The sequence below is a fragment of the Streptomyces sp. NPDC002206 genome, assembly GCF_053593595.1.
In genome coordinates this window covers 1-56,409 of sequence record NZ_JBSFCW010000011.1, presented here as the reverse complement: position 1 = coordinate 56,409, position 56,409 = coordinate 1, and the positions used below count along the sequence as shown (strand labels likewise).

The window sequence follows — 56,409 nt, the reverse complement described above, 5'->3', positions numbered from 1 at the left end:
AGCAGGCGCAGCACCTCCAGAGTAGGCACGTCGTCGATGTCGCGGGTGCGGGGGTTACGGCGTTCGGTGGGGGCGTCGATTCGTACCGGAAGCTGCGGGTGCATCGCGGTTTCCTCTCGGTGGGAGGGCGGGGCGGAAGAGCGCGCGTAACTTTGCCACATGGATTGACAGTTGAGCGTAAGTTTCCACCAGAGCGAATGGTGCCTTTGTCGACCTCTCACCTCGATTCGGGCGATCTCGGCCGTCAGGTGTGGCGGTAAATTACGAACTGGATTCAGCCAACGCAACTCATTGACATACCCATGGCGCCGCTCCTACGGTCTGCACACCCCCCAGACCTTGTCCCACACACTCCACTTCTGCCTGCCGATCGGAGACCACGCGCTATGGTCCGGTTCAAGCACTTCGTCGCAGCGTCCGCCGCCCTCGCGACCCTCGGTACCCTCGCCGCGTGCGCACCGGATTCCGGTGCGAAGAACGGCGCCAACGGCGGTGGCGTCTTCACCACGGTCGACGCGAACAACCCGATCACCGCGGGCGCGCCGATGAACCCGTACAGCCCGAACGGGAACACGTTCCTCAGCTACAACTCGATGCGCCTCGGGTTCGAGAAGAAGAACCCGATGGACGCGAACGACGCCTTCCCGGGCCTCGCCAAGAGCTGGGAGATCAAGGGCGACACGCTGGTCGCGCACATGCAGCCCGACGCCAAGTGGTCCGACGGCAAGCCGGTCACCGTCGAGGACATCAAGATGTCCATGGCCATCGCGCTCACCCAGGGCACCGCCTCGGTCGGCTCGGGCCAGCTGAGTGAGGGCCTCAACGTCGCCTCCGTGACCGCCGTCGGCAAGCACGACATCGAGTTCAAGCAGGCCGCCGGGACCAACAACGCGAACTTCGCGAAGCAGATCCTGGGCCAGTCCATCGTCCCCAAGTCGGTATACGGCCACCTTGTGCCGGCCGACATCTGGGACACCATCGCCGCAAGCCAGCAGGTGGACGCGGCCCAGGCGAAGGCCGCCCAGGCCGCCGTCGACAAGCTCAACGAGACCGGCAAGGCCATCGCGGCCTTCGCGCCGAAGAAGGACGTCTCGGCCGGCCCGTTCGTGGTCAAGCGTGTCAACCCCGGCTCGGCCATCCTCGTCCGCAACAAGTACTTCTACGACCTCGGCAAGATCGCTCCGAGCCAGGTGGTCATCCGCCACTACTCCGGCAACGAGCAGATCTGGGGCTTCATGAAGAACGGTGACCTGGACGCCGCGCCCTTCACCGCCATCCCCACGAACGTTCTGAACCAGATCCTGGCCAAGGGCTACAAGCGCGCCGACGGCACCTCCTACGTCAACGCCTCCATCGCCTTCAACCAGAGCAAGGCACCGTACGACAAGAAGGATGTGCGCCAGGCCCTGACGTACATCCTCGACCGCGAGGCCATCACCAAGGTGGGCCAGCCGGTCGGCGGCATGGCCTCCACCGCCCCCGCCGGCATGATCCGTAAGTCGACCGAGCAGTGGCTGGGCGCCGACGCGGTCGGCAAGCTCAACCCGTACGCCCACGACGAGGCGAAGGCCACCGAGCTGCTCAAGGGCGCAGGCCTGAAGCAGAAGGGCGGCAAGTGGTACCTGGCGAACGGCAAGCAGTGGAAGATCACGCTGCAGACCGTCAACGGGTTCAGTGACTGGATCGCCGCCTCCACCGTCGTCGCCAACGAGCTCACCGCCTTCGGCATCGAGACCAAGCCGGCCCTCTCCGCCGACTTCGGCGCCTACCAGACGGACATGGCCGCCGAGAAGTTCGACGTCGGCTGGTGGCTGACCGCCGTCGGCGCAGACCCGCGCCAGAACTTCCAGCGCCTGTACGGCGAGAGCGACGGCTTCGTCGCCAACGGCGACAAGGTCACCCACACCGAGAAGAAGGGTGACGGCAACTGGATGCACGGCGACGAGACCTTCACCGTCGACGGGCAGTCCATCAACCCCGGTCAGCTCACCGCCAGCCTCGCCGGCCTCGACACCGAGGCCAAGAAGCCGGTCATCGCACAGCTGGTCAAGGCCACCAACCAGGAAGTTCCCGTCATCCCGATGTGGGACTACACCAACGTGAAGTTCACCTACGACAAGAACTTCACCAACTGGCCGAAGAACGGGCAGGACGAGATCCTCGCCAACCAGCCCGGCGTGTGGATGATGCAGGGCTACATCCAGGCCAAGGGCAAGTGATCCAGGCGGGGTAACCGCACCGAGCAACTACCGCACGGCGCACCACCGCGGGGCGGCAGCCGCACCAGGCCGTCGCCCCGATCGCGCGCTGACCTACAACAACCCCCTACGACAAGGAAGGAGGTGCAGGAACGTGAAGGGACTGGCGCGCACCATCGCGATCCGACTGGTCGGCGGCGCGGTCATGATCTGGATCGTAGCCACGTTTACGTTCTTCCTCGTCCACGCCCTGCCCGGCAAACCGGGCGACGTGGCGTACGAGAAGTACGTCGCGATGGGAATGAACTCCCAGGACGCCAAGGCCAAGGCCTCCATCATCTACGGGTTCACCTCGCAGGACCCGCTGCTCACGCAGTACACGCACTACATCGGCGACCTGCTCCACGGTCACCTCGGGATCTCGATCTCCTACAGCGGAGTGCCGGTCGCGGATGTCATCGGCGACGCCCTGCCGTGGACCGTCATCCCGATCATGAGCGGCCTGCTGATCAGCTTCTGCATCGGTGTCAGCAGTGGTGTGGTCGCGGCGGTGAAGCGGTCGTCCCGCCTGGGCAGCGGGCTGAGCCTGGCCGCCTCGATGATCGCCGGCATCCCGTCGTTCGTGATCGCGATCCTGCTCATCACCGTCTTCTACACCAAGCTGGGGGCCTTGCCGTACGGCGGCACCGTCTCCGAGACGCTCCTGGTGGACCCCGGATGGAACGTCGAGTACGTGTCGTCCGTCGCGTACCACGCGATCCTCCCGGTCGCCACGTACGTCCTCATCTCCTACGGCGGCTGGATGCTCAGCATGCGCTCCAGCGTGGTCTCCGTCCTCGGTGACGACTTCATCCTCGCTTCCGAGCTGCGCGGCATCACCCCCAGCACGCGGATGCGCTACATCGGCCGCAACGCGATCCTGCCGCTGTTCACCACCCTCGCCCTCTCGTTCGGCACCTTGTTCGGCGGAGCGATCCTGATCGAGGCCACCTTCAACTACCCCGGCATCGGGCAGCTGCTGCTGGACAGCATCGGCAAGCGCGACTACCCCCTGATGACCGGTGCCTTCCTGCTGATCACCACCGCGGTGGTGCTTGCGAACATCGTCGCGGACCTCCTCTACTCCGTGATCGACCCCCGAGTGAGGCGCTGACCAATGACCACCGCGACGCTCACCGAGCCGCGCCGTCCGGCTGATGCCCCCTCGGCGAGGCGTTCCCGCTGGACCGGCATCTGGCGCGTCCTCACGCGCAAGCCCGGCCGGATCATCGGCCTGTCCATCCTGGTGTTGTTCGTCCTGATGGGCACCTTCGGCCCGATGCTCTACGGCGACCAGCTCACCATCGACCCGGACGCGATCTATCAGCCGCCGAGCGCAGAGCACTGGCTCGGAACCGACTTCGCCGGTTCCGACGTGCTCCAGGCCACTGTCGTCGGCAGCCGCTATGTACTGCTCACCTGCTCCCTCGCCGCCCTGTTCGCCTCGACGATCGGCACCACCGTCGGGCTCCTGGCCGGCTTCCACCGCGGCTTGCCCGACTCCGCGCTGATGCGTGTCACCGACTTCGTGCTCACGGTCCCCGGCCTGCCGCTGCTCGTCGTGCTCACCACGGTGTGGAAGTTCGACAGCCCGCTGGAGATGGGCTTCGTGCTCGGCGTCGTCGGCTGGGGCGGCATCGCCCGCGCCGTCCGCTCCCAGGCGCTGAGCCTGCGCGAGCGCGGCTTCCTGGAGGCCGCACGCGGCCTCGGGCTGCCCAGCCGGCACATCATCGTCCGCGAGCTCCTGCCGAACATCGCCCCGTACGTGGCGATGCACCTGCTCCTGTCGGTCATCGGCTTCGTCGAAGCCCAGGTCGGGCTGTTCTTCCTCGGCATCGTGCCGTTCACCAGCACCAACTGGGGCGTGATGATCAACCAGGCGGTGTTCTCCGGAGGAGCGCTGCAGAGCCCCGAGGCAATCTTCTACCTGCTGGCCCCGCTCACCTGCATCCTGCTCCTGATCATGGGCGTGGTGCTGTTCCTGGACGCGATCGACGAGCTCTTCAACCCGCGACTGAGGGAGCGCTGATGACCACGCCGACGAAGAAGGCCGCGCCCGAGGCCAGGGAGGCCGAGGTCCGCGTACGCGACCTCAGTGTCCACTACCGCATCAACGGCACGGAGTACCCGGCTGTCGCGAAGGCCTCCCTCGACCTGCGCCGCGGTGAGATCACCGGTCTGGTGGGGGAGTCCGGATCGGGCAAGTCGACCCTGGCCCTGTCCCTGATGAACGCCGTGCCCGAGCCGGGCCGGATCGCAGGCGGTGCCATCCACGTCGACGGCATCGGTGACGTGACGGCGCTCAGCGCCAAGGCGATGCGGACGGTACGGGGCTCCGCGCTCGGCTACGTCTTCCAGGCGTCGCAGAACTCCATGAACCCGCTGAAGACCATCGGCAAGCAGATCCTGGACCTGGGCCGCTCGCACGACGTCGAGGACCTCCCGGGCCTGCTCTCCCGCGCCAAGCAGCTCGCCGAGCGGATGGGCCTGGACGGCAACCGCGTTCTGGACTCCTATCAGCACGAGCTGTCCGGCGGCATGCGTCAGCGCCTGGGCATCGTCTTCGCTCTCGTTCTGAACGCCAAGGTCCTCATCCTGGACGAGCCGACCACGGCTCTGGACGTACTGTCCCAGTCTGCGGTGCTGAAGATCATCCGCCAGGTGCACGAGGAGAACAACCTCAGCACCCTCATCGTCACCCACGACATGGGCGTGGTCTCAGAGCTCGCCGACAACCTGGCCGTGATGTACGGCGGCCGGATCGTCGAGCACGGCCCGATGCTGGATCTCCTCCGCAACCCCACCCACCCCTACACCAAGGCTCTCATCGGCGCCACGGCACGCATCGTCGGCGACCCGGCCGCAGCCCGCGCCCTGCCGGGCCGCCCCCCGGACCTCACCACCATCCCGAAGACGGGTTGCGTGTTCCGCGACCGCTGCGCATTCAAGATGGACATCTGCGCCGAGGACGAGCCGCAGCTCGCGGAGCACTCGGCCGGCCACCAGCGCGCGTGCCACGCGGACGCCGCCGTGGTCAGCCCCCCCACCCCGAAGGGAGACGTGTCGTGATCGAGGCGCGCGGCATCACCCGTACCTACCACTCCCGCGGGGCCTTCACCGGCGAGCGCACGGTCCACGCCCTGCGCGGCGTCGACTTCACGCTCCCCAAGGGCGGTGCCGTCGCCTTCATCGGCGAATCGGGCTGCGGCAAGACGACGCTGGGCAAGATCCTCACGGGGATCGAGACCTTCGACGGCGGCGAGCTCGTGGTCGACGGCGTGGAGCTCTCCAAGCTCTCGCCGCGCAAGCGTGCCCCGTACTTCCGCCGCATCCAGATGATCCACCAAGACCCGTACTCTGCCCTGAACCCCACCCGCACGATCGAGCAGATCCTCGGCGACCCGCTGCGGATGCGCGCGAAGGAGACGGGCGGCGCCGCTTCGGCATCCGGTGTACGGGCACGGGCCTCGGAACTCCTGGAACTGGTGGGTCTGGAGCCGGACGGGGTCCTCCCCAAGTACCCGCACCAGCTCTCGGGCGGTCAGCGCCAGCGCGTGGTCATCGCCCGCGCGCTCACCGTCGACCCCGAGGTGCTCATCGCCGACGAGGCCGTTTCGATGATCGACGTCTCGATGCGCCTGGGCATCCTCGCCCTCCTCCACGACCTGCGCGAACGCCTGGGTATCTCGCTGGTCTTCATCACCCACGACGTGGCGACGGCACGGTACGTCGGCGAGGGCACCGAGCTGCACGTCATCTACCGCGGCCAGGTCATCGAAAGTGGCCTCACCGACGACGTCATCCAAGGGCCCGTCCACCCCTACACGCAGTGCCTGCTGTCGGCGATCCCGATCATGCGGGGTCTGGAGGAGCCCGGTCCCGACCGGCTGGCGCCACTGGCCCCGCTGGACGAGAAGGTGGCCACGGACGGCTGCCTGTTCGCCCCCCGCTGCCCGTTCGCCACCGAGCGCTGCACGGCCGAACGGCCCGTCCTCGAAGCGGTGGGGGAGTCCGGGCAGCTCCACGCCTGCTTCCACCCCACGGCGCGGCGCGTGGTCGGTGTGGAGATCGCGCCGGCCGCCGTCTGACCTCTCGCCCCCGGCATCGGGCGGGCCCGCTCCTTCCATGGGTGCGGGCCCGCCCGCACCCATGTTCAGAAAGGAATCCTGTGAGAGTCCTGGGACTCAGCTCCGGCACCTCGCACGACGCGATCGACGCGGCCGTCGTCGAATTCCGCCTCGACGGCGACACCTTGCACGGCACCCTCGTTCACGCGGCTGCACACCCCTACCCGGCCGATCTGCGTGCCGAGATCCTGGACGCGCTGCCCCCGCGGGATGTGACGCTGGCCGCGGTGTGCCGCCTGGACACCCTCATCGGGCAGTCCTTCGCCGACGCCGCCGCGGCGACACTGGCCGCGGCCGGGCAGGTCGACCTGGTGTGCTCGCACGGCCAGACCCTCTACCACTGGGTGGACGACGGGACCGTGCGCGGCACCCTGCAACTCGGCCAGCCCGCCTGGATCGCCGAGCGCCTGGGCGTGCCGGTGGTGTCCGACGTACGCACCGCGGACGTGGCGGCGGGCGGCCAGGGCGCGCCCCTGGTGTCGCTCCTGGACACGCTGCTGCTCAGCGGACTGCCGGGTCCGGCGGGGGCGCTGAACCTCGGTGGGATCGCCAATCTGACATCACTCGGCCACGGCGCGCCGGTCGCCTTCGACACCGGTCCCGCAAACGCCCTGATGGACGCGGCCGCGCTGACCGGGACCGGCCGGCCGTACGACGAGGACGGCCGGCTCGCCGCCGCCGGACAGGTGGACCCGGCGCTGCTCGCCGCTCTGCTCGCCGAACCGTACTACCGGCGCGAGCCGCCGAAGAGCACCGGCAAGGAGCTCTTCCACGCCGACTACCTGGCCGGGCACCTGGCCGGACGCCTCCCGCTCCCGGTCGAGGACCTCCTGGCCACCCTGGCCGAACTGACCGCACGCACGGTTACGGACGCGGTACGGGAGCGAGGCCTGCGGACCCTGGTGGTGTCAGGCGGCGGCGCGGACAACCCGGTGCTGACCGAGCGGATCGGGGCACTGCTGCCGGGGGTCGAGCTGCTGCGCTCGGACGCGCTGGGACTGCCCTCGGCCGCCAAGGAGGCGGTGGCCTTTGCGCTGCTCGGCTGGTTCACCGCGCACGGCCTGCCTGGGACGCTGTCCAGCTGCACCGGGGCGACGGGAGGACGGCTGCTGGGCCGGATCACCCCGGGCCACGGGCCGCTGCTGCTGCCGGAGCCGTTGACCGGGGCTCCGGCAGCCGCCCGCTTCAGCTGCTGACTTCGCCTCCGCGCCCGCCGGGCCCGGAGGGCGAGCGAACCGTCCGGGTGGCCGAACCGCGACGCTCCTGCGGGCACGGGAGGCTGCTCAGCCCTGCGCCCCCGGCGCTGCGCCGCTGGTGTCCGAGAGGTCGACGTGGATGCGCATCGCGTGCCCGTACAGCTCCGCCTCGGCTTGCAGTGAGGCGCTCACGCTGGACGCCTGGCGGAAGCCGTGCCCCTCGCCCTCGAAGAGCAAGTAGCGGTGCCACAGCCCGCGTCGGGCCACTGCGTCGACGATGCGTTCGGCCTGGTCGGGGCGGCAGATGAAGTCGTCCGCTCCCTGCAGCATCACCAGCGGACCGGTGATCTGCCCGGCCTTGCGGATCGGCGACACCCGGTCGAACTGCTCCTGGTCCTCGGGCAACTTCCCGACCAGATACTCCATATAGCGGGACTCGAAGTCATGGGTCTGTCCGTAGATCCAGGTCTCCGGGTCACTGATGGGGTAGTACACGGCACCGCAGCAGAAGGTGTCGGTCGACGTCAGCGCCGCGAGTGTCGTCCAGCCACCCGCCGAGCCGCCCCGGATCGCGGTGCGCGACGGGTCCGCGAGCCCGGCGGCGGCCAGTTCCGAGGCCACCGTCACCGAGTCCTCGACGTCGGTGACGCCCCAGGTGTGCCGCAGCCGGTCCCGGTAGGCGCGGCCGTAGCCGGTGGAGCCGCCGTGGTCGACGGCGGCGACGGCGAAGCCCCGGCTGCAGAAGAGCGAGAACTCCGCATCGGGGGCGGCGCCGTTGGAGTTGGTGGGCCCGCCGTGGATGTGGACCAGCAGCGGCGGCGCCTCGCCTGCCGGGCCGGTGCAGTCCGGGCTGGTGGGCGGGTAGTAGACGTACTGCACCTCGCCGCCGTCCGCGGCCTTGGCGACCCGCCGCTCCGGCACTGCCCGCCAGGCGTCGTACGTGGTGTCGCGCTCACCGTTGCAGCGCACCGGAGCGCTGCCGTCGAGCGGCACCCGCAGCACGGCGCGGCCGAGCGTGGGGGAGGCCGCCAGCAGCAAAGCGGCGTGGTCGTCCGCCCACAGGTCGGAGCCGAACTCCGTCCACTCGGCCGCCAGATCGCGCAGCGTGCCGTCGGCGGGATCCCACAGTGCGAGCCGCTGGTCGCCGACGCCGTGCCGCAGCACCACTCCGGCTGCGGTGGCCGCGAACCAGCTCGCGCCGACCCGCCACAGGGCACCCGCGCACTCCCGCTCCATGGGCAATACGCACTCGGCGCGCCAGTTCCCGTCGGACGCCCGGGTGATCCGGAAGAGGTTCGCCCAGCCGTCCGGGTCCGCCATCGCGTACAGCGTGCCGTCGGGTGCCCACTCGGCCTGCGGTACGGACACCGCATCGCCGCCCAGCACCCGCACCGGCTCGCCCGCGACGCCGTCGACCAGCGGCGCGACCATCAACTCGGTGGTCTCCCACGGCATCTGCGGGTGGTCCCAGCCGAGCCACGCCAGGTGCCGTCCGTCCGGGCTGATCCGCGGGGTGGACAGGAAGTGGTGGGAGCGACCGACCACCCGCAGCCGGTCCGGCGCGGTGGCGGCCGAGCCGTCGAGCGGCACGGCGACGATGTCACGGCGGGTGCGCGGGGCCGGATCCTCGCCCGGTTCCCGGGCTGCCTGCGTGACCTCCCGGACCAGCCAGACCTCGGTGCCACCCGGCGCGAACACCGGGTCCGCCCAACAGGTTTCGTACTCGGGTGGATCGGCAGGAGTCAGCGGGATCGGGGTGCTCGCAACGCCCGCTCCCAGCGGGGCGGTCCCGGCCGCATACAGCCGCTGGTCGCGGTGGTCGGTGAAGACCAGCAGATGCGCGCCGCCGTCCGAGCCGGGCCGGACCGCGTACGGGCGCCCGCCGTAGCCCAGCGAACGGTTGCGCACACTGACACCCGCCGCCAGCACCGGCTCGGGGGCCTGCCCGGGACGGGTGCGCAGCAGCCGGACGGTGGCCGTGGCCGGATCGTTGGCGCACCACCAGGTCTCGTCGCCGACGCCGGACGGCCAGCTCGTGGCCCCGGAGCCGGCCGCGGTCGAATCGGCGGTCAGTGGTGAGGGCCACTCGCCGTGGGGGAGGACGCGGCGCTCGATCATCGAAGGTCTCCCGAGAGGTCTATGGCGGCGCCGGCGCCGTCGCGGAGCAAGAGGTCGGCGGGGGTCTCGCGACGCACCATGAGGCGCGCCTGCCCGTCGCGGACGGCGACGACGGCGGGGCGCGGCTGGAAGTTGTAGTTGCTGGCCATGACGTGGTGGTAGGCGCCGGTCGCGGGCACAGCCAGCAGATCGCCGACGGCCAGGTCGGCCGGGAGTGCGATGTCGGGTACGACGATGTCGCCGCTCTCGCAGTGCCGGCCGACGACGAGGGAGTGCACGGGTCGGCCGGTCAGCCTGCGGTTGGCGGTCCAGGCGGTGTACGAGGCCTGGTAGAGGGCGGGGCGCAGAGCGTCGCTCATACCGCCGTCGACGGAGACGAAGCGTCGCGCGAGGCCCTGTTTGACCACACCGACCTCGTAGAGCGTGACACCGGCGGTGCCGATCAGAGAGCGGCCCGGCTCCACCGCGAGCCGAACGGAGGTTGGGTCCATCTCCTCGGCGACCCCGGCCCGCAGCGCGGCTACGAACTCGGCGGGCGCCAGCCGTTGCTGGCCGGGCACATAGGCGATTCCGGCGCCGCCGCCGAGGTCCAGTTCTTCGATGCGTATGCTGTGCCGCTCGGTGAACATGCGGACGAATGCGGCCACCCGCGAGGCGGCCCGCCGGATGCCGGACGGGTCGAGGATCTGCGAGCCCAGGTGGGAGTGGATGCCCGTCAGCCGCAACGAGGGGATGCCACTGACGGTGAGGACCGCCCGTTCGGCGAATCCACCGTTGACCGGGAAGCCGAACTTCACGTCGTCGCTGCCGGTGGCCATGTAGTCGTGGGTGTCGGCGGCGACGCCCGGCGCGATGCGCAGATACACGTCCTGGACCCGGCCGGCGTCGGCCGCGTAGCCGGCGAGACGGTCGATCTCCTCGGCGCAGTCGACGACGATCACCCCGACGCCGTGTGTCACGGCCGAGCGGAGTTCGGCGGGGAGCTTGTTGTTGCCGTGCAGCACGATGTCGGCGGGATCGAAGCCCGTGGCGACGGCGAGTTCGAGCTCGCCGACACTGCAGACGTCCAGGTGCAGACGCTCCTCGCCGACCCAGCGGACCATCTCCGGGCAGAGGAAGGCCTTGGACGCATAGTGCACACGGTCGGCGCCGGACTCCCGCCACTGGCGGGCACGTTCGCGGAAGTCCGCCTCGTCCACGACGTAGAGCGGAGTGCCGCAGGCCTGGGCGAGACCCGTCATCGGCACGGAGCCCACCTGCAGTTCGCCGTCCATGTCCTTGGCGGTGAGCGGCCAGATGTCCGGTGCTTCGTCCGGGCCCGCGGCGCGGGTGGGGCCGGCGTCGGGCGCGTAGTCGGCGGGTGGAACCACCTGCGTCACTCCTTCGTGAGGACGACGAGCAGAAGCAAGTCGTCGCTGGTCTGCGTGATCTGATGTTCTTCGGATGCGGCGAAGTGGCAGGCGTCGGCCGGATTCAGCACGCGCGCGGTGTCCGAGACGCGGAGTCGGCACTGTCCGGCCAGCACCACCACGAGTTCCTCTCCGGCGTGCCGGATCGGTCGGGCGTGATCGCCCGGTTCGCCTCTTATCAGGCGTGAATGGAGCACGGTCGCATCATGAGCCGTCATGTTCCAGATTCCTTGACTGTCCGACATTGCGGTCAATCCGGGAAGTGTGGTGAAACGCGCCGGGAACGGGCTGTTGTCGGACGTGTCGTCACGTCCGGTGCCGAGCAGTTCGTGCAGTTCGAGACCCAGCACTCCGGCGAGCCGCGCCAGGCTGCGGACGGTCGGATTCGCCGAGCCGGATTCGATCTGCGAGACATATGCGGGCGAGAGGCCCGACCCGGCCGCGGTGGCGGCCAGGGTCAGTCCTGCCGTCCTGCGCGCCGAGGCAACGACCTTGGCCAGTTGGGCGGTTGCCCGATCGGCTGCGGACGCCTCGACCGGTGAGTCGACGGTCGGCGGGGCGGGGGCTGGAACATCCCTTGACTCAGGCATGCGGTGACAGTAATACTCGCGCCACCTTAGATCAATGTATCCGCCAGCAAGTGATACTCAGGGAAGAAATCCCTGGTCGCAGCAGTGGAGTTGAGCGCATGGAGGGAGGTTTTGATGTCTGTCCTGACACCTGATCCTGTGCTTCGCCTGTTGGAGCGCGCCGCTGCGCATTGCGGCCCCGGGGCTGCCCGCCTGTACGCCGTACTTGCTGCGGACTTCCCCGCCGCACTGTCCCGGCGCCCCGCCCAACTCCTGCGGGCCGCCGACGCGAACGCCGAGGATCTCGACCAGCTGCTCGCCATGGCGGGCTTCGCCGACACCGAGGACCTGCGTGCCTGCGCCGCCCGTGAGACGGGCCGCCGGCTACCCGTTCCCGACCAGCGCATCGCCGACCGGGAGGGCGAACCCGGTGACCGCACCGCGCTGCGCCGCATCCTCGCCCGGGAGCAGGAGAACCTGGCCGGCACCCTCGACGCGCTGCACGCCAACGGCGCCCTGGAACTCGCCGCGCGCGCTGTGGTCGCAGGCCGCCGCCGCTGGGTGTTCGGTGACATGAAGTCCATCGGGTACGCGGCTCTGGTTGCCGCCGATCTCTCCGCCGCGCTCCGTGACGTCACCCTCGTCCAGCCGGGAGTGGGAGCGGCCGTCACCGCCCTCGCCGACGCCGGCGACCAGGACGTACTGATCACCTTCAGCTTTCGCAGTTACAGCCGCCACACCGTGCGCGTGGCCCGTGAGTTCCATGCGCTGGGCGGCACGGTCGTAGCCGTCACCGACGGCTACGACAGCCCGGTGTGCGCGTACGCCACCCACGTCCTCGCGGTGAACACCCGAAGCGAGTCGCGCACCCACTCGCCGACCGCCGTCACCGCCACCGGCCATCTGCTCGCCTCACTTGCCGCGGCCGGCGCGAAGGGCGCGGCCCGTCGCGCCCAGCGCCGGCACGCACTCACCTGGGCCCTGAGCGACGGCGAGGGCGCCACCCCCGCCGGCCCGCCTGAGAGGACTGCTCCGTGATCCAGGAGCTCACCGACCCTTCCGCAGAACAGTTCACCCACCACGAGGCACTGGCCACTGACGCGATCGACCACTGCTCGCGGCTGATCCGCTTCGACACCAGCAACTACGGCGGCGGCGATTCGCGCGGCGAGCGGGAAGCCGCCGAGTGGGTGGCCGAAGTCCTCGCCGATGCCGGATACGCGCCGCAGGTCCTGGAGTCGGAGCCGCGCCGCGCCTCCACCGTGGTCCGGATCCCGGGCGCCGACCCGCTGGCCCCCGCACTGCTGGTCCACGGCCATCTGGATGTCGTGCCCGCCGAACCCTCCGACTGGTCCTTCGATCCGTTCAGCGGCGAGATCACCGACGGCGCGATACGCGGCCGCGGCGCCCTGGACATGAAGGACATGGACGCGATGATGCTGGCCTGCGCCACCGGATTCGCCCGGACCGGCACCCGCCCGCCGCGCGACATCGTGATGGCGTTCGTCGCCGACGAGGAGGACACCGGCGCGTACGGAGCGGGGTTCCTCGTCGACAAGCACCCCGGACTCTTCGAGGGCGTCACCGCCGCCATCAGTGAGTCCGGCGGCTACAGCGTCCATCTGCCCAACGGCCGCCGCCTCTACCCGGTCGCCACCGGCGAGCGCGGCAGCGCCTGGATGACCCTCAGTGCGCACGGCACCGCGGGCCACGGCTCCCGTCGCAACCCCGACAACGCCGTGGCCACTCTGGTACGCACCGTGGCCGAACTGGCCGCTCACACCTGGCCGGTTCGTCTGATCCCGCCGGTCCAGGCGCTGCTCGACGGGCTCGGGTCGGAGCTCGGCATCACGATCGACCCGGCCGACCCGGCGAGCGTCGCCCAACTCGGCGAGGCCGCCCGGCTGGTGGAGTCGACCATGTCGAACTCCCTCAACCCGACCCGACTGAACGCCGGATACAAGCACAACGTCATCCCCAGCGAAGCCACCGCCGGCATCGACGGACGGGTCCTGCCCGGCGCCGAGAAGGAGTTCTTCGCTGCCGTCGACGCGGTGCTCGGCACCGAGGTGACCCGCGAGTTCGCCAGCTGGACCGAGCCGGTCGCCGCCGACCACACCTCGCCCGAGTTCGCGGCCATGGCGGACGCCCTGCGTGCCCACGACCCGCAGGCCCTGGTCCTGCCGTTCTGCATGTCCGGCGGCACCGACGCCAAAGCCTTCGCCCGGCTGGGCATCGCCGGCTACGGCTTCGCCCCCGGTACCACCCCGCCCGGCTTCAACACCTGGGACTACGTACACGGCGTCGACGAGCACGTCCTCACCGACAGCCTCGCCTTCGGTGTCCGGGTCCTGGACACCTTCCTCCGGGCGGATCCCTCCAGCCCCGTAGCGGGCTGACTCAACGGCCGTCACCGGCCGCACGACAGGCGAGCCACGCGGCATTGCCCCGGCTCGCCACAGCAAGGCAGCACACAGCACGTTCACCGGTGCGTCGCGGACCCCCGTGGTCCGCGCCGTACCCACGCTCCTGGAGTGGCACGAAATGACACACACCATGGTCCGCAGCGCGACACGCCGACGTGCCAACGCACTGGCCGCCGCAGCCCTCACCGGCGCTCTCGCCCTCGGCTCGGTCGCCCTGGCCCCCGGGGCCGCCGCCGACACCAAGGGCACCACACTGCGCGCCGCGATGACCGGCAACGGCATCGACTCGCTCAACCCGTTCCTGGCGTACTTCGCCGGTTCGCTGGATGTCTTCAGCGCCGTCTACCCCTCCCTGAACTCCCTGAACACCGACGGCACCCCCGCGCCGTACCTGGCGACCAAGTGGGCGCCGTCGGCCGACAAGCTCACCTGGACCTTCACCCTCCGCAAGGGACTGAAGTGGTCGGACGGCAAGCCGATCACCGCCGAGGACGCCGCCTGGACCCTCAACCTGATCCGGACGAACGAGGTGGCAGGCACTGCCAACGGCTCGCTCGTCGAGAACTTCGACTCGGTCACCGCGCCCGACGCCACGACGCTGGTCATCAAGACCAAGAAGCCCCAGGCGAACACCCCGTTCGTGTCCATCCCGTACAGCGGCGTGCCGATCGTCCCCAAGCACGTCTGGGAAAAGCACGTCACGGACCTCAAGGACTTCAAGAACGACTCCGGCGACATCGTCGGTTACGGTCCCTGGACGCTCACTGCCTACAAGGCCGAGCAGTACGTCAAGTACGACGCCAACAAGGACTTCGTCCTCGGCGCCCCCAAGTTCGACCATCTGGTCCAGCAGCGCTACAAGGCCGTCGACGGCGCTGTCGCCGCACTGCGCAGCGGCCAGCTCGACTACGTATCCGATCTGAATTCCACCCAGTTCAAGGCGCTGCAGAGCGACAAGCGGACCACAGCCTTCCAGAACGCCGGCCGCCGCTGGATGAGCGTGGCCCTCAACTCCGGTGCCCGTACCCGCTCCGGCAAGAAGATCGGCACCGGGAACCCGGCTCTCGCCGACGCCGCCGTGCGCCGCGCCATCGCGCTGGCGACCGACAAGCAGACCCTCGTCGACAAGGTGCTCGACGGCCTGGGCCAGGTCGGCGCCGGCTACATCCCGCCCACCTGGAAGCAGTGGGCGTGGAAGCCCGCCCCGGGCGACGAGCAGTCGTACGACATCGCAAAGGCCAACTCCCTGCTGGACGAGGCCGGTTACACCAAGGGCAAGGACGGTATCCGTGTCTCGCCCAAGACGAAGAAGCCGCTGAAGCTCCGCCTGGGCACCCACTCCGACGCCGCCACCGACACCCAGATCGCCACCTACCTCACCGGGTGGATGAAGCAGATCGGTGTCGAGCTGACCGCCGAGCCGCTGAGCTCCACCAAGCTCAACGACGATCTCGCCAAGGGTGACTGGGACCTGCTGATGGACGGCTGGGGCACCGGCCCCGACCCGACGTACCTGCTCTCCATCCAGAACTGCGACGCGCTGCCGCTGGACGACGGTACGAGCGGATCCACGGACTCCTTCCACTGCGACAAGGAGTTCGACAAGCTCTTCAAGCAGCAGGTCACCGAGTTCGACCCGGCGCAGCGCGCGGCGACCGTCGGCAAGATGCAGGACATCCTCTACAAGGCCGACAACAACGTCATCCTGTACTACGCCACGGGCCTGAGCGCGACGAACGCCCGCACCGTGAAGAACCTCGCGGTCGGCAAGGCGGACTCCGCGGGCGTCTACCCGATGCAGTACACCTTCGGCCAGTTCCGCAGCGCCACCCCGGTCGCCGCCGTGAAGGAAGCCTCGTCGGGCTCCACCACTCTGTGGGCCGGCATCGGAATCGGCGTGCTCGTCGTGGCGGGCCTCGCCTTCGGCATCAAGCGCCGCTCGTCGGCCGACGAGCGGGAGTAACCACCTCGCCCGCCCCGCGCACCCGGTCGCAGCACCGGGTGCGCGGGGTCCACCAGACCGAGCAGATCGAGAACTCATGACCATTACGTCCGATACGTCCGACAGCGCGAGCGCCGTCGGCCCCGTGCCCGGGAGCGACGCGGCCGACGCCGCCTCCCGCCCGGGCTCGGGGCGGGCAGACTTCCTCCGCTTCCTGGGCACCAAGCTCGCCGCAGCCGCCGTGAGCTTCGTCATCGTCCTGGGCATCGGCTTCGTGATCTTCCAGCTGATGCCCTCGGACCCGGTCCAGACGATGACCCGCGGTCGGCCCACCAGCGATGAGCAGATGGCTCATCTGCGCCAGACACTGGGCCTGGACCAGCCGGTGTGGGAGCGGTTCCTGCACTTCGTGAACGACGTCGTCCACCTGGATCTGGGCCGTTCCTGGCAGTACCAGCAGTCCGTCTCCTCGCTCATCGGCGAGCGCGTCGGCCCCACCCTGCTCCTGATGGGCACGGCCACCGCGATATCCGTGGTGGTCGGCCTCTGGCTGGGGGTACGCAGCGGGTGGCGGCACGGCAGCCTCTTCGACAAGATCACCTCCTCGGCGGCGCTCACCTTCTGGTCGGTGCCCACCTACTGGCTGGGCATGATCCTGCTGATCTGGCTCAGCGTCGGCCTCGATCTGTTCCCCTCCGGCGGCATGTCCGACCCGTCGCTCGGTGCGACCGGCTTCGGCCATGTTCTCGACGTGGCCCGCCACATGGTGCTGCCGTGTCTGACGATGGTGCTTGTGGTCTTCGCCCAGTATGTGTCGATCATGCGCTCGTCGATCATCGATGAGCTGGGCAGTCCCTATCTGCTGACCGCCCGGGCCAAGGGACTTGTCGACGACGCCGTACGCCGCAAGCACGCCGTGCCCAACGCGCTGCTTCCCTCGGTGACCGTGATCTTTCTTCACCTGGGCACGATGGTCGGCGGTGCGATCACGGTCGAGACCGTCTTCAGCTGGCCGGGTCTCGGCTCGCTGACCATCGAGGCACTCAAGGTGCCCGACATCCCCGTACTGCAGGGCACGTTCATCATCTTCAGCGCCAGTGTGATCCTGATGAACCTCCTCGCCGACGTGCTCTACCGCTTCCTCGACCCCCGGGTGCGTGTGCGATGACGATTTCCGACACCACTGACATCACCGCCGGGGCCACCCCGGCCGGTTCGCCTCCCCGGCTGGCCTCCGTCGGCCGCTTCGCTCGCGCCTATGCCAAGCGCCCGTCCGGACTCGTCGGCCTGGGCATCCTGCTCGTCGCCACGATCCTCGCGCTCTGCGCCCCGCTCTTCATAGGCCCCGAGCAGCTCGACGTCACCAAGGTCGACGGCCCGCTGCTCTCCGCGCCCGGCTCCGGCTACCTCCTCGGCACCGACCAGGCCGGCCGCTCCGTGGTGGACCTGCTGATCTGGGGTTCGCGCTCCTCGCTGTCCATCGGCGTCATCGCGACCGTGCTCACCATGGTGCTCGGCTCCACGATCGGACTGCTCGCAGGCCACTACCCGGGCAAGCTCGGCAAGGCGCTGATGCATGTCACCGACTGGTTCATCGCGCTGCCCAGCCTGCCGCTGGCCATCTCCCTCGCCGCGGTCCTGGGACAGGGCACGGCGTCCATCACCATCGCCATCGCAGTGACCTCCTGGACATCCACCGCCCGCCTGGTCCGTGCCCAGACCCTCGCCGTGGAGGCCCGCCCGTTCATCGAGCGCGCCAAGGTCCTCGGCGCAGGCAACCGCCAGGTGATGATCCGTCATGTCCTCCCGAACGTGGCCCCGTTGATCCTGGTCTCCGCCACGCTCACGGTCGCCTCGGCGATCCTCTCCGAGGCCACCCTGACCTTCCTCGGTCTCGGCGACCCGACCGGAGTCTCCTGGGGTTCCATGCTCAATGCCGCCTTCTACCAGGGCGCCATGACCTCAGGTGCCTGGTGGTACGTCGGCACGCCCGGCATCGCGATCCTTCTCGTCGTCCTCGGCTTCACCCTCACCGGGCGTGCCGTGGAACACGTCCTCAACCCGCGGATGGTGGGCTGACCATGACCCTGCTCGACGTACGCGACCTCTCCGTCACCTACCGCGACGGCGACAGCCTCATTCCCGCCGTGCGCGGTGTCAGCTTCACCCTGGACCGGGGCGAGACCCTCGGCGTGGCCGGCGAGTCCGGCTCCGGCAAGTCCACCATGGTGCTCAGCCTGCTGCGGCTGCTGCCCAAGAGCGCCAAGGTCACCGGGCAGGTGCTGTACGAAGGCGAGGACCTGCTCACCGCCAAGTGGTCCGCATTGCGCACCGTGCGCTGGAACGGCGCATCCGTGGTCTTCCAGGGCGCCATGAGTGCCCTCAACCCGGTGCGCCCCATCGGCGAGCAGATCTGCGAGCCGATCCTGCTCCACGAGAAGGTGTCCCCGCGCACCGCCCGCGAACGCGCCGCCGAACTGCTCGACAGCGTCGGCATATCGCGGCAGCGCATGGGCAGTTACCCGCACGAGTTCTCCGGCGGCCAGCGCCAGCGCATCATGATCGCCATGGCACTAGCCTGCCGCCCCGACCTGATCATCGCCGACGAGCCCACCACCGCCCTCGATGTGATGGTGCAGGCGCAGATCATGGAGCTCTTCACCGAGCTGGTACGGAACTCCGGCGTCGGCGTCATCATGATCAGCCACGACCTCTCGGTGCTCTCCGAGATGTGCGGACGGCTCGCCGTGATGTACGCCGGCGAGATCGTCGAGACCGGCCCTTCGCGGCAGGTCATCGAAGATCCCCGGCACCCGTACACCGACGCACTGGCCAGGGCGTTCCCCACCATCGGCGACCCCGCGTCCCGGTTCGCGCCCTCCGGACTGCCCGGCGACCCGCCGGACGTCTCGGCGCTCGGCGCGGGCTGCGCCTTCGTCCCGCGCTGTGTGCACGCCGTCGACGCCTGCCGTACGAAGGCCGTCGAGCTGTGGCCCGCGGGCGATCGGCGCAGCGCCGCCTGTCTGCGCGTTCTGGACGCCCACACCCCCGTAACCGAAGGGAGCCAGGCATGAGCACCGCCGCCCCGGCCCTGGAGGTCAGCGACCTCCGCATCACCTACCCGGCGCGCGCAGGCCGTGGTCCCGCCCGCGCCGTGGACGGAGCCAACCTGACCGTCGGCCAGGGCGAGATCGTGGCCCTGATCGGCGAGTCGGGCTGCGGCAAGTCCACCCTCGCCCGCGCGCTCGTCGGCCTCATCAGGCCCACCAGCGGCGAGATCCGCTACCAGGGCAAGCCCCTCGCCTACTCGGCCCGGGCGCTCAAGGAGTACCGCCGCCATGCCCAGCTGGTACTTCAGGACCCGGGCGGCGCCCTCAACCCACGGCAGAACGTGTACGACGCCGTCGCCGAGGGGCCCCGGCTGCACGGCATCACGGAGGAGCTCAACTCCCGTGTGCACACGGCTCTTTCGCGTGCCGGACTGCGTCCTCCGGAGCGGTTCCTGCACCGCTTCCCGCACGAGATGTCCGGCGGCCAGCAGCAGCGCGTCGTCATCGCGGGCGCCCTGGCCCTGAACCCCTCGGTGATCGTCGCCGACGAGCCGGTCGCGTCCCTCGACGCCTCGGTGCGCGGCGAGATCCTCAAGCTGATTCTCGAACTCCGTGACAGCCTCGGCCTGTCCGCCCTGGTCGTCAGCCACGACCTGGGCCTGGCCTGGAACATCGCCGACCGGGTCGCCGTGATGTACCTCGGCCGGATCGTCGAGGTCGGCACCGTCGAGGAAGTGCTGCTGCACCCCAAGCACCCGTACACCAAGGCCCTGCTCTCGGTGCTGCCCGAGGCCGGACGCGACCAGCGGCCGACCGTACTGACCGGCGAGCCCCCGGACCCGACCCGCATTCCGTCCGGCTGCCGCTTCCACCCGCGTTGCCCACTCTGGCCGGAACTGGAGGGCGCCGAGCGGGCCGCCGCCGGCTGCGACACACGCGAGCTGCCCGTACTGACCGCCGACCCGGCGCTCGCCCAGGCGGCCTGCCATCTCGCCCATGGCCGCTGACCCCGCACTCGTCGTACGCGACGTCGATGGTTCTGCCGCCATGGCGGCCTGCATCGGCCTGTATACCGAGGTGATGGGGCTGCGGCCGTCGGACGGGGGCCTCAACCCCCGGTTGCTGACCGCGCTGCAGTCCAACGGAGGCATCGTCGTCGCCGCGTACGAGGGCGACGGCGACCTGGCGCGGCCGGTCGGATTCGCATACAGCTTCCTGGCCCGCGAGGGGGGCGGCGAGCTGTTCCAGTTCTCGCAGCTCGCCGTGGTCGCCCGCCACCTCCAGGGGCAGGGGGTGGGCCGGCTCCTCAAGCACGCCCAGCGCGAGCGGACGCTGGCCATGGGACTGACCCGTATCCGCTGGTCCTACGACCCCCTGAAGACCCGTAACGCGCACTTCAATCTGGATGTGCTCGGCGGGCGGGTCCGCGTACTCAAACCGTCGATGTACGGCGGTGAGGGCTTCGGCGACGACGCGGGCGAGCCCACCGACCGGTTCCTCCTCGACTGGGACCTGACGCGATCGGCCAGGGTCCAGCCCGGTCTACCCGACCGAGCCTGGCAACCCGGCGAGTGTCTGGCCGAGGGCGACGACCTGCTGATCGCCGTACCGGCCCGCTGGGATATGCACCGCACCGCCATAGGAGCGTCCGCCGCCGCCGCACTGCGCACCTCGCTCAGGGAAACTTTCACCGAGGCCCTGACCACCCATGTCGGGGTCTCCTGCCTGCGTGTCACCGGCGACCTCGCGGTCTACCGGTTCGTTCCGCGCGGCACCGACCAGGAGGGCGCCTCATGACGATCACCATCACCGAGATCGAACTCTCCCTTGTACGGCTGGACTTGATCCATGAGTTCGAGACCAGCTCCCACCGCAAGTCGCACCTCGACCACATCGTGGTCAGGGCGACCGCATCCGACGGCACGGTCGGCTGGGGCGAGTGCGCCTCGCCCAGCGACCCGTACTACTGCAGCGAATCCACCGAGAGCTGCTGGTACGTACTGAGCGAGCACCTCGCCTCCATGGTCCTGGGCCACCCCTGGGAGCACCCCGACGACGCGGCGGGCCTCACCACCCGCCTCTCGGGCAACCACTTCGCCCGCGCCGGGCTCGACATGGCCTGCTGGGATCTGTACGGGCAGGCCCGTGGCGAGACCCTCTCCACCCTCGTCGGTGGCACGGCCGAGAGGATCAGCGCGGGTGTCAGTCTCGGCATCGAGCCGACCGTCGACGCTCTGCTGGACCAGGTCGCCCGGCATGTCGGCGACGGCTACCGCCGCATCAAGCTCAAGTGCCGCCCGGGCTGGGACCTCGAGCCGGTACGGGCGGTACGCGCGGCCTTCCCCGGTATCGCTCTCCAGGTCGACGCCAACACCGGCTACCGGGCCGACTGCGCCGAGCACCTGGCCGCCCTCACCGCCCTCGACGACCAGGGCCTGCTGATGATCGAGCAGCCCTTCGCCGAGGACGACCTGCTCGGCCACGCCGGCCTCGCCGCCCGGCTCGACACCCCCGTCTGTCTCGACGAGTCGATCACCTCCCCCGCCGTACTGGCCACCGCACTGCACCTGGGCGCCGCCGACATCGTCAACATCAAGGTGTCCCGGCTCGGCGGAATCGGACCGTCCGTCGCGGTGCACGATGTATGCCGCGAGGCCGGAATCCCGGTGTGGTGCGGAGGAATGCACGAGTTCGGCATCGGGCGCGCGGCCAACCTCGCCGTCGCCTCGCTGCCGGGCTTCACGCTGCCCTCGGACGTCTCCGGCTCCGACAAGTACTACCGCCAGGACATCGTCACCCCGCCGATCCGTGCCACCGAGGGCCTGGTCCCGGTGCCCGACGCCCGCCCGGGCCTCGGTGTCCATGTCGACGAGTCCCTGATCCGGGCGAACCGGTTGCGGCACGCCGTACTGAAGGAAGGCTGAACCGATGCGCTTCGACGCCGAGCAACTGCGCGAGCGGGCACTCGCCCGCCTGGAAACCCTCGTCATGGCCGAGAGCCCGTCCGGGGAACCCGAACTCCTCCGGATCGTCAACGCCGATCTGGAGCAGGCCTATCGGGCTCTCGGAGCCCGGGTCACCCGCGAGAGCGGACCGCACGGCGACCACCTGGTCTGCGAGTGGCCGGGCGCGGCCCCCGATGACGCACACATACTCCTCATCGGCCACAGCGACACCGTCCTTCCCGTCGGCACCACCGTCGAGCGCCCCTTCACGCTCCACGAGGACGGCGACACCGTCACCGGCCCCGGCGTGTACGACATGAAGGGCTCCCTCGTCGCCATCGAGCTGGCCTTCGCTCTCCTTCGCGAACAGGGCCTGTCCCCGTCCCGCCCAGTACGCCTGGTCGTCGTCAACGACGAGGAGATCGGCTCCCCGGACGGCCGCCGCATCATCGCCGTCCACGCCGAGGGCGCCTTCGCAGCCCTCGGCTTCGAACCGCCGCTGCCCGGCGGCACACTGAAGACCGGCAGGCGGGGAGTGGCCCGGGTGCGCATCGACGTCCAGGGCGTGGAGGCGCACGCCGGGCTCGACGCCTCGCTCGGCACCTCCGCGATCGACGAGCTCATCGACCAGATCGCCGCTGTACGGGGGGCCGTCCCGCCGCCGCCCGCCGCCGAGTTCAACATCGGCACCATCAGCGGCGGCACCCGCGCCAACGTCGTCGCGGGTACGGCCTCGGCCGAGGTCGGCCTGCGCTTCGCCACTCCTGCCGCCGAGACCGCCGTACTGGGCGCCCTCGACGCCCTCACTCCCGTCCGCCCCGGCGCAAAGGTGACCGTCACCCGGCTGTCGTACCGCCCCGCCTGGGAGCGCGACCCGGCCAACCCCCTCGCCGCGCGACTCGCCTCGCTCGCCGCCGAGCGGGGCACCCATCTGCTCACCGGCACCTCGGGCGGCGCCGGTGACACCAATCTCACCGGTTCGCTCGGCATCCCCACCACCGACGGCCTCGGCCCGGACGGTGCGGGCGCCCACTCCATGTCCGAACGCGCCTCGGTCGCCTCACTGCTGGACCGCGCCACTCTGCTCGCCGCCTACTTCATCGCACCCGAGGAGTCCGCATGACCTCCCCCGAAAACACAGGCCTGCTCCGCCCGCCCGCTCTCGGAGCAGGTGACCGGGTCGCCGTCACCGCCGCCTCGGGCGCGCCGCGCGCCGAGGACCTGGAGAAGGGCGTCGCGGCCCTGGAGAGTCTCGGCCTGATCGTCGACGTGCTGCCCTCCGCGCGCGCCGCCGGCGTCCCTCTCGACTATCTCGCGGGCGACGACGCCACCCGCGCCGCCGACCTGACCACCGCTCTCACCGACCCCCGCTACCGTGCCGTCTTCATGGCCCGCGGCGGATACGGCGCCCAACGCACCCTTGAGGGCATCGACTTCGCTTCCCTGGGCACCCCCACGCCGCGTGTGCTCGTCGGCTACTCGGACGTCACCGCGCTCATCGAGGCGGTCTCGGTGCACCTGGGCTGGGTGTCGCTGTTCGGCCCGATGCCCGTCTCGGACGACTTCACCCCTGGTTCGTACGCCTTCGACTCCTTGGCCAGGACCCTCTTCACCCCGTCCGAGGCCACCCTGCTCACCTTCCCCGCGGCCCGTACCCTGGTGGGCGGCGCGGCCGAGGGCACCACGCTCGGCGGCACCGCGAGCCTGCTCTGCTCCTCGCTCGCGACCTCCACCTCGCGCCCGGCACGCGGCGGCATCCTCTTCCTGGAGGACGTCGACGAGGAGCCGTACCGGCTGGACCGCATCCTCACCCAGCTGCGCCGGTCCGGCTACCTCGACGGGGTCGCGGGCATCCTCTGCGGCACCTTCACCGGCTGCGGTGACCCGGCCGAGATCGACGCCCTGCTCATCGACCGGCTCGGCGATCTCGGCGCCCCCGTCCTGGCCGGCGCCGACATCGGCCACGGCGTCCCGATGCAGACCTTCCCGGTCGGCGTCCGGGCCCGCCTCGACGCCGACGGGGGCACGCTCACCTTCGACGGACCGGTGCTCGCCTGAACGGACCGACGGCGGTCAGGTGCCCTTCGGGCGGTGGCCTGGAACACCGGATGGAGAAGTGCAGAAGCGGCGGGGAGAAGTTCCTCGCCGCTTCAGCATGTCCTGCACCAGGCCTGATCATTCGTGGGCGACCGTTGCACCGGACGCGATACGGACCACCGCTCATTCAGTTGAAGTTCTTCACTCTGAAGGGTTGTTTTCAATCCAGTGAAGCTCTTCAATATGACCAAGCCCGGGTCGCCGAGGCCGCACACGCTCCGCCGAAGCGCTTGTTGTTCAACGGCGAAGCTCCTTCCCTCCCCACGCCACCGAGGCAGGTCGAAGCTGTGAGTGACGCAACCTACGTACCCCAGGACGGTCAGCCGGATCTGGACGCGCTCGTCGCCACAGTGGGAATCCAGATCAAGGTACTGCGCAAGCAGGCCGGTTACACCCTCGACGACCTCAGCCGAGGATCCGGTGTGAGTACCGGCCTCATCAGTCAGATCGAACGAGGCAAGGGCAATCCGTCCTTTGCCACCCTGGTCCAGATCGCGCACGGGCTGGACATCCCCATCGGCAGGCTCTTCCACCTGACCGAACAGATCAGCCCCGTGGTGCGGCGTGCCGAACGGCGCACTCTCGATTTCCACGGTACCGATGGACCCGACGACGCCAGCTACGAGCTGCTCACCCCTACGCTGAACGGCGCGCTCGAGGTCCTCTGGGTCGAGACCCAGCCGGGGCATGACACCAGCAGCACCCCCTTCCGCCACAACGGCGAAGAGTTCGGGATCGTTCTCTCCGGCGTCAAGGACGTCTATCTCGACGGCGTCCGGCACCGGCTCGAGGCCGGTGACTCGATCACGTACTCGTCGAGCGTCCCGCACTGGTACGCCAACCCCGGCGACGAGCCGTCCACTTCCGTCTGGGTCATCACCCCGCCCAGCTGGTAGGCCCCGGCCTCCGCCGTACTCCGCTCCCTCAACGCCCCGGCCGTCGGCCCGGGCGCAGGTCCCGCACGGCCTGAGCCGTGCGCCTTTCACCGCGAGGTGCCCCCGCTATGGCATCGCTCCACGAAAGATCAGCTACCGCAGTCCGTACTCCCCTCTCCCAGCGGCGCGCACTGCTGGCCCTCGGCGGCGGCAACGCCGTCGAGTGGTACGACTGGATGGTTTACGGCCTGCTCGCGTCCTCCATAGGACCGCAGTTCTTCCCCTCCACCGACGGCCTTTCATCCACCATGTCCGCCCTGGCCGTCTTCGCGGTGGGGTTCGCCGCACGGCCGCTGGGCGCCATCGTGTTCGGCACCCTGGCCGACCGCCTGGGCAGGCGGCTGGTCATGCTGCTGTCCATCGGATCGATGGTCCTCACCACCACCGTCATCGCCGTACTGCCCACCCACGCGGTCATCGGCGCGTGGGCAGGAGCGATCCTCCTCGGCTGCCGGATCCTGCAAGGCCTGTCCACCGGCATCGAGGCACCGCTCAACTCCGCCTACATCGTGGAGATGGCGCCGGAGGGCCGCACCGCCCGCTTCGGCAGCAATATCAGCATCTACGTCCAGGTAGGCATCGTTGCGGCGTCACTGGTCTGCTTCCTCACCAGCGAGGCCGTCGGCCCCGAGGTCATGGGTGACTGGGGCTGGCGCATCCCGTTCGTGATCGGCGCGCTGGGCGGCCTCTTCTTCCTCTGGCTGCGCCGCTCCCTGCCGGAGACCCTGCACACCGCGGCCGAGGCCGCGGACCCCGACACCGCCGGGAAGCCCCGGAAGACGGGGGAGGTGTGGGCAGAGGTCGCCCACCACAAGCTGGCACTGCTCACCATCATCTTCGTCGTCGCAGCCGCCCAGGCGATCAACTATACCTGGACCACCGGGCTGCCCAACCTGGCCCGCTCCGCATACGCGGAGGACCCCAGCACCGTGTTCGCGGTCACCACCCTGTCGGGCGTGGTCGTCGGCGTGCTCTACCCTCTGGTCGGCCGGCTCGCCGACCGGAAGCGGATCTCGCGGACGTTCATCGTCACCCGCCTCGCGGTCGTCCCCCTGCTGTTCGTCGTCCTCGCCTACCAGGGCAAGGGGATGACCACCTTCGCCCTCGTGATGCTGGTGGGCGCCCCGGTACTGGCCTTCACGATGGGCCTCTACAACACGGTGTCCGCCACCTTGATGCCGACGAGCTGTCGCGTCACCGGCGTCGGTCTCGGCTACGCAGTCGGCGTCGCCGGCTTCGGCGGCACCGCCCCGTACGTACTGCTGTGGCTGCAGGACGCCGGCGCCGGATGGGCCTTCCCCGTCTACGTCGCCGTGCTGTGCCTGCTCAGCGTTCTGCTCTACATGCTCGCCTTCCGCCGCGGTTCCGTTCGCGCCGGAAGCTGAAAGGAGTCCCACCATGTCCACAACAGCCGCGCCGTCCGGCGCACTTGTCCACGGACAGTCCGTCACACTTGACGCCATCGAGGCGCCGGTCGTCCGGCGTTCGGACGTGGTCGTGGTCGGCGGCGGCCCCGCCGGTGTGAGCGCCGCGGTCTCCGCCGCCCGCAGCGGGGCGAGCGTGACACTGCTGGAGCGCTACTCGGCGCTCGGCGGACTCGCCTCCGGCGGCATGGTCCTCGTCCTGGACGACATGATCAACGGCAATGAGATCACGGTCACCGGCATCGTCGACGAGTACGTCGAGCGGATGGCCAAGCTGGGACTCGCGGTCTACCCGCCGGCCGAGGAGCGCGTCTCCTCCCAGGAGATGTGGAACAAGTGGGGCCGCTGGGGGGCATTCGACTTCCACTCCCACACCAGCCCCAAGCCGATCTGCTACGCGGTCGCCTTCGACCCCGACGGCTGGAAGCGCGTGTCCAACGACCTCGTCCGCGAGAGCGGGGTCGACCTCCGGCTGCACAGCTGGTTCTCGCGGCCGATCGTCCAGGACGGGGCGGTCAAGGGCGTCGTGTGCGAGACCAAGTCCGGTCCGCAGGCGGTCATGGGCGATGTCGTCATCGACACCACCGGTGACATCGACGTGGCCTCCCGCGCCGGCGCCACGTACGACAAGGACAACTACCTCGTCACCCTGGTCTTCCGGCTCGGCGGTGTGGACACCGCGGCTGCGGAGCGCTTCGAGCAGGAGAACCCGCGGGAGGCCCGCGCGATCAACCGCAAGATCAAGCGGCTGCTCGGCGGCGCCTGGGAGCTGTGGTGGCTCAAGACGCCCGTGCCCGGTGTGGTGTGGTGCAACGCGCCGCACATGACCGGCTTCGACGGCACCGACCCGGAGTCGCTCACCGAGGCCGAGTTCGAGGCGCGGAGCCGTATCGGCAACGTGCTCGACCACATCAGGTCGGACCTGCCGGGCTTCGAGAGTGCGTATCTGCTCGATGTCGCCGAGCAGATGGGTGTCCGCCAGACCCGTCTGCTGCAGGGCGAGTACGTCGTCACCAAGGACGACGTCACGTCCCGCCGCCACTTCGCCGACAGCGTCTCGCGCGGCCGTGACTACTACACGCCGTACCGCTCGCTTCTGCCGCGCGGCGTCGACCAGTTGCTGGTCGCCGGCCGTCACTACTCGGCCACCCCCGAGGCACAGCGCATCTCGCGCGAGATTCCGCCCTGCATGGCCATGGGGCAGGCCGCCGGTATCGCCGCGGCGACCGCGGTCGAACAGGGCGTGCTGGTGCGGGACGTCGACCCGGCCGTGATCCAGAGCCGAATGCGCGACCAGGGCGCCGACCCGGGCGACATCCCCGCCGAGAACGCGACCGTCGACGCGACCATGGAGGCCGGCGCATGAGCACCGTACAGCCACTGAGCGGCATCACCGTCGTCGATTTCACCCAGGTCTTCATGGGCCCGTCGTGCACGCAGTTGCTCGGCGACTACGGTGCAGATGTGATCAAGGTGGAGCGGCCCGGTACCGGCGACATCGCCCGTACCTCGATTCCGGACCCGGCGGGCCTGGACAACCCCATCTTCCTGTCGATCAACCGCAACAAGCGGAGCATCAGCATCGACACCCGTACCGAGGAGGGCCTCAAGGCCGTCCAGGAGCTGGTGCGCGGCGCCGATGTCGTGGTCAGCAACTTCCGGGCCGGTGTCATGGAGCGTCTCGGCCTCGGTTACGAGGCGCTTCGGGAGCTGAGTCCGCGGATCATCTGGGCATCCGGAACCGGCTTCGGCACCTCGGGGCCTTACGCGCACAAGGGCGGCCAGGACGCCATCGCCCAGGCGTACAGCGGTGTGATGTGGCGCCGGGTCGCCGACGACGACCCCGTGACGCTCTACCCGACCACGCTGTGCGACTACACCACCGGCATGCACCTGCTCCAGGGAATCCTGCTGGCCCTGCTGCATCGGGACCGGACGGGCGAGGGGCAGAAGGTCGAGGTGTCGATGTACGACTCCATGCTCCACATGCAGATGCAGGAGGCGTGCCAGCAGCTCAACCGCGGATCCGAGATCAACTGGGCCGCCATGCCGCTCACCGCCGTGCTTCCCACCGTCGACGGTGCACTGATCATGGTCGGCGGCTTCAAGGCCAACCCGCTGTACCACATCAGCCGCGCCCTGGAGCTCGACGAGGACCTGAGCCGGCGCGCCGAGTTCGACACTCTCGAGAAGCAGTTCACCCACAGGCCCGAGCTGCAGCGCATCTTCGCCGAGGCGGTCGCAGACAAATCCACCGACTACTGGGTCAAGCGCCTGGAGGAGGAGGACATCCTCTGCGCCCCGGTGCGCAGTCTGGAGCAGACGCTGGACGACGAACAGACCGCGGTCAACAACATGATCGTCGAGATGGACCACCCGGTCGCGGGCCGCATCCGCGCGCTCAACGCACCGATCCACCTGTCCGAGGGCGCGGCCAGCGTCCGCCGGGTGCCGCCGCAGCTGGGCGAGCACGGCGAGGAGATCCTCGGCGAACTCGGCTACGACATGCAGCAGATAGCCGTACTGCGCGAGAAGGGCATACTGCGATGAGCGACCCGTACACCGACGAGGTGCGCCACGAGCGCGACGGGCACGTCGCCCGGGTCACCATCAGCCGTCCCAAGGTACTCAACGCCGTCGACGCCAGGACACTGGCCCGGCTCAACGAGATCTGGGCCGAGATCGAGTCCGACCGAGAGGTCCGCGTCGTCGTGGTCACCGGCGACGGCGACCGGGCGTTCTGCGTCGGCGCCGACATGTCCGCCGACGCGGTCGACAAGACCGGCCTGCAGTACTGGGCCGACCTCGACCCCAACGGCTTCGGCGGTCTGAGCCTGCGCACCAGCCTCGACGTCCCGGTCATCGCCCGGGTCAACGGCTACGCGCTCGGCGGCGGCATGGAGATGGTGCTCGGCTGCGACATCGTCGTGGCCGCCGAGAGCGCCAGGTTCGGCCTCACCGAACCGCGGGTCGGCCGGATTCCGCTAGACGGCGGCGTCTTCCGGCTCGTCCGCCGGCTGCAGCACACTCAGGCCATGGGTCTGCTGCTCACCGGCCGCAAGGTGCCCGCGGCCGAACTGCACCGCATGGGGCTGGTCAACGAGGTCGTGCCGGCCGACGAGCTGGACGAGGCCGTCGACCGCTGGGTCGCCGACATCCTCGCCTGTGCCCCCACCTCGCTGCGCGCCATCAAGCAGATGGTGCAGCGCACCGAGCACCTGTCGGCGCGGGAGGCCCATGCGATGCGGCTGCCCGCCCTCACCGAGGCGCTGGACAGCGAGGACGGCAAGGAGGGCGTGCTCGCCTTCCAGGAGAAGCGCGCGCCCGTCTGGCCCGGCCGGTAAAGGAGAGCAACTCATGGTCGACAATTTGTCCTCCGGCGTCTGGGGAGTGGTCGCCACACCGTTCCTCGGCCCGTCCCTGGAGGTCGACGAGACCAGCCTGTCCCGGCTGGTGAAGCACTACGAGGGGATCGGTGTCACCGGTCTCACCGTGCTAGGCGTCTTCGGCGAGGCCGCCCGGCTGTCCGCCGAGGAGCGCCGCACGGTGCTCGAGGTGGTTGCCGCATCCGTGGAACTGCCGCTCGTCGTCGGCGTCACCGGACTCGCCACGGCGCCGGTGATCGAGGAGGCCCGGCTGGTACGCGAGGTGGTCGGGGAGCGCCTCGCCGGGCTCATGGTCCAGGTCAACTCCCCGGACCCGCGCGTCGTCGCCGCACACCTGAACGCCGTGCACGACGCCACCGGTGCGGGCATCGTCGTCCAGGACTACCCGGAGGCCAGCAAGGTCGCCATCCGTACGGCCGACCTGGTCCGTGCCGTACAGGCAGTCCCCGCGGCGGTCGGCGTGAAGGCCGAGGCACCGCCGACACCGGCGGCCGTCGCGGTCCTGACCACCGAGCTGGATGTGGCCGTCTTCGGCGGCCTCGGCGGGCTGGGTCTGCTGGACGAGCTGGCTGCCGGGGCGGCCGGCGCGATGACCGGTTTCTCCTGCCCGGAGGGCCTGGTCGCCTGCGTCGACGCCTGGCGCAGCGGCGGCTACGACGCCGCCCGTGAGGCGTACCTGCCGTATCTGCCGCTGGTCAATTTCGAGGCCCAGGCGGGAATCGGACTCGCCGTCCGCAAGGAGGCGATCCGGCGCCGCGGGCTGGTCATGGAGTCCGGCGTGAGGCCGCCGGCCGCTGCCATGCCGGAGTCGCTCGTCCCGCAGCTGGAGCGGCATCTGGGGCCGGCCCTGGCCGCTCTGCAGAAGGAGGTGCGGTGATGGATCTCGGAATCCGTGGCCGTACCGCTGTCGTCGCCGCCTCCACCGGTGGCCTCGGCCGCGCGGTGGCCGAGGCGCTCGCGGCCGAGGGAGCCGCCGTCGTCGTCGCCGGACGGCGCGGTGACCTGGCCGAGGAGATCGCCGCCGGGCTGCCCGAGGCCGTGGGTGTCCAGACCGACCTCACGGCACCGGACGGGCCGCGTGAACTGATCGAGGCCGCCCGCGCGGCGTACGGCGACCCGGACATCCTGGTGCTCAACGGCCCGGGCCCGAAGCCCGGCCGCGCCGTCGACCTCGACGGCGCGGGCACGGACCTCGGATCGGCCGTGGACTCGCTCCTGCTGGCCCAACAACGTCTGGTGGCACAGGTGCTGCCCGGCATGCGGCAGCGCGGCTGGGGGCGGATCCTCGCCATCGGCTCCAGCGGTGTCGCCGAGCCGCTGGCCGGTCTGGTGCTGTCCAACGCCGGCCGGGCCGCCCTCGCGGCCTACCTCAAGACCCTCGCCGCCGAGGTCGCCCGCGACGGAGTCACCGTCAACCTGCTGCTGCCGGGCCGGATCGCCACCGACCGGGTCGCGCAGCTCGACGCCGCGCGCGCCGAGCGGGAGCAGCGTCCGGTCGCCGACGTCGCGGCCGACTCCCGGGCCGCCATCCCCGCCGGGCGGTACGGCACCCCGGAGGAGTTCGCCGCGGCGGCGGCCTTCCTTTGCAGCGCGCCCGCCTCGTACGTCACCGGAACGGCACTCCGGTGCGACGGCGGCCTCGTCCGCAGCCTGTGACCGGCCGGAACCCACCCGATGAAGGACCACAATTCATGAGCACTGTGCATCGGATCAGTAACCTGATCGGTGGCAAGGACTTCCCCGGCGACGGTTACGAGCGTCGCAATCCCGCGGACCCGTCCGACCTGGTGTCCGTCTCGCCGGCCTCCGGCGCGGATGCCGTGGACGCTGCGGTCACGGCGGCCTGCGACGTCCAGCCGGGCTGGGCGGCACTGCCCGCACCCGCGCGCGGCGCCATCCTGATGGACGCGGCGGAGATTCTGCGCGGCCGTCACGAGGAGATCGCCCGTGACCTGGTGCGGGAGGAAGGCAAGACGCTGGCCGAGGCCCGGGGCGAAGTCCGCCGGGCGATCGATGTGTTCCGCTTCTTCGGTTCCGAGGGCTGGCGGCTCGGCGGCCCGACGCTGCCGAGCTCGCAGCCCGACACCCTGGTGCACACCCGCCGCGAGGCGCTGGGCGTGGTCGGACTGATCACCCCGTGGAACTTCCCGATCGCCATCCCGGCCTGGAAGATGGCGCCGGCGCTGATCGCGGGCAACGCGGTGGTCCTCAAGCCCGCCGAGCTCACCCCGGTGTCGACCCGTCACCTCGCCGATGCGCTGGCACAGGCGGGTCTGCCGGCCGGTGTGCTGAATGTGGTGCACGGCGCCGGACCGGTCGTCGGCGAAGCGCTGGTGACCGACCCCCGGGTGTCGGCGGTGTCGTTCACCGGGTCCACGACGGTCGGCATGCACATCGAGCGCACCGTTCACGAGCGACGCGGCCGGGTGCAGGTCGAGATGGGCGGCAAGAACGCCTTGGTGGTGCTCGACGACGCGGACGTCGAGCAGGCCGCACAGATCGCCGCGGCCGGCGGCTTCGCCCTCACCGGACAGGCCTGCACCGCCTCCTCCCGGGTCATCTGCACCCCGGGCGTGTACGAGGCCTTCGTCGCGGCGCTCACCAAGCAGGCAGAGCGCTACCGTCCGGGCAACGGCCTGGACGAGGGCACGCTGATGGGCCCGGTGGTCAGCGAGCAACAGCTCGCCGGTATCGAGGCGGCGATCGAGCGAGCCATGGACGAGGGCGTGACCGTCGCAGCAGGCGGTGTCGCCCCCCAGGGCCTGATGCTGGCACCCACCGTGCTCACCGGTGTCGGCCGGGACAGCTCCGTCGCACGTGACGAGATCTTCGGCCCTGTGGTGGCCGTGCTCGTCGCCGAGGATCTCGACGACGCGATCGAGCTGGTCAACGACTCCCGGTACGGGCTGGCCGCAGGCGTGTGCACCCGAAGCCTCGCCCACGCCCAGCGGTTCGCTGCGCGGGTCCGGGCCGGTGTGATCAAGGTCAACCGCCCGACGACCGGACTGGACCTGAACGTGCCCTTCGGAGGTGTGAAGGATTCGTCCGGCAACACCTACCGGGAGCAGGGAACCGTGGCCACCGAGTTCTACTCCTGGTCCAAGTCCGTCTACCTGGGCTGGGACGACTGAGCCACTGGCCGGCTGCACCATCCCGCGGACCGCTGCGGTTGCCGGGCCTCTTCGGGCCCGGCAACCGCAGCGGTTCAGTCGTCGGCCGGAGCGCCGAAGCCGTGACGCCCTCGGTGCCGACCCGGGGGCTACTCGCGGTCGCCCGCGCCGGCCTTGCGGCGGCGGACCGCCAGCCCGCCGACGACGCCGAGCACCGCCACAGCACCGACACCGGCGGCCACGGTTCCGGTGGACATGGAGGAGTCGGCGCTCTTGGCGGCCGGGGCGGCCTTGGCGTAGTTCCAGAAGTTCAGCTGGGTGGGCATCACGCCTGCCGCGTCCGCCTTGCCGGAGACAAGGCCCTTCACGGTGTCCGTACGGGCCGCGTAGAGGCCGTTGTCGTAGTACAGGATCATGTCCTGGTTGTGCCGGTACAGGATGTCCTGCATCTGACCGACGATCCGAGCGCGCTCGGCCGGATCGAAGGCCTTGATCTGCTCCTGGAAGAGCCTGTCGTACTTCTTGTCGCAGTGGAATGCGTCGGTGGAGCCGCTGGTGCCGTCGTCCTGCGGGCGCGTGTCGCAGGTCTGGATGCCGAGCATGTAGCTCGGGTCGGGGCCGGTACCCCAGCTGTCCATCAGCATGTCCCAGTCGCCCTTGGCGAGGTTGTCGTTCAGCTTGGTCATGCCGAACGGCTGGATGGTGACCTCGATGCCGATGTCCTTGAGCCAGCCCTTGACGTAGGACGAGATCTGCGCGTCGCCGGTGCTGTCCGAGTGGATACCCAGGCGCAGATTCAGTTTCTTGCCGGACTTCGGGGCCGTTCGTATGCCGTCCTTGCCCTTCTTGTAACCGGCCTCGTCGAGCAGCGCGTTGGCCTTGGCCGGGTCGAAGTCCGTCGCCTCACCGGGCTCGGGAGTCCACGCCCACTGGCTCCAGGCGGGCGGCAGGTAACCCACGCCAGGCGCACCCAGGTTGTTGAGGACCTTCTTGACCAGCGTCTTCTTGTCCGTCGCGTAGGCGATGGCGGTGCGCACGGCCTGGTCGGCGAGCACGGGGTTCGCCGTGCCGATCGCTTTCCCGTTACGGGTCTTCGCCCCGGCGTTGATCTCGATGGCGCTCCAGTGGTGGCCGGGCGTCTGGAAGGCCTTGACGTTCTTCTCGCTCTGCAGGGCCTTGAACTGGGTGGAGTTCATCTTGGTGACATAGTCGAGCTGCCCGCTGCGCAGCGCGGCCACCGCGGCGTCGGTGGTCTTGTACTGCTGCTCGAGCAGGTGGTCGTACTTGGGGGCGCCGAGGAAGAAGTCCTTGTTGGCGTCGAGCTTGGCGTACTGCTCGGTCTTGTAGGTGGCGAGCTTCCAGGGGCCGTAACCGACCAGCGGGAAGCTGTTGTTCTTGAAGCTCTTCAGGTCACCGGTGTGCTTCTGCCAGATGTGCTTGGGCACGATCGGGATGCTACTGGGGGTGGAGACGTACAGCATGTTCGACTGCGGATCCTTGGTGGTGATCACCAGGGTGTTCGCGTCGGTGGCCTCGACCTTGGAGAAGTTTCGGACCAGTGAGCCGTTGGCCGTGGCGGCGGTCTCGTTCGTCATGATCAGGTTCAGCGTCCAGGCGGCGTCCTCGGCCGTGATCGGCTGACCGTCGGACCACTTCAGACCTTTGTGGATCTTGAAGGTCCAGCTGAGCTTGTCGGCGGAGGTGGTCCAGGAGTCGGCGAGGTAGGGCGCCGCGCTGCCGTCCGGGCGGAGCGAGTTGAGTGACGGGTAGACCTGGCCGAAAATGTCCAGGGCGCCGTCGAAGTACGCGAGGAAGGGATTGAGGGTGTCCACTCCGGAGGTGTCCATGGTCACCCGGAGGGTGGTGCCGGCTCCGTCGGCTTGGGCGGCGGGCACGGGAAGCGCGAGGATCGGCAGGGCGAGAGCGGCGAGGGCGGCGGCGGCTCTGCGCGGGATGCGCACGTTCACAGGGGGCAACTCCCTTGGGCGGGGACGGGAATGCAGCGGAGGCGCATTGGCTGGTGTGCATCTTCGTAAGTGACATGCGCCAAAGTCCATAGCAACGGCAAGAATTTACAAAGATCCACCTGCGAAAGCGACGGCCGGCCCCTATGGTGCGGAGCCGGCCGCCTGAACCGAGCGGAATGTCAGCCGGTGAGGTGGTAGTAACCGAGCAGGTCGCTGTGCGAAGCGACGGTGTCGTCGCGCACGTACGAGGCCGTCTGCGGGGCGTTGACCATCATCGCCACCCCGTTCACGGTGCCGGTGTAGACCCCGACGTGGTGCACGGTCGACGCCGAGCCGCCGAAGAACACCAGGTCACCGGGGATCGCGGTGGCAGCAGTGACCTTGGTGAAGCGCGGGTTGACCACTTGGTCCTTGGTGGTCTGGCCGATGTCGCCCGCTCCCGCCCGCCAGTACAGCCAGCGGGCGAATCCCGAGCAGTCCAGGCCCACCTCCTTGTCGGCCGGGCACGGTGTGATCGAGCCGCCGTAGCCGTCGCAGATGCCGATCGACGGGCCGAAGTCCGTCTCGTGGCCGCCGCCCCAGACGTACTGGATGTTCTGGCCGGTGGCCTGCTCGCCGAAATTGACGACCGCCGCGTAGCGGCCCGAGCCGAGGTCGGCCGGCTGCTGATGCGCCGGGTCGCCGTACAGCTTCGCCTTGGTGGCGGGGTCCACCACACCGGTGGCCGCCAGCCCCACCGAGGACTGGTAGGTGCGTATCGCATTGGTGGTGCCGGTGCCGAGGACATGGTCCACGGCCAGCGAGGCACCGTGGGTGTTGAGCTTGTTCTGCAGCTCGGTGACGCAGCCGTCGTTCTCGTTGGGCTCCAGGTCCACCGGGCAGCGCAGGGTGCGCAGGTCGATGGCGACCGTGGGGTCCTCGTAGTACAGCGCGGACTTGGTGGCCGGGCCGACCAGACCGTCCGAGGCGAGGCCCTTGGAGGTCTGGTAGGACTGGACCGCCGCAGCCGTCGCCGGGCCGAAGTCGCCGTCCACCGTCAGCGAGGCGCCGCCGAAGTTGAGCAGCGTCTGAAGCTCGGTCACACAGCCGCTCAGCTGGCCCTGCTTGACAGTGCTCGGGCAGTCGGAGGAGAGCAGATTGGTCCGTGCGGGAATGGTCGCGGCCGCCGCGGGCATCGCGGTGCTCAGCGCGAGCAGTCCCGCTGCCGCCGCGACCGCGAAACCGCGGCCGGCCCGGCGGAGTTTTCCGTATGCAGGCATGGTTCTCCCAGGAGTCTGAATCGCCATGGATCGGGGGTTACTTGCCGGCTTGCAGGGCGGACCAGGTCAGATTGCCGACGATCCCGTCCGAGGTCAGGCCGTGGGCGGTCTGGTACGCCTTGACGGCGGTGGTGGTCGCCGGGCCGAAGTCGCCGTCGATGGTGAGCGTCTGACCGCGGGCCGCGATCAGCGCGCGCTGCAGGCGCTTGACGTCGGCGCCGGTGGAGCCGGACTGAAGGGTCGGCCTGGTGCCCGCGGACAGCAGGGCGGTCCAGGTGTGGGAGTCGACGGTGCCGGTGACCGGCAGCGACTTGGCGCTCTGGAAGGACTGGACGGCGCTTGTGGTGCCCGAGCCGAAGGCCCCGTCCACGGTGCCGGTGAAGTACCCCTGGCGCATCAGCAGGCACTGGGCGGCGCTGACCAGGCCGCCGGAGGAACCCGCGGAAATCGATCCGTACGCCGAGAAGTCGAGGCTCGCGGTGCAGGAACCGGCGAACGGCCCCACGCCGACGTCCAGGTAGTCGCGGTCGATATTGATCGTCACGCCGCCCCAGGTCTCGTCGGTGTCCCCGCTGAGCTGGTGGATGCGCTGGTGGTCGGCCCAGTACTCGTCGGGAACGTAGGGTGTGGCGTCGTTGTCGGCCTTGCCGTTCCAGCGGGCGAACCAGATGTGGTCCGGCAGCGTGTAGGTGCCGGTGCTGTACTCCCCTGCCAGGTCGGCCATGGAGGTGGCGGAGGTGTAGACGCCGGAGAGGTAGCCGCTGCTGTGCAGTTCCTCGGTCCAGGCGCTGAGGAAGGTCATCACCGCGTTACTGCATGCGGTGTTGGTCTGGTCGTACGCCTCCATGTCGTCGTAGAGCACGCTGCCCTGCGGCAGCCCGAGTGCGGCAGCGGCGGCGACGGCTTCCTGCGCCTCGCTGTGACCCTGGCTCGCGGCGGTGGCAAGGGTGGACGACACCTTGTGGCTGAAGGTGTTGCACGGCGCCTGCAGTCCCACATGGATGGGGATGATGTGCCAGCCCGCCGAGGTCTGCGTCTGGATCCATGACGCGGTCAGGTTCGGCTGGTCGCAGGCGGCGCTGATGCCGCTGATGTATACCCCGATGGCCCGGAACGGCGAGGCGGACCAGGCGGACATCTGCGCGTTGGACGGTGCGGCGCAGGGGTCGAAGCCGAGACCCGTGTACGTGCCGGGCTGAGCGGCGACGGTGGACGCGGACATGGCCTCGGCCCGGCCCGCCGGGGCTGCGGACAGTGTCACCGCCTCGGCGTCGGCGTCCAGGTCCGCGCTGTCCAGGATGGTCTGCGCGGCGGCATCGTCCGCACCCACCGAGGCGGTGACCAGCACTCCGGCTGCCGGCACCGCCTGGCGTATCCGCCCGGACGGCGCACCGCCGGTCCGCGGGGCCGCGGTCCTGGCGGCGCCCTCGGGCGCGATGCGGGTGGATCCGTCCACCGACTTCCGGCCGGTCGCGTCCAGCGGTTCGATCACCAGCGCTTCGGTGCGGCCGACCAGCCCGGCCGGGCAGCCCGCCTGACCGGCATCGGTGGCGTGGCCGAGGTAGACCGCGTGGCGATCGAAGCGCACGCAGGTGTCGGGGTGCGCGGCCAGGTCGATGATCGGCCAACTGCTGGGCACACGTACGTGATAGCCCCGGTAGGAGACATCCTTGGCGCCGTCGGCGGCGCCGGCCGGTGTTGCTGCGGTGGCGAGGGCGGCGGTGCTCAGGGCGGCCAGCGCGGTGAGCACGGTGGTTGCGGCGCGCAGATGCGCTCGTGGTGGTCCGGGCAGTCTCATGGCACTCCAGGTCGGCTTCTGGGATGGACAGGACATGCGCCTTTCACCCGGACCACGGGGCCGGCTCGCATCGTCGTGCGGCGCCGCCGTGGGCAGGGCAGGCGAAAGGTAGCGCGTCATTGAGTTGCGCTGCACTACCTATTGCCGAAAATTTCTTACCAAGCCTGACCCATGTCGCGCGCCAACAGAACTGGCTGGTACGGCAGTTCGATATGACAACCCATCAATCGCAGTTCCGAGTACGGTAGTTTCGGGAGCCAAGGCACTGGGAATGACGGCCTGCGCAGCGATGTTGCAACGTCTATGACCTTCTTTGTTCACGTGACGGTGCGCGGCTACGAGCTCGATACGCAGGGACATCTGAACCAGGCCGTCTATCTGCAGTACGCCGAGCACGCCCGGTGGGAGTTGCTGCGCGCCGCCGGCCTGCCGCAGGAGAAGCTACTGGCCGGCGGCGTGGGTCCGGTCGCGCTCGAAGTGACGGTGAAGTTCCTGCGGGAGCTGCGCGGCGGTGAACGGGTGCGGGTGACCTGTCAGTTCGTCTACGGCAGCGGGAAGACCTTCGAGGTGGCGCAGAAGATCATCAAGGAGGACGGCACGGTCGCGGCGGAGATCACGGGCGTGGCGGGCATGCTCGACCTGGACGCCCGCAGACTCATCGCCGATCCGGCCGGCCATCTCGCCTCGCTCGCCGGAAACCCGGACCTGCTCAGCGGCTGACCGCAGGCGGCCGGGCCGTGCGGGAGACGGCGCGCATGACGGCCGGCGCCTCGTGCGTGGCGTCGGCGCGGCTCCCGCTCTCGTTCACAGGGCAGGATCCGTCCTGTCCGTCCCGTGCCCGTGGTGCGATGCGGAGCAAAGTACGATGGGTCTCGTACCATGGAGCGTCCGGACGAAGCGACGACAGGAGCCGACGTGACCGCGACCAGCGCCACTGCCGCGAGTGGCACCGCCGCCCCGGGCGCCGGTGCCCGCGTGCTGGCCCACCCGGCACGTGAGGAGATCCGCATCGAGGCGGTGCTCCACGCACTCTCCGACCCGATGCGGCTGAGGGTGGTCCGCGAGCTGGCCGCCGCCGAGGACGAGCTCACCTGCTCCCGTATCGAACTGCCGGTGTCCAAGTCCACGAGCACGCATCACTTCCGGGTGCTGCGCGAGAGCGGCATCATCAGTCAGACCTACCGGGGCACCGCCAAGATGAACGGGCTGCGCCGCGACGACCTGGAAGCACTCTTCCCCGGACTGCTCGACAGCGTTCTCGCCGCCGCGACCCGGCAGGCGGACCGGCTCGGCGAAGGCTGACAGCGCACGCGGATCCGTCCGAGGTCCTCGATTCAGCGCCGGTCGCTGTGTGCCGCCTCCAGCAGCCCCGCCCAGTCCGGGATCTTCACCGGTCCACGGCCGAGCGACCGCCCCAGCGCCGCTTCCGCCCGCTCGATCGACTGCCAGCCGTCCCACTCCACCGGCTGCAGTCCCCGCGCTCGCAGCGCGGCCACCGGATCGGGGGCCGCCGGCCGTCCCGCGAGCAGTGGTGCGTCGTCCAGCAGCGACGCGACCGTCTCCTTTGCGCACGACCGGTTCGAGCCGATCACTCCGGTCGGCCCCCGCTTGATCCACCCCGCCACGTACTCGCCGGGCGACGGCACCCCGTCGCGCAGCACCCGCCCCGCCAGGTGGGGCACGGTGCCACGGGCCGGATCGAACGGCAGACCGGGCAGCGGCAGCCCGCGGTAGCCGACGGCCCGCAGTACGAGCTGGGCGTCGATCTCCTCGTACGCACCGGTGTCCTTTATTCCTCCGCCGCCGTCCGGTGCGGTACGCGCGAACCGCACCCCGGCGACCCGCCCGTTTCGTTCGAGGAGCTCGACCGGGCGCAGAAAGAACCGCAGGTGGATCGTGCGCACCGGGTCCGGGCCGGCAGCAGGGGCATCGGCTTCCGCCCACCCGCGCAGCACCTCGATATTGCGCCGCGCCACCGCCGGCAGCTGCGCCGGTGAATCCTGCGGCGCCCCGGCGGAGGCGTACGCCGGATCGCGGGCCAGCTCCGCCCTGTCCACCACGACCCGCGCCCCCGGCAGCCCGCCAAGCTCGCGCAGCTCCTTGGTGGTGAACCTGGCCTGGGACGGTCCGCGCCTGCCCGCCATGTGCACCTCGCGCACCCGGCTGTCGGCCAGCGCACCGAGCGCCGGGTGCGGGACATCGGTGGGCCGCAGCTCCTCGGCGCTGCGGGCGAGGATCCGCGCCACGTCGACCGCCACATTGCCGACCCCGATCACCACGACCGAACGGGCCTGCAGAGCAAAGTTGTCGGCAGCCGAATCGGGGTGCGCGCTGTACCACGAGACGAACTCGGTCGCCGAGTGGCTGCCGGGCAGATCCTCGCCGGGAACGCCGAGACCGCGGTCGGTCGCCGCCCCGACGCAGTAGACCACCGCATGGTAGAGCTCGCTCAGCCGATCGGGTGGCAACCCGTCCCCGCCCACCTGGACGTTGCCGAGAAAGGTGATCCGCTCGTGCTCCAGGACGGTCCGCAGACTGTTCTGCAGCGACTTGATCTTCTCGTGGTCGGGGGCGACGCCGTAACGCACGAGGCCGTACGGGCAGGGCAGCCTGTCCAGCACGTCCACCCGGACATCGGGCACCCGGGACTGCTGGACCAGACACTGGGCGGTGTAGACCCCGCTGGGTCCGGAGCCGACGACGGCGACACGGAGCACGGTGCACCTCTTCCCGGAGTGTGCCTCCAGCATCGCACCGGTCGGCGGGGCAGGGGAGAGGCGCGGCCGCACGGCGCGTCAGGAGGACAGTGCGCGCATCCGGTCGATCTCGACCGTCTGCTGGGCGACGACGTCGCCCGCCATCTCCTCGACCTGAACGTTGTTCCCCTCCGAGAGGGCCTCGGTCGCCATCGTGATCGCTCCCTGATGGTGGGTGATCATCAGCTTCAGGAAGAGTTCGTCGAAGGCCTTGCCCTCGGCCGCGCGCAACTGCTTCAGCTGCGCCTGCGTCGCCATGCCGGGCATGCCGGCGTGGTCGTGGCCGCCCGGGTGCTTCTCGCCGCCATTGTGTTTGAGCCATCCTTCCATGGCGCCGATCTCCGGCTTCTGGGCTGCGGAGATGCGCTCGGCGAGCCGCTTTACCGGGATGGACGAAGAACGGGACGGCACCAGGGCCGTCAACTCCAACGCCTGGGCGTGGTGCTGGATCATCAGCTGTACGTAGCGGAAGTCGGCCGAGTTGGGGGTGTCGGCCACGGAGGCCTTCGCCGCTTCCTCGGCGGACAGCGTCTGCGCGGGTTCCCCGGGCTTGCCAGGCGCAACGACCGAAGGGCCCCCGCCCGCCCGCGCGTTCGCGTCATGGTCTCCGCCGCCCGCATCGCACGCGCCGAGGGAGAGCGCGGCGGCCGCGACGGCGGCTACGACCAGGGATCTGCGCACCTGCGCAACCTGACGGTATATCAACAAGGCTGCCTCCATTGGTATATGCGATGGTTGCAAATCGTTCGGCACACTTGCGCGATCTCAAGTGTCGGAAACTTTCATTACGTTCCTGTTGCCATCTGTTGGGAAACCCATGGGATGGACGATACTGCCGGGGTCAGTCAACCGTTCAACCACGTATTGGTACAGGGGAGGACGCAGTGACTTCGTTGCACACCACCCGAGTGCGGCGCAGACGTCTGGGTGTGGCGGCAGCCGCCGCCGGGCTCTTCGCTACTCTGCTGACGGCCGGACCAGCGGCCGCGACACCCGATCCCGGTGATCACCCAGCCATCGGTACCGGTCTCTCCGCGAGCCAGGAGGCCGTTGCCGCGGCCGCCATCGAGGACGGCGAGATACCCGGCGTGGACGAGATCGTCCACAGCGACAACATCGAACATCTCGCCAACATCCCGAAGGACGCCCTCAAGGGCACCAACTCGGACCTGGCGTTCCAGGGGAAGTACGCCTTCTCCGGCAATTACGACGGCTTCCGGATCTTCGACATCAGCAACCCGAAGTCCCCGGAGACCGTCGCCCAGGTCCTGTGCCCCGGGTCGCAGAACGACATCTCGGTGTCCGGCAATCTGCTCTTCCTGTCCACCGACTCGTCGCGCAGCGACAACTCGTGTGCCAGCACCACGCAGCCTGCAACGGAGAAGTCCTCCTGGGAGGGCATGAAGATCTTCGACATCAGCGACAAGCGCAACCCGAAGTACGTCGCCGCTGTCGAGACCGCCTGTGGTTCGCACACCCACACGCTGGTTCCCGAGCGCAGCAGCGTGTACGTCTACGTCTCCTCGTACTCGCCGAGCGAGACGTTCCCCGACTGCCAGCCGCCGCACGACGGGATCTCCGTCATCAAGGTGGAGCGCAAGGCACCCGAGAAGGCCGCGATCGTGAACTTCCCGGTGCTCTTCCCGGACGGCGGCAACCCGGGCGCGCCCACCAACCCGGGAGTCTCCAAGACCACCGGCTGTCACGACATCACGGTGCTGCCTTCGAAGGACCTGGCCGCCGGTGCCTGCATGGGCGACGGCCTGCTGTTCTCCATCAAGGACCCGGAGAACCCGAAGATCATCGACCGGGTCCAGGACAATGTGAACTTCGCGTTCTGGCACTCGGCGACGTTCAACCAGGACGCCGACAAGGTTGTCTTCACCGACGAGCTCGGCGGCGGCGGCGCCGCCACCTGCAACGAGGAGATCGGGCCGAAGCGCGGCGCCGACGGCATCTACGACATCGTCGGCAGGGGAGACCAACGCAAGCTGGTTTTCCGCAGCTACTTCAAGATCGACCGCCCGCAGGCCGCCACCGAGGTCTGCGTCGCCCACAACGGTTCGATCATCCCGGTCAAGGGCCGTGACCTGATGGTCCAGGCCTGGTACCAGGGCGGCATCTCCGTGTGGGACTTCACCGACTCCTCGAAGCCCAAGGAGATCGCCTACTTCGAGCGCGGTCCGGTCACCCTCGACCGCGTCACCACGGCCGGCCCCTGGTCGGCGTACTACTACAACGGCTACATCTACTCGAACGACATCGCCAAGGGCTTTGACGTCCTGAAGCTCAACGACCGGCGGACCGATCCGGCGAAGCGGGTGCGCCTGCCCGAACTCAACGTGCAGACGCAGCCGGACTACTTCGACAACTGATCCGGCCGCGCAGACATCACTGAACCGTACGCTCACGCCGAGTGCCGCCGGGCGGATCGTCGCCCGGCGGCACTCGGCCGGCAACCGCGGTGGGATGCCTCGTTGACCGACGTCCGGCGCGGGCGCATGCTGTACCTCTGCGTTGACCGGCTCATGCCGTCCGTCATCAGCGCGGCCCCCGACGGACTCGGTCGACCGGGGTGGCTGCCTGATTCCGGCGACGCAGGGGATCGCCGGAATCGGCCGTTCCCTACGCGGCTTCGTACCGGTGGGCCCGCCCGCCCCGCCACTCGACCCATTCGGGACTGTCGAGGATGTGCTCGGGATCGTCGAGCCCCGCACCCTCCAGAAAGACGATCACATCGTGATCGGAGTGTGCCAGCCCCAGGATCTGGAACCGCCCGTCACGCTGCACGGTGACGCGGCGCCCGCCGGAGGGGGACGGGCCGAAAATCACGATCGGGGGAGAAGTCATGCCTACAGGGTGCGACGCGCCGACGGCGGTTGCACAGCGAATGGCCCAGCCGGTCGGGTCCTCACGCGGCAGACCTCGCACTCCCGCCCGTCACCGCGGCCCACTCCACCAGCAGTCGCTGGTACTCCTCCTCGTCGTCCGGTGAGAGGCATCCGCCGGAGCGCTGCCACAGGTCACGAATCTCTTCATTCACCACTGCGGCGGAACGCATGGAATTGGAGGAGTGCGGAGAACGGGACATGCCTACAGGCTAAGGCCCCGATGTGACAATCCGACCCATTGGGCGTCAGGGACATCTCTCACATGTCTCCTTGCCCGGATCATGGAACCAACCCGAGCGCCCGTAGCCCGTCAGGCCGTTCCTCCACAGGCAGATGGTCCACGAAGCGCACCTCGCACCCCAGCGCGGCCGCTCCACCGTCCGCGTGTCGGTTGTCGCCGACCATCACCACATCCGTGGGATCCTGTCCGACAAGCGTGCAGGCAATGTGAAAGATCTGTGGATCCGGCTTCTGGATGCCGTGCTCGTACGACAGGACATAGGCGTCGACGAGGGCGTCCAGACCGTGGGCGCGGAAGACCGGTCGAAGGTCCCAGCCGATGTTGCTGACCACGCCGACCCGGGCCCCGCTCGTGCGCAGCGCCCCCAGCACCTCGGCCGCATCCGGGTACGGGCGCCACGCCGCCGGTGACTTGTGCCGGTCGTACAGCGCGTCGTACAGCCCCGGATCCGGCAGGCCGACCTGGCGGGCCAGCCCGGTGTACGCCGCCCGGTGCCGTTCCGCGCTCTCGTCACGGGTGGCCCACACCTCGGCCAGCCGGTCGGGAATGCGTTCCGGGTCCGGGCCGCCCGGCAGCGCCCCGGCAGTGGTCAGCCCCTGCACGTACCGGTCGAAGTCCTCATCGGCCACGGTCGCCTCCCGCTCGGCGAGGACCGCGCCCAGCCAGGACCGGACCGATTCGACACGGAAGAGGGTCCCGGAGAAGTCGAAGAGCGCACCCTTGAGCAGCATGGGTCCGATCCTTGCCGCTTCAGGGACGATGCGGCAAGGACGCCCCGCCCGCGCCGCCCCGCTCACGCCCCTCGTACCGTGCGTACCCGGCGATCGAGAACGCGACCACCGCCGCCCCGAGCAGCCAGCCGCCGAGCACATCGGTCAGCCAGTGAACCCCCAGATAGAGCCGGGTGAGTCCCACCCCGATCCCCGAGATCCACGCCACCGTGAGCGCCGCCCACCACACCCGCCGCCCTGCGCCGTGCCGGCGCAGCAGCCACAGCAGCAGGCCGCAGCTCACCACGGCCGTCATGGCATGTCCGGACGGGTATGCCGCGTAGTGGGCGGAGTCCACCGGGTCCGGCCAGCGCGGCCGCTCCCGGCCCACGGCGGACTTCAGCCCCTGCTGCAGCAGGGTGGCGAACAAGCTCGTCGCCGCCACCCATCCCGCGAGCATCCGGGCGCCGCGCAACCACAGCCCCAGCACGGCGACGGCGATCAGGGCACGCATCGTCCAGGGATCCCACACCCAGTCCGTCAGGATCCGGTTGGCGTGGACGAGTCCGGGCTCGGTCACCGCCCGCCGGTGCAGCGCGTCGGCGACCGTACGGTCCAGCGACATCAACGGGGACCAGCCCACGGTGACCAGGATCAACAGCACCAGGGCGAGGGATCCGCAGACGATGCCCGTCCCGAGGGCCGGTACGGGGGCGGGCGTGCGGTCCGGCGGGGAAAGGGGCGGTGAGGGGGAGCGCATGGGGCGATCTTCGCGGATGGACCGCCGCACCGGCTATCCCAGCGCGCTGAGTCCCGGCACGAAGGCCACCAGCAGCGGCACCACCGGCACCAGGGCCGCCGCCGCGGTCAGCCGCAGCCGACGTCCGGCGGTGAGCCGCTCCACCGGGGACAGCAGCCGGTTCACCCGCAGCGGCAGTTGCGCGTCCGGCGTCGGGCAGGGGCCGAACACGCCCCGGTCCTCGTTCAGTTCGACCAGGGCCAGAGCGATCGTCAGCCGCCCGAAGCGCCGCGACGCCACATCGTCGGCGGCCAGTTCGACGAGCCGGTGCATCTCGTCGCGGAACGCGGCGAACACCGGAACCTGCGGGAACCCCGTCGCCAGCGCCGCCGAACAGTGCAGCAGCCAGTCGTGCCGTGCCTGGGCGTGCCCCTGCTCATGAGCCAGCACCGCATCCAGCTGGCGGCCTTTCAGCCGGCCAAGTGCCGCAGTGGTGATGACCAGTTGGGGCGCATTTCCCGGCAGCCACCAGGCATCCGGGCGTTCGCCCTCCAGCACCACGAGCCGGCCGCTGCCGGCCTCCTCGCCGGGCATCAACGGGGAACGGACCAGCAGTTCGGCCCTGCGCCGCCTGCGCCGCAGCCGTGCCCGGCGGATCTCCCGGGTCAGCATCGCACCGGTCCAGACGCCGCCGAGCGCCAGCAGCACGGCAATGACGGCGGACCACGGCCCGTATGCGGCCAGCGCGTAGGCCTCCACCACGGCATGGGGCGCGGGCGCGAACACCTGCCCGCGTACCGCCTGCCAGGCGGCGGCCGCGCTGAAAGTCATGGAGAGCCCGAAGGACAGCAGCACCCCCGCCACCACGCACTGCCACACCCACAGCGCCACGACGGGCTCGCGCTCCGGCCATTCGGCCCGCGCCATCAGCCGCGGGGTCACGACGGCGGCCAGTGCACCGAGCAGCAGCAGCGCGAGGGAGACCAACATGGCGTCAGCCTATGAGCGGTGCACTACCCACGGGTATGGCTGCGCTCGGCAAGTGACGTACGCCACGGATTGCCGTGCCTCCTGTCTCACAACGTGAGCAGCATCGCGAACATGGCGATCCCCATCGTCAGCCTGCAGGCCAGCGCAAGCTCGGGCCGTGCGCCCCAGGCGCCCCCGGTCGGCCCGCCGCCCGCGCCCACCGTGGCGGCGACCGGTATCAACCGCGCCCCGGACCGCAGCACATAGGCCGCGTAGTAGACCAGCAGCACCCCGGTCAGCAGCGGCAATCCCCCGGCGACCTGTGCCATCTGATGCCCCCCGTGCCCGGTGTGACCCCCGTGTGCCGCCGCGCCACTGCCGGGCGCCGCCATCACCACCGCCATGTAGACCATCGCCAGCGAGCCGACCAGATGGTGCAGATGGTGCCCCTTGTGCCGGGCGAAACACAGGGCGCGCATCGCGGCCCCGCCGAACAGCACCACGTACACCGCCCATCCCCACACGGGCGGCGTGACCACCGCGGCGGGCACCGCCATGGCTGCCATGCCGAACCCCATCAGGGCCTCCGCACGCGCCGTTCTGCGCTCCTCCTGCGTCCCGTTGCGCATCCGCAGCAGGCAGTACGCGCCCGTCACCCCGCACAATGCCATCAGCAGCCAACTGGACATCGTCGGTCCGTGCACAGTGCACCTCCCCAGGACGTACGACGTCGGTGTCGACTAGTCGATGCCCCGGCCGGGCAGGTCGTACGCGGCGCACTGATGTACGAGGGGAGCGCGTGGCAGGAAGTCGCTGGAAGGAAACACCACTTCCGCGCCGTCGAGGGATCAGGGCCGGGAACGCAACGGGTGGTCCGCCGGCACCTCGACGACAGCGATCCGGACCCCGTCGGGATCGGAGATCCACATCTCCACGAGCCCCCACGGCTCGCGCACCGGTGGCCGCTCCACGTCGATGCCGCGGGCCGACAGCTCCTCGTACGCCGCCTGGACGTCCGCGACCTGGACCCACAGCCGCAGCGCGGGCGAGGGCGGCGCTGCGGAGCGCCCGGAGACCTCCAGGAAGCCACCGCCGAGAAAGTAGACCGTGCCCCGATCGGGACCGGTGCCGAACTCCCGGTACACCTGGAGCCCGAGGGACTCTCCGTAGAACACCCGTGACCGCTCGGGATCCGTCGGGCTCAACAGGACCCTGCTGCTCAGCACATGCACCATGGGCCAGACCCTAGGCACAGAGCTCCGGGTTACGCTGCTGCGGCACGGCCCAGCAGAGAAACGGAGAGCCTCACCATGGACACCGCCCCGCCCCGTGACTCGGGACAGCTGACCTTCCGCGACGCGACCGACGCCGATGTGCCCGCACTCGTGACGCTGATCGAGTCGGCGTACCGGGGGGACTCCAGCCGGGCCGGGTGGACAACCGAGGCGGACATCCTGGACGGGCAGCGGACCGACCCCGACGGGGTCCGTCAGGTCGTCGAGGATCCCGGCAGCCGACTGCTCGTGGTGGAACGGGACGGGGAGCCGATCGCCTGCTGCCAGCTGGAACACCGCGGTGAGGCCGCCTACTTCGGGATGTTCGCGGTCCGCCCCGAGCTGCAGGGCGGCGGGCTCGGCAAGGTCATCATCGCCGAGGCCGAGCGCACCGTTCGGGAGAGCTGGGGCGCGACCGAGATGCACATGACCGTGATCTCGGTGCGCGAGGAACTGATCGCCTGGTACGAACGCCGGGGCTATCGCCGTACGGGAAAGCTGACCCCGTTCCCGTACGGCGACGAACGCTTCGGCATTCCGCAGCGCGACGATCTCGCCTTCGAACTGCTGATCAAGGATCTGCAGGACGAATAGCAGTACCCGGTACGACTGGTCGTACGCGGTACACAAGGACAACCAGCAGTACCGCGTACTGCGACTACGCGGTGAAGCGGCCGGCGCGGCGGATCTCCGGGAAGTCGGTGGTCGCGCCGTCCAGCCCCAGGCCGCGAGCCAGGCGCAGATGATCCTGGGTGTTCACCACCCAGCCGATGACCTTCAGACCTTCGGCGTGCGCCTGCTCGACGACCTCCAGGGTGAGGCGGCGGATGTTCAGCACGAGCGTCGCCGCGCCCACCGTTTTGGCCCGGTCCACCACATCGCTCTTCCATCGGCTGGCGACGAGCGCGGTCCGCACCCCCGGCACGAGTTGGGCGATCTCGGCGACCGCCTCGTCGTGGAACGACAACACCTCGACTCGGTCGACGAGATCACGCCGCCGCATCACATCGGCCAGCGCCCGGGCGGCCGCCACATCCTTGATCTCCGCCTGCACGGGGGAGCGCACGGCGTCGAGCACCTCCTCGAAGACGGGCACCCGCTCGCCCTGCCCGGCATCGAGTTCGCGCAGTTCGGCGAGGGTCTTCTCGGCGATCAGGCCCGTGCCGTCGGTCGTACGGTCCACGTCGGCGTCGTGCATGACGGCGAGCGCGCCGTCCTTGCTGAGATGAAGGTCCAGCTCGATGGCGTCCATTCCGGCCCGTTCGGCGTGGACGAACGACCGCAGAGTGTTCTCCGGCTCGACACCCATCACCCCGCGATGACCGATGGTGAGAAAAGTCAAGGCAATCTCGCTTCCGTCGACGGCGGCTCCCCGCGTGCTGCTCCTACCCACGCGGCAGTACGGCACTACAGCTTTGCGGCAATTCGGCACTCGGCAGCCTAGCGACCCGGCGCGAAGAGGTGAGCGGTCCCGCGCGGGGGAGTGGTGCTGTGACCCTGGATCTCGGCGGCGCCGAGCAGGAAACCCGTGATGACGGCTGCGACCAGGACGGCACGGAGGCTCACGCGGAAAATCTCCCGCTGGGTGGGTGGCGCGACAGAGGGGCGGGACGGCAGGCGGCGGGCTGCGGGAGTGGACGCCGTCCGTCCCACCGTCGGCGGCAGGTGCGCCGCGAGCCGTGTCGCTCGTGCGTGGGCGCGCCGCGCGCGGCCTGAACGAACGGGCGTGCGAGTCGGGGCCGCGCCTCCCGTCCGGCCGACGGAAGCGGTCGCAGGGGCGAGGTGTGACAGGAAAAATAGCGGTGACCATGGGGGGTCGGCAGGATAATTTTCTGGGGCCCACTTGTCTCGAGGAACCGCACACGGATACGGTTGCTTAACGCGAGGTTCTCCCGTGGAGGAAGTGTGATGACGGAAATTCTTGTGCACGATGCCGCACCCGGCGCGATAACTGCTGCCCAGCGGGTGGTTGAGCAGCCGGCCTGGCCTGCGCTCAAGAATGCCGTGGAGGAGATCCGCCCCTGGCAGTCGAAGGACGGCTCGATCGACTTCGACGCCGACGGCGCGCCCTCCCCGGCCACCGTCCGGGCGACGCTGGACCGGGCGATCGCCGCGATCGAGGAGCTTGCCCCGCTGCTCCCGCACGACGCCGCGTACCACCGCGCCCTTGTCATGGACCTGCGTCGCTGGGCGGGCGACGGCTTCGGCGTGCCGGACTTCCTGGACTCGCTGCTCGCCTTCCAGCCGGCCAAGGACCGCGCCGACGGCCTGCAGCACCTGGTCGTCTTTGCGATGTACACGCAGAACGGCAACCCGGACCGCAACCTCGAAGCGGTCGTGCTGCGGATGGTGTGGCCGGAGTGGCTCGCCGAGCTCGAGGCCACCCGTTATGACAACCCGCTGTTCTGCGGCATCACCTTCGAGGACTTCACCTCCGGCTACGACACCAACTCCGCGGTGCTCTTCCCGGAGACGATCGCCGTGCGCGAGGCGCCCGAGCGCTTCAGCTGGGGCGGCATCTTCTGTGACCGCGAGGCCGCTCGCTTCCGCCGTGTCACCGAGGCCTCCGTCGAACTGCTCGGGGTCGAGCTGCCCGAGGACATCCGCGACATGGTCGGCGACCAGCAGCGCTGCGAGCAGGCTTTCGTGCTCTGGGACATGGTCCACGACCGCACCCACAGCCACGGCGACCTGCCGTTCGACCCGTTCATGATCAAGCAGCGCCAGCCGTTCTGGATGTACGGCCTGGAGGAGCTGCGCTGTGACCTCACCGCCTTCAAGGAGGCCGTGAAGCTGGAGGCCGACGGCTTCCCGCAGGGTCGCGATGTGCAGTACGCCGTGCTGTTCGACCGGATGTTCCGCTTCCCGGTCACCGGCGAGCGCGTCCGCAACTACGACGGTCTCGGCGGCCAGCTGCTCTTCGCGTACCTCCACAAGCACGACGTGGTCCGCTGGACCGACAACACCCTGAAGATCGACTGGGACCGCGCCCCGCAGGTCACCAACCAGCTCTGCGGCGAGATCGAGAAGCTCTACCGCGACGGCATCGACCGCCCGAAGCTGGTCCACTGGTTCGCCGCGTACGACCTGGTCTCGACCTACCTCGCCCCGCACCCCGGCTCCCGCTGGGCCAAGGGTCCGGACGCCCTGGACCTGACGCAGCCGCCGCGCAAGCTCGTGGACGACGTGCTTCCGGACGAGTTTCCCCTGAGCATGTTCTATGAGGCGCTCTCCAAGAAGCTGAAGCATGTGATCGCCTCCACCAAGGGGATCACCGCGGCCGACGCCGAGCAGGCAGCCGCGTGAGCGCCCGTACCGAGGAGGCGATGGCCATGAACGCAAACGGCACGGGCAACGGCAACGGCATGCTCGAAGGCGCTGTCATCGCGGTCGCAGGAGCCGCGGGGCCGGCGGGCCGGGCGACGCTGCTCAGGCTCGCGGAGGCCGGCGCGATCGTCGTCGCCTCGGACGCGGACCCCACCCGGCTGGCGGAGGCCGTCGACGCCGCGCGGTACGCCCACGGCGGCGCGACCGTCACCGGCGACACCGTCGATCTGCTCGACCTCGCCGCCACCCGCGAATGGGCGGCCAAGACCGAGAAGGAATTCGGCCGGATCGACGGCCTGGTCCACCTCGTCGGCGGCTGGCGCGGCAGCGCCACCTTCGCCGAGACCGACCTCGCCGACTGGGATCTGCTGGAGAAGCTGCTGATCCGTACCGTGCAGCACACCTCGCTGGCCTTCCATGACGGTCTGCTGCGCAGCGACCGCGGACGCTTCCTGCTGATCAGCGCGGCCGGGGCGAGCCGGCCCACCGCGGGCAACGCCGCCTACGCCGCGTCGAAGGCCGCCGCCGAGGCCTGGACCCTCGCGCTCGCCGATGCCTTCCGTAAGGCGGGGGGCGACGAAGGGCCGAAGACGGCGGCTGCGATCCTGATCGTCAAGGCACTGGTGCACGACGCGATGCGCGCCGAGCGCCCGAATGCGAAGTTCGCGGGCTTCACCGACGTCAAGGAGCTGGCCGATGCCATCGCCGGCGTCTGGGAACGGCCCGCCCCGGAAGTGAACGGAAAGCGTCTGTGGCTGACCCCGCAACCATAAGGACCGACGCGCGACGTCACCACGATCCGCAGGTGCGCGGTTTCGCCAGTGACAATTACGCGGGCGCCCACCCGGAAGTTCTCGCGGCCATCGCCCTGGCCAACGGCGGTCACCAGATCGCCTACGGCGAGGACGACTACACCGAGCACCTCCAGCGGGTCATGCACAGCCACTTCGGCCCTACTGCGGAGGCGTTCCCGGTCTTCAACGGAACGGGCGCGAATGTCGTCTCCCTCCAGGCGATGACCGACCGCTGGGGCGCGGTGATCTGCGCCGAGTCCGCGCACATCAACGTGGACGAGGGCGGTGCCCCGGAGCGTGTCGGCGGCCTCAAGCTGCTGACCGTCCCGACGCCGGACGGCAAGCTCACCCCTGAGCTCATCGACCGGCAGGCATACGGCTGGGACGACGAGCACCGGGCCATGCCCCAGGTCGTGTCCATCACGCAGAACACCGAACTCGGCACGGTCTACACGCCCGACGAGATCCGGGCCATCTGCGAGCACTCCCACGAGCGGGGCATGAAGGTCCATCTCGACGGGGCGCGGATAGCCAACGCCGCGGCGTCGCTCGACGTACCGATGCGCACGTTCACCAACGCGGTCGGGGTCGATGTCCTCTCCTTCGGCGGTACCAAGAACGGGGCGCTGTTCGGCGAGGCCGTCGTCGTCCTCAACCCGGACGCCGTACGGGCCATGAAGCACCTGCGCAAGCTGTCCATGCAGCTCGCCTCGAAGATGCGCTTCGTGTCGGTGCAGCTGGAGGCGCTGCTCGCCCGCGACCTGTGGCTGCGCAATGCCCGGCACGCCAACGCCATGGCCCAGCGGCTCGCCGAGGGCGTCCGCGGGGTCGACGGCGTGGAGATCCTCCACCCGGTGCAGGCCAACGCCGTCTTCGCACGGCTGCCCCACGAAGTGAGCGAGCGGCTCCAGAAGCGCTTCCGCTTCTACTTCTGGGACGAAGCCGCCGGTGATGTGCGCTGGATGTGCGCCTTCGACACCACGGAGGACGACGTCGACGCATTCCTTCTCGCGCTGAAGGAAGAGATGGCCAAGTAGCGCGAGTGATCGTATGGATTTGCGGTCGATCGGAAAGTCAATTCCTTCCGGTCGACCGCTTCCGTATGCTCTGCGCGCATGGAGCTCACACAGCAAATCCCCGAGATCTCCGCCTATCTCGTTGCTGACGAGGCCATCGATCACGAGCATCCGTTCGTGGGGGAGACCGTCGACTACCTCCGCTCCGAGACTGTCGATGCATACTCATACGCGGTCGCGGCTTACGAGTACGTCCGCGACACCATTGAGCACTCCGTCGACTCGGGTGATCTGCGGGTCACCTGGCGGGCCTCCGACGTCCTCGCCACCCGCAACGGCATCTGCCACTCCAAGTCCCACGCACTGGCCGCCCTGCTGCGTGCGGCGGGCATCCCGGCCGCGCTCTGCTACCAGGGTTTCACCGACGACAACGGGGATCCGGAGGTCCTGCACGGCCTGATCGCCGTGCGTCTGCCGGGGCGTGACCGGTGGGACCGCCAGGACCCGCGCGGCAACAAGCCCGGTATCGACGCCCAGTTCTCGCTCGACGAGGAGCGGTTGGCCTGGGCGACCGGACCGAAGTCCAATGGAGTGGACTATCCAGTACTCTATGCAGCACCCCACCCGGCGGTTCTGCGCGCAATGCGGTGCGCCGAGGACCGCACGCAGCTGTGGCGCACTCTCCCCACCGCGCTCTGAACCGTCCCGAGGCAAGGCGGCCGATGACTCCGACGCTCACCGTTTCCGACGACGTACGCACGCTCGCCCCCGGCTTCACCCATCTCGCCGTCGAGGCGCGCGGCCTGGTCAACGGGGAGAGCAACGAAGACAGTTCGGCCCTGCTCGACGACGCCACCCGACGGCTCGTCGCGCGGCTCGACGGCAGGGCGCCGCACGAGGACCCTCATGTCGCCGCCTGGCGGGACACCTACACCGCCTTCGGAGCCAAGCCGTCCCGTACCCGCAATTCGGCCGAGGCTCTCGCCAGGCGGGCCCTCACGGACGCCGGTCTGCCGCGGATCAACCTGCTGGTCGACCTCTACAACGCGATCAGCGTCGCCCATCTGATCCCGGTCGGCGGCGAGGACACCGACCGCATCGAGGGCGCCATGCGGCTGGTGCGCTCCACCGGCCAGGAGCCGTTCCGCACCGTCGCGGGTGGCGAGGAGACCGCGGAGCACCCCGAGCCCGGCGAAGTCGTCTGGTGCGACGACGGCGGCGTCACCTGCCGGCGGTGGAACTGGCGACAGGGCGTACGCACCCGGCTCACCGAGAAGTCCGTCAATGCCTTGTTCCTGCTGGAGAGCCTCGCCCCCATGACGATCGGCGAGCTCGAAGCCGCAGGCGCCGAACTCGCCGAATCGCTGGAGAAGCTCAGCCCCGGAGCGCAGATCACCGTCCGCACCCCGGAGTGACGTTTCAGCCGTGGCCGTGACCCGATCGGGTCAGCTCGTCTCGCGCACCTCGGCGGCCGTCGGAGCCGTACCGCCGAGATGCGTGGGCACCCACCAGGTGTCGCTCGCGTCCCTCGGCCGCACCGGATACGCGCGCTGGGCCGCTTCGAGAAGCTCCTGCACCCGCTCGCGCAGCCGCCGGGTGATCGCACCCGCGTACTGGTCGGTGGGAGCTTCGACCGGCTCACCGACCCGGATCGTCACCGGGATGTGGCTGCGCTTGAAGTTGCGCGGCCGGCCCTTGGTCCAGATCCGCTGGGTTCCCCACAGCGCCATCGGGATCAGCGGTACGCCGGCCTCCTGGGCCAGTCGTGCGGCGCCCGACTTGAAGCTCTTGAGGGTGAACGACTGGGAGATGGTCGCCTCGGGGAAGACGCCGATGATCTCGCCGGACCGGAGCGAGGCGAGTGCGTGCGCATACGCATCCTCGCCCTGCTTCCGGTCGACCGGGATGTGCTTCATGCCGCGCATCAGCGGACCGGAGACCTTGTGCCGGAAGACCGATTCCTTCGCCATGAAGCGGACCAGCCGCTTCTGCGGCAGAGCGGTCAGCCCGGAGAAGATGAAGTCGAGATAGCTGATGTGGTTGCTCACCAGTACGGCACCGCCGGTCTTCGGGATGTGCTCCGAACCCTGAGTGTCGATCTTCAGGTCCAGCGCCTTGAACATGGTGCGAGCGGCGCCGATGACCGGCCGATAGACGAGTTCTGCCATCTGGGGAAGACCCTTCTTCTGCGCCTGAGGAGGGTTCTCCCGGCGGAAGTTACGCAGCCGTAGGTTTTCGGCATTGCGCCGATCGTGCCCCATGTGCGTCGCGCTGGCCAGTCTCCGCGGCCACGGGGCGCGAGATTCTCGTCACGTGGAACGGCCGGGAATGCCTCTGCGTCCCCTGGTGCTGACCCTTTGCGAAGAGCTCTGACAGGAGGCCGAAGGTGGACGGGCAGGCACATGCGAGAAGGCTGGACGCTGCCCAACTCGGCGCGGAATTGGGGGTCCGGGCCACGCTTGTGCAGTTCTCCAGCGCCTTCTGCCAGCCCTGCCGGGCCACCCGCCGCACCCTCGACGAGGTGGCGCGCATGGTCGACGGCGTCGCCCACGTCGAGATCGACGCCGAGGCGCATCTCACTCTCGTACGCGAACTCGACATCAGCCGCACCCCGACGGTGCTGGTGCTCGACGCGACCGGCCGGATCGTCCGGCGAGCGGTCGGGCAGCCACGCACTGTGGATGTCGTCGCAGCACTGGGACATGCGATGTGACGGACCGTGATGCATCTCCCACATTGCGGAACCTACTTGACTGCACCCACCACGCATCGTCAGTCTGACGCTATGCCGCCGGAACTCCTTCTCTTCGGCCGGGCCCACGTGGACCTGGCCCGCAACGCGAGTGCGCGCTGTCCGGGTGCCTGAGCACCCACGGCCCCGTACGCCTCCCTCGCAGAAGGACACCTCCATGACGGCTTCGCCCGAGCTCGGCACCGCCCGCACGGCATCCCCCGACCTCCTCCGCTCCGTCTTCCGGCAGCACGCCGCCGGTGTCGCCGTGATCACCGCCGCCGGTGACCGGCCGGTCGGCTTCACCGCCACCTCCCTGAACTCCGTCGCTGCCGAGCCGCCGCTGATCTCCTTCGGTGTGGGGACCTCGTCGTCCAGCTGGCCGGTCGTGGCGGAGGCCGAGCACGTCGGCGTACACGTACTCGGCGAGCACCAGCAGGAACTGGCCGCCACATTCGCGCGCAGCGGCGCCGATCGGTTCGGCCCGTCCACCCATTGGCGTAATGGGCCGGAAGGAGTGCCGGTGCTCGACGGAGTGCTGGCGTGGCTGGTCTGCCGCGTGGTGGCACGCATCCCGGCGGGCGACCACCGGATCGTGATCGCGGAGGCCGTTGTCGGCGATCCGACCGGAGCCGGCCGTCCGCTCCTCTACCATCAGGGTCGTTTCACGGCGCTGCGGGACTGAGAGATCCCAGGCGCCGCATGGGTGCCGAGCGTCGGCTAGGTCACAGTCAAAGCGCTTGCTTATGGGTGACGCACTGGGTGTACTGACGAGTAATATTTCGCTCGGAGCGTCGGTCGCCCCGACCGGAATCCGCCCCATCAGGCGCCTATGCTGCGTGCATCAAGGCAGCCCAGAAATGACGATGCAGTAGGAGAGCCGGCGTGAGCTTGAGGATCGTTGTCTGTGTGAAGTACGTGCCCGACGCCACCGGTGACCGGCATTTCGCCGATGACCTGACGCTG

Annotated in this window: 55 protein-coding genes and 1 pseudogene (1 of these 56 only partly in view); 37 read left to right on the top strand and 19 right to left on the bottom strand. The window is 69.6% G+C overall.

Going from position 1 to position 56,409, the window contains the following annotated elements; all coding sequences use genetic code 11:
* Nucleotides 1-104 carry the 5' portion of an N-acetylmuramic acid 6-phosphate etherase gene (murQ, locus tag ACWCP8_RS21475; protein ID WP_267006683.1) on the bottom strand. Its footprint begins 805 nt before the window's first position, so the window shows 104 of its 909 coding nt (coding positions 1-104); its start codon is at nt 102-104; its stop codon lies off the left edge, out of view.
* A gap of 282 nt (nt 105-386) precedes the next feature.
* On the opposite strand from murQ, the gene ACWCP8_RS21470 reads away from it, so the two are divergent.
* From ACWCP8_RS21470 to ACWCP8_RS21445, 6 genes are all read left to right on the top strand, one after another.
* On the top strand, nt 387-2,219 hold the full coding sequence (locus ACWCP8_RS21470; RefSeq protein WP_352268147.1) for an ABC transporter substrate-binding protein: 1,833 nt from the start codon (nt 387-389) through the stop codon (nt 2,217-2,219).
* Nucleotides 2,220-2,352: 133 nt separating this feature from the next.
* Nucleotides 2,353-3,351, top strand: a complete 999-nt coding sequence (locus ACWCP8_RS21465; RefSeq protein ID WP_352268146.1) for an ABC transporter permease — start codon at nt 2,353-2,355, stop codon at nt 3,349-3,351.
* 3 nt (nt 3,352-3,354) lie between these two features.
* Entirely contained in the window at nt 3,355-4,266 is a 912-nt protein-coding gene (locus tag ACWCP8_RS21460; protein ID WP_352268145.1) for an ABC transporter permease, read from the top strand.
* Nucleotides 4,266-5,306, top strand: a complete 1,041-nt coding sequence (locus ACWCP8_RS21455) for an ABC transporter ATP-binding protein (protein ID WP_352268144.1) — start codon at nt 4,266-4,268, stop codon at nt 5,304-5,306. Before ACWCP8_RS21460 ends, ACWCP8_RS21455 begins: the two co-directional genes overlap by 1 nt.
* Nucleotides 5,303-6,325 (top strand): ABC transporter ATP-binding protein, encoded by a 1,023-nt coding sequence (locus ACWCP8_RS21450; RefSeq protein WP_352268143.1) that lies wholly within the window; start codon nt 5,303-5,305, stop codon nt 6,323-6,325. The genes ACWCP8_RS21455 and ACWCP8_RS21450 overlap by 4 nt, the downstream gene beginning before the upstream one ends.
* An 80-nt stretch (nt 6,326-6,405) precedes the next feature.
* On the top strand, nt 6,406-7,560 hold the full coding sequence (locus tag ACWCP8_RS21445) for an anhydro-N-acetylmuramic acid kinase (protein ID WP_451117505.1): 1,155 nt from the start codon (nt 6,406-6,408) through the stop codon (nt 7,558-7,560).
* 87 nt (nt 7,561-7,647) lie between these two features.
* Here the strand turns inward: ACWCP8_RS21445 and ACWCP8_RS21440 are convergent, their stop codons facing one another.
* The 3 genes from ACWCP8_RS21440 to ACWCP8_RS21430 are packed head-to-tail and all read right to left on the bottom strand — an operon-like array spanning nt 7,648 to nt 11,677.
* Nucleotides 7,648-9,678, bottom strand: a complete 2,031-nt coding sequence (locus tag ACWCP8_RS21440; RefSeq protein ID WP_451117503.1) for a prolyl oligopeptidase family serine peptidase — start codon at nt 9,676-9,678, stop codon at nt 7,648-7,650.
* The gene (gene lysA / locus ACWCP8_RS21435; protein ID WP_451117501.1) at nt 9,675-11,048 is read right to left on the bottom strand and encodes a diaminopimelate decarboxylase; all 1,374 of its coding nucleotides are present in this window, start codon (nt 11,046-11,048) and stop codon (nt 9,675-9,677) included. The genes ACWCP8_RS21440 and lysA overlap by 4 nt, the downstream gene beginning before the upstream one ends.
* A gap of 5 nt (nt 11,049-11,053) precedes the next feature.
* Nucleotides 11,054-11,677: a helix-turn-helix domain-containing protein gene (locus tag ACWCP8_RS21430; RefSeq protein ID WP_382835290.1), complete on the bottom strand. Its 624-nt coding sequence runs from the start codon at nt 11,675-11,677 to the stop codon at nt 11,054-11,056.
* 114 nt (nt 11,678-11,791) lie between these two features.
* On the opposite strand from ACWCP8_RS21430, the gene ACWCP8_RS21425 reads away from it, so the two are divergent.
* The 19 genes from ACWCP8_RS21425 to ACWCP8_RS21335 all read left to right on the top strand — a co-directional run bounded on the left by ACWCP8_RS21425 (nt 11,792) and on the right by ACWCP8_RS21335 (nt 32,992).
* Entirely contained in the window at nt 11,792-12,694 is a 903-nt protein-coding gene (locus ACWCP8_RS21425; protein WP_352268137.1) for a MurR/RpiR family transcriptional regulator, read from the top strand.
* Nucleotides 12,691-14,055: a M20/M25/M40 family metallo-hydrolase gene (locus tag ACWCP8_RS21420; RefSeq protein ID WP_451117499.1), complete on the top strand. Its 1,365-nt coding sequence runs from the start codon at nt 12,691-12,693 to the stop codon at nt 14,053-14,055. Before ACWCP8_RS21425 ends, ACWCP8_RS21420 begins: the two co-directional genes overlap by 4 nt.
* A gap of 145 nt (nt 14,056-14,200) precedes the next feature.
* Nucleotides 14,201-16,045 carry an ABC transporter substrate-binding protein gene (locus tag ACWCP8_RS21415; RefSeq protein WP_352268134.1) on the top strand — a complete coding sequence of 615 codons (1,845 nt, stop codon included), beginning with the start codon at nt 14,201-14,203 and terminating at the stop codon, nt 16,043-16,045.
* Between the two features lie 76 nt (nt 16,046-16,121).
* Nucleotides 16,122-17,192: an ABC transporter permease gene (locus tag ACWCP8_RS21410; RefSeq protein ID WP_352268132.1), complete on the top strand. Its 1,071-nt coding sequence runs from the start codon at nt 16,122-16,124 to the stop codon at nt 17,190-17,192.
* Complete coding sequence (locus ACWCP8_RS21405; protein WP_352268131.1) at nt 17,189-18,103, top strand: ABC transporter permease; 915 nt, start codon at nt 17,189-17,191, stop codon at nt 18,101-18,103. Before ACWCP8_RS21410 ends, ACWCP8_RS21405 begins: the two co-directional genes overlap by 4 nt.
* Nucleotides 18,104-18,105: 2 nt before the next feature.
* Complete coding sequence (locus ACWCP8_RS21400) at nt 18,106-19,098, top strand: ABC transporter ATP-binding protein (RefSeq protein ID WP_451117496.1); 993 nt, start codon at nt 18,106-18,108, stop codon at nt 19,096-19,098.
* Entirely contained in the window at nt 19,095-20,081 is a 987-nt protein-coding gene (locus tag ACWCP8_RS21395; RefSeq protein ID WP_352268129.1) for an ABC transporter ATP-binding protein, read from the top strand. The genes ACWCP8_RS21400 and ACWCP8_RS21395 overlap by 4 nt, the downstream gene beginning before the upstream one ends.
* Nucleotides 20,071-20,871 carry a hypothetical protein gene (locus ACWCP8_RS21390; RefSeq protein ID WP_451117494.1) on the top strand — a complete coding sequence of 267 codons (801 nt, stop codon included), beginning with the start codon at nt 20,071-20,073 and terminating at the stop codon, nt 20,869-20,871. Before ACWCP8_RS21395 ends, ACWCP8_RS21390 begins: the two co-directional genes overlap by 11 nt.
* Nucleotides 20,868-21,998: an o-succinylbenzoate synthase gene (gene menC / locus ACWCP8_RS21385; RefSeq protein ID WP_451117492.1), complete on the top strand. Its 1,131-nt coding sequence runs from the start codon at nt 20,868-20,870 to the stop codon at nt 21,996-21,998. The genes ACWCP8_RS21390 and menC overlap by 4 nt, the downstream gene beginning before the upstream one ends.
* Nucleotides 21,999-22,002: 4 nt before the next feature.
* Nucleotides 22,003-23,142: a M20/M25/M40 family metallo-hydrolase gene (locus ACWCP8_RS21380; protein ID WP_352268125.1), complete on the top strand. Its 1,140-nt coding sequence runs from the start codon at nt 22,003-22,005 to the stop codon at nt 23,140-23,142.
* On the top strand, nt 23,139-24,077 hold the full coding sequence (locus ACWCP8_RS21375; protein ID WP_352268123.1) for a S66 peptidase family protein: 939 nt from the start codon (nt 23,139-23,141) through the stop codon (nt 24,075-24,077). Before ACWCP8_RS21380 ends, ACWCP8_RS21375 begins: the two co-directional genes overlap by 4 nt.
* A 326-nt stretch (nt 24,078-24,403) precedes the next feature.
* Nucleotides 24,404-25,012: a helix-turn-helix domain-containing protein gene (locus tag ACWCP8_RS21370; RefSeq protein ID WP_352268121.1), complete on the top strand. Its 609-nt coding sequence runs from the start codon at nt 24,404-24,406 to the stop codon at nt 25,010-25,012.
* Between the two features lie 107 nt (nt 25,013-25,119).
* Nucleotides 25,120-26,436, top strand: coding sequence for an MFS transporter (locus tag ACWCP8_RS21365; RefSeq protein ID WP_352268120.1), 1,317 nt, complete (start codon nt 25,120-25,122; stop codon nt 26,434-26,436).
* A 13-nt stretch (nt 26,437-26,449) separates the two neighbouring features.
* Nucleotides 26,450-27,841, top strand: a complete 1,392-nt coding sequence (locus ACWCP8_RS21360) for an FAD-dependent oxidoreductase (RefSeq protein ID WP_352268119.1) — start codon at nt 26,450-26,452, stop codon at nt 27,839-27,841.
* Nucleotides 27,838-29,025, top strand: coding sequence for a CaiB/BaiF CoA transferase family protein (locus tag ACWCP8_RS21355; RefSeq protein ID WP_451117488.1), 1,188 nt, complete (start codon nt 27,838-27,840; stop codon nt 29,023-29,025). The genes ACWCP8_RS21360 and ACWCP8_RS21355 overlap by 4 nt, the downstream gene beginning before the upstream one ends.
* On the top strand, nt 29,022-29,819 hold the full coding sequence (locus ACWCP8_RS21350; protein WP_352268117.1) for an enoyl-CoA hydratase-related protein: 798 nt from the start codon (nt 29,022-29,024) through the stop codon (nt 29,817-29,819). The genes ACWCP8_RS21355 and ACWCP8_RS21350 overlap by 4 nt, the downstream gene beginning before the upstream one ends.
* A gap of 13 nt (nt 29,820-29,832) precedes the next feature.
* Nucleotides 29,833-30,738, top strand: a complete 906-nt coding sequence (locus ACWCP8_RS21345) for a dihydrodipicolinate synthase family protein (RefSeq protein ID WP_451117486.1) — start codon at nt 29,833-29,835, stop codon at nt 30,736-30,738.
* Complete coding sequence (locus tag ACWCP8_RS21340) at nt 30,738-31,517, top strand: SDR family oxidoreductase (RefSeq protein ID WP_451117484.1); 780 nt, start codon at nt 30,738-30,740, stop codon at nt 31,515-31,517. Before ACWCP8_RS21345 ends, ACWCP8_RS21340 begins: the two co-directional genes overlap by 1 nt.
* Nucleotides 31,518-31,552: 35 nt before the next feature.
* Complete coding sequence (locus ACWCP8_RS21335) at nt 31,553-32,992, top strand: aldehyde dehydrogenase family protein (protein ID WP_451117482.1); 1,440 nt, start codon at nt 31,553-31,555, stop codon at nt 32,990-32,992.
* Between the two features lie 128 nt (nt 32,993-33,120).
* On the opposite strand, the gene ACWCP8_RS21330 is transcribed toward ACWCP8_RS21335, so the two are convergent.
* From ACWCP8_RS21330 to ACWCP8_RS21320, 3 genes are all read right to left on the bottom strand, one after another.
* Complete coding sequence (locus ACWCP8_RS21330) at nt 33,121-34,938, bottom strand: ABC transporter substrate-binding protein (RefSeq protein ID WP_352268113.1); 1,818 nt, start codon at nt 34,936-34,938, stop codon at nt 33,121-33,123.
* A gap of 179 nt (nt 34,939-35,117) precedes the next feature.
* Nucleotides 35,118-36,197, bottom strand: a complete 1,080-nt coding sequence (locus ACWCP8_RS21325; protein WP_451117480.1) for a C40 family peptidase — start codon at nt 36,195-36,197, stop codon at nt 35,118-35,120.
* 37 nt (nt 36,198-36,234) lie between these two features.
* Complete coding sequence (locus ACWCP8_RS21320) at nt 36,235-37,995, bottom strand: glycoside hydrolase domain-containing protein (RefSeq protein ID WP_352268111.1); 1,761 nt, start codon at nt 37,993-37,995, stop codon at nt 36,235-36,237.
* Nucleotides 37,996-38,298: 303 nt separating this feature from the next.
* On the opposite strand from ACWCP8_RS21320, the gene ACWCP8_RS21315 reads away from it, so the two are divergent.
* Nucleotides 38,299-38,715, top strand: coding sequence for an acyl-CoA thioesterase (locus ACWCP8_RS21315; RefSeq protein ID WP_451117478.1), 417 nt, complete (start codon nt 38,299-38,301; stop codon nt 38,713-38,715).
* Between the two features lie 195 nt (nt 38,716-38,910).
* Nucleotides 38,911-39,297, top strand: coding sequence for an ArsR/SmtB family transcription factor (locus tag ACWCP8_RS21310; RefSeq protein ID WP_352268109.1), 387 nt, complete (start codon nt 38,911-38,913; stop codon nt 39,295-39,297).
* Between the two features lie 32 nt (nt 39,298-39,329).
* Here the strand turns inward: ACWCP8_RS21310 and ACWCP8_RS21305 are convergent, their stop codons facing one another.
* Nucleotides 39,330-40,712: an FAD-dependent oxidoreductase gene (locus ACWCP8_RS21305; protein WP_451117475.1), complete on the bottom strand. Its 1,383-nt coding sequence runs from the start codon at nt 40,710-40,712 to the stop codon at nt 39,330-39,332.
* A gap of 78 nt (nt 40,713-40,790) precedes the next feature.
* Nucleotides 40,791-41,471, bottom strand: coding sequence for a DUF305 domain-containing protein (locus tag ACWCP8_RS21300; RefSeq protein ID WP_352268106.1), 681 nt, complete (start codon nt 41,469-41,471; stop codon nt 40,791-40,793).
* A 164-nt stretch (nt 41,472-41,635) separates the two neighbouring features.
* Here ACWCP8_RS21300 and ACWCP8_RS21295 point away from each other — a divergent pair, with 164 nt between their 5' ends.
* The gene (locus ACWCP8_RS21295; protein ID WP_352268105.1) at nt 41,636-43,126 is read left to right on the top strand and encodes an LVIVD repeat-containing protein; all 1,491 of its coding nucleotides are present in this window, start codon (nt 41,636-41,638) and stop codon (nt 43,124-43,126) included.
* A gap of 250 nt (nt 43,127-43,376) precedes the next feature.
* Here the strand turns inward: ACWCP8_RS21295 and ACWCP8_RS21290 are convergent, their stop codons facing one another.
* From ACWCP8_RS21290 to ACWCP8_RS21260, 7 genes are all read right to left on the bottom strand, one after another.
* The gene (locus tag ACWCP8_RS21290; RefSeq protein WP_352268104.1) at nt 43,377-43,601 is read right to left on the bottom strand and encodes a hypothetical protein; all 225 of its coding nucleotides are present in this window, start codon (nt 43,599-43,601) and stop codon (nt 43,377-43,379) included.
* A 61-nt stretch (nt 43,602-43,662) separates the two neighbouring features.
* Nucleotides 43,663-43,842 carry a hypothetical protein gene (locus ACWCP8_RS21285; RefSeq protein ID WP_326602049.1) on the bottom strand — a complete coding sequence of 60 codons (180 nt, stop codon included), beginning with the start codon at nt 43,840-43,842 and terminating at the stop codon, nt 43,663-43,665.
* Between the two features lie 79 nt (nt 43,843-43,921).
* Nucleotides 43,922-44,614 (bottom strand): HAD family hydrolase, encoded by a 693-nt coding sequence (locus ACWCP8_RS21280; RefSeq protein ID WP_451117472.1) that lies wholly within the window; start codon nt 44,612-44,614, stop codon nt 43,922-43,924.
* A 19-nt stretch (nt 44,615-44,633) separates the two neighbouring features.
* A complete protein-coding gene (locus ACWCP8_RS21275) occupies nt 44,634-45,353 on the bottom strand; it encodes a phosphatase PAP2 family protein (RefSeq protein WP_451117470.1) in 720 nt (239 codons plus the stop codon).
* Nucleotides 45,354-45,386: 33 nt separating this feature from the next.
* Entirely contained in the window at nt 45,387-46,322 is a 936-nt protein-coding gene (locus ACWCP8_RS21270) for a M56 family metallopeptidase (RefSeq protein WP_352268099.1), read from the bottom strand.
* An 86-nt stretch (nt 46,323-46,408) separates the two neighbouring features.
* Nucleotides 46,409-47,005, bottom strand: a complete 597-nt coding sequence (locus ACWCP8_RS21265) for a DUF5134 domain-containing protein (RefSeq protein WP_451117468.1) — start codon at nt 47,003-47,005, stop codon at nt 46,409-46,411.
* Between the two features lie 144 nt (nt 47,006-47,149).
* Nucleotides 47,150-47,536, bottom strand: a complete 387-nt coding sequence (locus ACWCP8_RS21260; protein WP_451117466.1) for a VOC family protein — start codon at nt 47,534-47,536, stop codon at nt 47,150-47,152.
* A gap of 75 nt (nt 47,537-47,611) precedes the next feature.
* On the opposite strand from ACWCP8_RS21260, the gene ACWCP8_RS21255 reads away from it, so the two are divergent.
* Nucleotides 47,612-48,169, top strand: coding sequence for a GNAT family N-acetyltransferase (locus tag ACWCP8_RS21255; RefSeq protein ID WP_451117464.1), 558 nt, complete (start codon nt 47,612-47,614; stop codon nt 48,167-48,169).
* Nucleotides 48,170-48,233: 64 nt separating this feature from the next.
* Here ACWCP8_RS21255 and ACWCP8_RS21250 read toward each other — a convergent pair whose 3' ends face one another.
* Together ACWCP8_RS21250 and ACWCP8_RS21245 are read right to left on the bottom strand one after the other, a co-directional pair.
* Nucleotides 48,234-48,917, bottom strand: a complete 684-nt coding sequence (locus ACWCP8_RS21250; protein WP_352268094.1) for a glycerophosphodiester phosphodiesterase — start codon at nt 48,915-48,917, stop codon at nt 48,234-48,236.
* A gap of 98 nt (nt 48,918-49,015) precedes the next feature.
* Nucleotides 49,016-49,141 carry a hypothetical protein gene (locus tag ACWCP8_RS21245; protein ID WP_352268093.1) on the bottom strand — a complete coding sequence of 42 codons (126 nt, stop codon included), beginning with the start codon at nt 49,139-49,141 and terminating at the stop codon, nt 49,016-49,018.
* 342 nt (nt 49,142-49,483) lie between these two features.
* On the opposite strand from ACWCP8_RS21245, the gene ACWCP8_RS21240 reads away from it, so the two are divergent.
* From ACWCP8_RS21240 to ACWCP8_RS21220, 5 genes are all read left to right on the top strand, one after another.
* Entirely contained in the window at nt 49,484-50,881 is a 1,398-nt protein-coding gene (locus ACWCP8_RS21240) for a DUF6421 family protein (RefSeq protein WP_352268092.1), read from the top strand.
* A gap of 26 nt (nt 50,882-50,907) precedes the next feature.
* Nucleotides 50,908-51,675: an SDR family NAD(P)-dependent oxidoreductase gene (locus ACWCP8_RS21235; RefSeq protein ID WP_326634413.1), complete on the top strand. Its 768-nt coding sequence runs from the start codon at nt 50,908-50,910 to the stop codon at nt 51,673-51,675.
* A complete protein-coding gene (locus ACWCP8_RS21230) occupies nt 51,672-52,733 on the top strand; it encodes a threonine aldolase family protein (RefSeq protein ID WP_352268237.1) in 1,062 nt (353 codons plus the stop codon). Before ACWCP8_RS21235 ends, ACWCP8_RS21230 begins: the two co-directional genes overlap by 4 nt.
* 78 nt (nt 52,734-52,811) lie before the next feature.
* Nucleotides 52,812-53,411 (top strand): transglutaminase domain-containing protein, encoded by a 600-nt coding sequence (locus ACWCP8_RS21225; RefSeq protein ID WP_451117461.1) that lies wholly within the window; start codon nt 52,812-52,814, stop codon nt 53,409-53,411.
* Between the two features lie 23 nt (nt 53,412-53,434).
* The gene (locus tag ACWCP8_RS21220) at nt 53,435-54,127 is read left to right on the top strand and encodes a B3/B4 domain-containing protein (RefSeq protein WP_451117460.1); all 693 of its coding nucleotides are present in this window, start codon (nt 53,435-53,437) and stop codon (nt 54,125-54,127) included.
* 30 nt (nt 54,128-54,157) lie between these two features.
* Here the strand turns inward: ACWCP8_RS21220 and ACWCP8_RS21215 are convergent, their stop codons facing one another.
* Nucleotides 54,158-54,880 (bottom strand): lysophospholipid acyltransferase family protein, encoded by a 723-nt coding sequence (locus tag ACWCP8_RS21215; RefSeq protein ID WP_352268088.1) that lies wholly within the window; start codon nt 54,878-54,880, stop codon nt 54,158-54,160.
* Nucleotides 54,881-55,098: 218 nt separating this feature from the next.
* Here ACWCP8_RS21215 and ACWCP8_RS21210 point away from each other — a divergent pair, with 218 nt between their 5' ends.
* The 3 genes and pseudogenes from ACWCP8_RS21210 to ACWCP8_RS21200 form a co-directional block, all read left to right on the top strand.
* On the top strand, nt 55,099-55,425 hold the full coding sequence (locus ACWCP8_RS21210) for a thioredoxin family protein (RefSeq protein ID WP_352268087.1): 327 nt from the start codon (nt 55,099-55,101) through the stop codon (nt 55,423-55,425).
* 196 nt (nt 55,426-55,621) lie between these two features.
* Nucleotides 55,622-56,128, top strand: a complete 507-nt coding sequence (locus ACWCP8_RS21205) for a flavin reductase family protein (RefSeq protein ID WP_451117457.1) — start codon at nt 55,622-55,624, stop codon at nt 56,126-56,128.
* A 200-nt stretch (nt 56,129-56,328) separates the two neighbouring features.
* A pseudogene (locus tag ACWCP8_RS21200) lies at nt 56,329-56,409 on the top strand (electron transfer flavoprotein subunit beta); the annotation flags it as partial.

Bases quoted from the DNA above. Each gene is read 5' to 3' on its own strand.
- ACWCP8_RS21470 (WP_352268147.1), top strand. From the start codon at position 387: ATGGTCCGGTTCAAGCACTTCGTCGCAGCGTCCGCCGCCCTCGCGACC.
- ACWCP8_RS21460 (WP_352268145.1), top strand. From the start codon at position 3,355: ATGACCACCGCGACGCTCACCGAGCCGCGCCGTCCGGCTGATGCCCCC.
- ACWCP8_RS21455 (WP_352268144.1), top strand. From the start codon at position 4,266: ATGACCACGCCGACGAAGAAGGCCGCGCCCGAGGCCAGGGAGGCCGAG.
- ACWCP8_RS21440 (WP_451117503.1), bottom strand. From the start codon at position 9,678: ATGATCGAGCGCCGCGTCCTCCCCCACGGCGAGTGGCCCTCACCACTG.
- ACWCP8_RS21430 (WP_382835290.1), bottom strand. From the start codon at position 11,677: ATGCCTGAGTCAAGGGATGTTCCAGCCCCCGCCCCGCCGACCGTCGAC.
- ACWCP8_RS21425 (WP_352268137.1), top strand. From the start codon at position 11,792: ATGTCTGTCCTGACACCTGATCCTGTGCTTCGCCTGTTGGAGCGCGCC.
- ACWCP8_RS21415 (WP_352268134.1), top strand. From the start codon at position 14,201: ATGACACACACCATGGTCCGCAGCGCGACACGCCGACGTGCCAACGCA.
- ACWCP8_RS21410 (WP_352268132.1), top strand. From the start codon at position 16,122: ATGACCATTACGTCCGATACGTCCGACAGCGCGAGCGCCGTCGGCCCC.
- ACWCP8_RS21405 (WP_352268131.1), top strand. From the start codon at position 17,189: ATGACGATTTCCGACACCACTGACATCACCGCCGGGGCCACCCCGGCC.
- ACWCP8_RS21400 (WP_451117496.1), top strand. From the start codon at position 18,106: ATGACCCTGCTCGACGTACGCGACCTCTCCGTCACCTACCGCGACGGC.
- ACWCP8_RS21395 (WP_352268129.1), top strand. From the start codon at position 19,095: ATGAGCACCGCCGCCCCGGCCCTGGAGGTCAGCGACCTCCGCATCACC.
- ACWCP8_RS21390 (WP_451117494.1), top strand. From the start codon at position 20,071: ATGGCCGCTGACCCCGCACTCGTCGTACGCGACGTCGATGGTTCTGCC.
- menC (WP_451117492.1), top strand. From the start codon at position 20,868: ATGACGATCACCATCACCGAGATCGAACTCTCCCTTGTACGGCTGGAC.
- ACWCP8_RS21380 (WP_352268125.1), top strand. From the start codon at position 22,003: ATGCGCTTCGACGCCGAGCAACTGCGCGAGCGGGCACTCGCCCGCCTG.
- ACWCP8_RS21375 (WP_352268123.1), top strand. From the start codon at position 23,139: ATGACCTCCCCCGAAAACACAGGCCTGCTCCGCCCGCCCGCTCTCGGA.
- ACWCP8_RS21365 (WP_352268120.1), top strand. From the start codon at position 25,120: ATGGCATCGCTCCACGAAAGATCAGCTACCGCAGTCCGTACTCCCCTC.
- ACWCP8_RS21360 (WP_352268119.1), top strand. From the start codon at position 26,450: ATGTCCACAACAGCCGCGCCGTCCGGCGCACTTGTCCACGGACAGTCC.
- ACWCP8_RS21355 (WP_451117488.1), top strand. From the start codon at position 27,838: ATGAGCACCGTACAGCCACTGAGCGGCATCACCGTCGTCGATTTCACC.
- ACWCP8_RS21350 (WP_352268117.1), top strand. From the start codon at position 29,022: ATGAGCGACCCGTACACCGACGAGGTGCGCCACGAGCGCGACGGGCAC.
- ACWCP8_RS21345 (WP_451117486.1), top strand. From the start codon at position 29,833: ATGGTCGACAATTTGTCCTCCGGCGTCTGGGGAGTGGTCGCCACACCG.
- ACWCP8_RS21340 (WP_451117484.1), top strand. From the start codon at position 30,738: ATGGATCTCGGAATCCGTGGCCGTACCGCTGTCGTCGCCGCCTCCACC.
- ACWCP8_RS21335 (WP_451117482.1), top strand. From the start codon at position 31,553: ATGAGCACTGTGCATCGGATCAGTAACCTGATCGGTGGCAAGGACTTC.
- ACWCP8_RS21325 (WP_451117480.1), bottom strand. From the start codon at position 36,197: ATGCCTGCATACGGAAAACTCCGCCGGGCCGGCCGCGGTTTCGCGGTC.
- ACWCP8_RS21320 (WP_352268111.1), bottom strand. From the start codon at position 37,995: ATGAGACTGCCCGGACCACCACGAGCGCATCTGCGCGCCGCAACCACC.
- ACWCP8_RS21315 (WP_451117478.1), top strand. From the start codon at position 38,299: ATGACCTTCTTTGTTCACGTGACGGTGCGCGGCTACGAGCTCGATACG.
- ACWCP8_RS21300 (WP_352268106.1), bottom strand. From the start codon at position 41,471: ATGGAGGCAGCCTTGTTGATATACCGTCAGGTTGCGCAGGTGCGCAGA.
- ACWCP8_RS21290 (WP_352268104.1), bottom strand. From the start codon at position 43,601: ATGACTTCTCCCCCGATCGTGATTTTCGGCCCGTCCCCCTCCGGCGGG.
- ACWCP8_RS21285 (WP_326602049.1), bottom strand. From the start codon at position 43,842: ATGTCCCGTTCTCCGCACTCCTCCAATTCCATGCGTTCCGCCGCAGTG.
- ACWCP8_RS21280 (WP_451117472.1), bottom strand. From the start codon at position 44,614: ATGCTGCTCAAGGGTGCGCTCTTCGACTTCTCCGGGACCCTCTTCCGT.
- ACWCP8_RS21275 (WP_451117470.1), bottom strand. From the start codon at position 45,353: ATGCGCTCCCCCTCACCGCCCCTTTCCCCGCCGGACCGCACGCCCGCC.
- ACWCP8_RS21270 (WP_352268099.1), bottom strand. From the start codon at position 46,322: ATGTTGGTCTCCCTCGCGCTGCTGCTGCTCGGTGCACTGGCCGCCGTC.
- ACWCP8_RS21260 (WP_451117466.1), bottom strand. From the start codon at position 47,536: ATGGTGCATGTGCTGAGCAGCAGGGTCCTGTTGAGCCCGACGGATCCC.
- ACWCP8_RS21255 (WP_451117464.1), top strand. From the start codon at position 47,612: ATGGACACCGCCCCGCCCCGTGACTCGGGACAGCTGACCTTCCGCGAC.
- ACWCP8_RS21240 (WP_352268092.1), top strand. From the start codon at position 49,484: ATGACGGAAATTCTTGTGCACGATGCCGCACCCGGCGCGATAACTGCT.
- ACWCP8_RS21235 (WP_326634413.1), top strand. From the start codon at position 50,908: ATGAACGCAAACGGCACGGGCAACGGCAACGGCATGCTCGAAGGCGCT.
- ACWCP8_RS21225 (WP_451117461.1), top strand. From the start codon at position 52,812: ATGGAGCTCACACAGCAAATCCCCGAGATCTCCGCCTATCTCGTTGCT.
- ACWCP8_RS21220 (WP_451117460.1), top strand. From the start codon at position 53,435: ATGACTCCGACGCTCACCGTTTCCGACGACGTACGCACGCTCGCCCCC.
- ACWCP8_RS21215 (WP_352268088.1), bottom strand. From the start codon at position 54,880: ATGGCAGAACTCGTCTATCGGCCGGTCATCGGCGCCGCTCGCACCATG.
- ACWCP8_RS21205 (WP_451117457.1), top strand. From the start codon at position 55,622: ATGACGGCTTCGCCCGAGCTCGGCACCGCCCGCACGGCATCCCCCGAC.